Source organism: Acidithiobacillus caldus ATCC 51756 (assembly GCF_000175575.2).
GTDB lineage: Bacteria > Pseudomonadota > Gammaproteobacteria > Acidithiobacillales > Acidithiobacillaceae > Acidithiobacillus_A > Acidithiobacillus_A caldus.
On record NZ_CP005986.1, the window covers coordinates 2,162,937 to 2,218,624 of the forward strand.

At 63.4% G+C, this 55,688-nt stretch carries 56 protein-coding genes, 1 tRNA gene and 1 riboswitch (2 of these 58 cut by a window edge); of the genes, 15 read left to right on the plus strand and 42 right to left on the minus strand.

All coding sequences use genetic code 11. The annotated features are described in order from the left end of the window. The 8 genes from ACAty_RS10515 to rpsU all read right to left on the minus strand — a co-directional run. A protein-coding gene (locus ACAty_RS10515; RefSeq protein ID WP_038472225.1) for a Txe/YoeB family addiction module toxin crosses the window boundary here: on the minus strand, positions 1–219 show its 5' portion. Its footprint begins 36 nt before the window's first position; the window shows 219 of its 255 coding nt (coding positions 1–219); its start codon is at positions 217–219; the stop codon falls past the left edge of the window. Then, positions 209–466, minus strand: a complete 258-nt coding sequence (locus ACAty_RS10520) for a type II toxin-antitoxin system prevent-host-death family antitoxin (protein ID WP_004868369.1) — start codon at positions 464–466, stop codon at positions 209–211. The genes ACAty_RS10515 and ACAty_RS10520 overlap by 11 nt, the downstream gene beginning before the upstream one ends. A 229-nt stretch (positions 467–695) precedes the next feature. Then, positions 696–772, minus strand: a tRNA-Ile gene (locus ACAty_RS10525). 48 nt (positions 773–820) lie between these two features. Beyond that, positions 821–2,719 carry an RNA polymerase sigma factor RpoD gene (rpoD, locus tag ACAty_RS10530; RefSeq protein ID WP_038472227.1) on the minus strand — a complete coding sequence of 633 codons (1,899 nt, stop codon included), beginning with the start codon at positions 2,717–2,719 and terminating at the stop codon, positions 821–823. Positions 2,720–2,828: 109 nt separating this feature from the next. Then, positions 2,829–4,589: a DNA primase gene (gene dnaG / locus ACAty_RS10535; protein ID WP_004868371.1), complete on the minus strand. Its 1,761-nt coding sequence runs from the start codon at positions 4,587–4,589 to the stop codon at positions 2,829–2,831. Between the two features lie 3 nt (positions 4,590–4,592). Next, a complete protein-coding gene (locus ACAty_RS10540; RefSeq protein ID WP_226824125.1) occupies positions 4,593–6,926 on the minus strand; it encodes an endonuclease MutS2 in 2,334 nt (777 codons plus the stop codon). A 5-nt stretch (positions 6,927–6,931) separates the two neighbouring features. Next, a complete protein-coding gene (locus ACAty_RS10545) occupies positions 6,932–7,378 on the minus strand; it encodes a GatB/YqeY domain-containing protein (protein ID WP_004868375.1) in 447 nt (148 codons plus the stop codon). Next, positions 7,378–7,593 (minus strand): 30S ribosomal protein S21, encoded by a 216-nt coding sequence (gene rpsU / locus ACAty_RS10550; RefSeq protein WP_004868377.1) that lies wholly within the window; start codon positions 7,591–7,593, stop codon positions 7,378–7,380. The genes ACAty_RS10545 and rpsU overlap by 1 nt, the downstream gene beginning before the upstream one ends. A gap of 235 nt (positions 7,594–7,828) precedes the next feature. Between rpsU and ACAty_RS10555 the strand changes: the two genes are divergently transcribed. Further along, a complete protein-coding gene (locus ACAty_RS10555) occupies positions 7,829–8,686 on the plus strand; it encodes a sigma-70 family RNA polymerase sigma factor (RefSeq protein WP_004868379.1) in 858 nt (285 codons plus the stop codon). Here ACAty_RS10555 and rdgB read toward each other — a convergent pair. The 5 genes from rdgB to ACAty_RS10580 form a co-directional block, all read right to left on the minus strand. Further along, a complete protein-coding gene (rdgB, locus tag ACAty_RS10560) occupies positions 8,653–9,285 on the minus strand; it encodes an RdgB/HAM1 family non-canonical purine NTP pyrophosphatase (protein ID WP_014003342.1) in 633 nt (210 codons plus the stop codon). The two genes, ACAty_RS10555 and rdgB, sit on opposite strands and share 34 nt — an antisense overlap. Continuing rightward, positions 9,276–10,001 carry a ribonuclease PH gene (gene rph / locus ACAty_RS10565; RefSeq protein WP_004868383.1) on the minus strand — a complete coding sequence of 242 codons (726 nt, stop codon included), beginning with the start codon at positions 9,999–10,001 and terminating at the stop codon, positions 9,276–9,278. Before rph ends, rdgB begins: the two co-directional genes overlap by 10 nt. A 26-nt stretch (positions 10,002–10,027) precedes the next feature. After that, complete coding sequence (locus ACAty_RS10570) at positions 10,028–10,762, minus strand: DUF481 domain-containing protein (protein WP_226047734.1); 735 nt, start codon at positions 10,760–10,762, stop codon at positions 10,028–10,030. Between the two features lie 155 nt (positions 10,763–10,917). After that, a complete protein-coding gene (gene htpG / locus ACAty_RS10575) occupies positions 10,918–12,804 on the minus strand; it encodes a molecular chaperone HtpG (RefSeq protein ID WP_004868386.1) in 1,887 nt (628 codons plus the stop codon). 189 nt (positions 12,805–12,993) lie between these two features. Further along, positions 12,994–13,410 carry a DUF423 domain-containing protein gene (locus tag ACAty_RS10580; protein ID WP_226047733.1) on the minus strand — a complete coding sequence of 139 codons (417 nt, stop codon included), beginning with the start codon at positions 13,408–13,410 and terminating at the stop codon, positions 12,994–12,996. Between the two features lie 185 nt (positions 13,411–13,595). Between ACAty_RS10580 and ACAty_RS10585 the strand changes: the two genes are divergently transcribed. Continuing rightward, a complete protein-coding gene (locus ACAty_RS10585; protein ID WP_004868390.1) occupies positions 13,596–14,636 on the plus strand; it encodes a complex I NDUFA9 subunit family protein in 1,041 nt (346 codons plus the stop codon). A gap of 15 nt (positions 14,637–14,651) precedes the next feature. Here the strand turns inward: ACAty_RS10585 and ACAty_RS10590 are convergent, their stop codons facing one another. The 4 genes from ACAty_RS10590 to ACAty_RS10605 are packed head-to-tail and all read right to left on the minus strand — an operon-like array spanning position 14,652 to position 19,261. Further along, the gene (locus ACAty_RS10590; RefSeq protein ID WP_004868392.1) at positions 14,652–15,065 is read right to left on the minus strand and encodes a tetratricopeptide repeat protein; all 414 of its coding nucleotides are present in this window, start codon (positions 15,063–15,065) and stop codon (positions 14,652–14,654) included. 25 nt (positions 15,066–15,090) lie between these two features. Then, on the minus strand, positions 15,091–17,172 hold the full coding sequence (gene mdoH, locus ACAty_RS10595; protein ID WP_004868394.1) for a glucans biosynthesis glucosyltransferase MdoH: 2,082 nt from the start codon (positions 17,170–17,172) through the stop codon (positions 15,091–15,093). Next, the gene (locus tag ACAty_RS10600) at positions 17,169–17,699 is read right to left on the minus strand and encodes a hypothetical protein (protein ID WP_004868396.1); all 531 of its coding nucleotides are present in this window, start codon (positions 17,697–17,699) and stop codon (positions 17,169–17,171) included. Before ACAty_RS10600 ends, mdoH begins: the two co-directional genes overlap by 4 nt. Continuing rightward, complete coding sequence (locus tag ACAty_RS10605; RefSeq protein ID WP_004868398.1) at positions 17,699–19,261, minus strand: glucan biosynthesis protein; 1,563 nt, start codon at positions 19,259–19,261, stop codon at positions 17,699–17,701. Before ACAty_RS10605 ends, ACAty_RS10600 begins: the two co-directional genes overlap by 1 nt. Positions 19,262–19,637: 376 nt before the next feature. Here ACAty_RS10605 and ACAty_RS10610 point away from each other — a divergent pair, with 376 nt between their 5' ends. Further along, a complete protein-coding gene (locus tag ACAty_RS10610; RefSeq protein ID WP_038472935.1) occupies positions 19,638–21,047 on the plus strand; it encodes a dihydrolipoyl dehydrogenase family protein in 1,410 nt (469 codons plus the stop codon). 139 nt (positions 21,048–21,186) lie between these two features. Here ACAty_RS10610 and ACAty_RS10615 read toward each other — a convergent pair whose 3' ends face one another. Next, positions 21,187–21,864 carry an alpha/beta hydrolase gene (locus tag ACAty_RS10615; RefSeq protein ID WP_004868403.1) on the minus strand — a complete coding sequence of 226 codons (678 nt, stop codon included), beginning with the start codon at positions 21,862–21,864 and terminating at the stop codon, positions 21,187–21,189. Then, complete coding sequence (locus ACAty_RS10620; protein WP_004868404.1) at positions 21,845–23,194, minus strand: sigma-54 interaction domain-containing protein; 1,350 nt, start codon at positions 23,192–23,194, stop codon at positions 21,845–21,847. Before ACAty_RS10620 ends, ACAty_RS10615 begins: the two co-directional genes overlap by 20 nt. Before the next feature lie 267 nt (positions 23,195–23,461). Here ACAty_RS10620 and ACAty_RS10625 point away from each other — a divergent pair, with 267 nt between their 5' ends. From ACAty_RS10625 to ACAty_RS10645, 5 genes are all read left to right on the plus strand, one after another. Continuing rightward, a complete protein-coding gene (locus ACAty_RS10625; RefSeq protein ID WP_004868405.1) occupies positions 23,462–24,193 on the plus strand; it encodes an MBL fold metallo-hydrolase in 732 nt (243 codons plus the stop codon). A 10-nt stretch (positions 24,194–24,203) separates the two neighbouring features. Next, positions 24,204–25,844, plus strand: a complete 1,641-nt coding sequence (locus ACAty_RS10630; protein WP_004868407.1) for a cytochrome ubiquinol oxidase subunit I — start codon at positions 24,204–24,206, stop codon at positions 25,842–25,844. Positions 25,845–25,897: 53 nt separating this feature from the next. Further along, positions 25,898–27,031 carry a cytochrome d ubiquinol oxidase subunit II gene (gene cydB / locus ACAty_RS10635; protein WP_004868410.1) on the plus strand — a complete coding sequence of 378 codons (1,134 nt, stop codon included), beginning with the start codon at positions 25,898–25,900 and terminating at the stop codon, positions 27,029–27,031. Positions 27,032–27,045: 14 nt separating this feature from the next. Then, positions 27,046–27,249, plus strand: a complete 204-nt coding sequence (locus ACAty_RS10640; protein WP_004868411.1) for a hypothetical protein — start codon at positions 27,046–27,048, stop codon at positions 27,247–27,249. Between the two features lie 186 nt (positions 27,250–27,435). Beyond that, positions 27,436–27,888, plus strand: a complete 453-nt coding sequence (locus ACAty_RS10645; RefSeq protein ID WP_004868414.1) for a hypothetical protein — start codon at positions 27,436–27,438, stop codon at positions 27,886–27,888. A 13-nt stretch (positions 27,889–27,901) separates the two neighbouring features. On the opposite strand, the gene thiC is transcribed toward ACAty_RS10645, so the two are convergent. Beyond that, positions 27,902–29,764, minus strand: a complete 1,863-nt coding sequence (gene thiC, locus ACAty_RS10650) for a phosphomethylpyrimidine synthase ThiC (RefSeq protein WP_004868416.1) — start codon at positions 29,762–29,764, stop codon at positions 27,902–27,904. 39 nt (positions 29,765–29,803) lie between these two features. Next, a riboswitch (TPP riboswitch) is annotated at positions 29,804–29,895 on the minus strand. 109 nt (positions 29,896–30,004) lie between these two features. Next, on the minus strand, positions 30,005–30,253 hold the full coding sequence (locus ACAty_RS10655; RefSeq protein WP_004868419.1) for a hypothetical protein: 249 nt from the start codon (positions 30,251–30,253) through the stop codon (positions 30,005–30,007). A 217-nt stretch (positions 30,254–30,470) separates the two neighbouring features. Here ACAty_RS10655 and ACAty_RS10660 point away from each other — a divergent pair, with 217 nt between their 5' ends. Both ACAty_RS10660 and ACAty_RS10665 read left to right on the plus strand, forming a co-directional pair. Further along, positions 30,471–31,217: a DUF2249 domain-containing protein gene (locus ACAty_RS10660; protein ID WP_004868422.1), complete on the plus strand. Its 747-nt coding sequence runs from the start codon at positions 30,471–30,473 to the stop codon at positions 31,215–31,217. A gap of 14 nt (positions 31,218–31,231) precedes the next feature. Continuing rightward, positions 31,232–31,762, plus strand: coding sequence for a phosphate-starvation-inducible PsiE family protein (locus ACAty_RS10665; RefSeq protein WP_004868425.1), 531 nt, complete (start codon positions 31,232–31,234; stop codon positions 31,760–31,762). Positions 31,763–31,805: 43 nt separating this feature from the next. On the opposite strand, the gene hslO is transcribed toward ACAty_RS10665, so the two are convergent. The 16 genes from hslO to rpoE form a co-directional block, all read right to left on the minus strand. Next, positions 31,806–32,651 carry an Hsp33 family molecular chaperone HslO gene (hslO, locus tag ACAty_RS10670; RefSeq protein ID WP_004868427.1) on the minus strand — a complete coding sequence of 282 codons (846 nt, stop codon included), beginning with the start codon at positions 32,649–32,651 and terminating at the stop codon, positions 31,806–31,808. After that, entirely contained in the window at positions 32,648–32,911 is a 264-nt protein-coding gene (locus ACAty_RS16515; protein ID WP_226859619.1) for an adenine nucleotide alpha hydrolase family protein, read from the minus strand. The genes hslO and ACAty_RS16515 overlap by 4 nt, the downstream gene beginning before the upstream one ends. Then, positions 32,847–33,416, minus strand: a complete 570-nt coding sequence (locus ACAty_RS10675; RefSeq protein ID WP_238323798.1) for an ATP-binding protein — start codon at positions 33,414–33,416, stop codon at positions 32,847–32,849. Before ACAty_RS10675 ends, ACAty_RS16515 begins: the two co-directional genes overlap by 65 nt. Positions 33,417–33,419: 3 nt before the next feature. Beyond that, the gene (gene rfaE1, locus ACAty_RS10680) at positions 33,420–34,388 is read right to left on the minus strand and encodes a D-glycero-beta-D-manno-heptose-7-phosphate kinase (protein WP_051620811.1); all 969 of its coding nucleotides are present in this window, start codon (positions 34,386–34,388) and stop codon (positions 33,420–33,422) included. Further along, a complete protein-coding gene (locus ACAty_RS10685) occupies positions 34,369–35,694 on the minus strand; it encodes a UDP-glucose dehydrogenase family protein (protein ID WP_004868432.1) in 1,326 nt (441 codons plus the stop codon). Before ACAty_RS10685 ends, rfaE1 begins: the two co-directional genes overlap by 20 nt. 22 nt (positions 35,695–35,716) lie before the next feature. Beyond that, entirely contained in the window at positions 35,717–36,121 is a 405-nt protein-coding gene (gene acpS / locus ACAty_RS10690; protein ID WP_004868434.1) for a holo-ACP synthase, read from the minus strand. Further along, positions 36,118–36,843 (minus strand): pyridoxine 5'-phosphate synthase, encoded by a 726-nt coding sequence (pdxJ, locus tag ACAty_RS10695; RefSeq protein ID WP_004868436.1) that lies wholly within the window; start codon positions 36,841–36,843, stop codon positions 36,118–36,120. The genes acpS and pdxJ overlap by 4 nt, the downstream gene beginning before the upstream one ends. After that, complete coding sequence (gene recO / locus ACAty_RS10700; protein ID WP_004868438.1) at positions 36,837–37,583, minus strand: DNA repair protein RecO; 747 nt, start codon at positions 37,581–37,583, stop codon at positions 36,837–36,839. The genes pdxJ and recO overlap by 7 nt, the downstream gene beginning before the upstream one ends. Then, the gene (gene era, locus ACAty_RS10705) at positions 37,573–38,475 is read right to left on the minus strand and encodes a GTPase Era (protein WP_004868440.1); all 903 of its coding nucleotides are present in this window, start codon (positions 38,473–38,475) and stop codon (positions 37,573–37,575) included. The genes recO and era overlap by 11 nt, the downstream gene beginning before the upstream one ends. Further along, complete coding sequence (gene rnc / locus ACAty_RS10710; protein ID WP_004868443.1) at positions 38,465–39,163, minus strand: ribonuclease III; 699 nt, start codon at positions 39,161–39,163, stop codon at positions 38,465–38,467. Before rnc ends, era begins: the two co-directional genes overlap by 11 nt. Before the next feature lie 59 nt (positions 39,164–39,222). Continuing rightward, entirely contained in the window at positions 39,223–39,603 is a 381-nt protein-coding gene (locus ACAty_RS10715) for a DUF4845 domain-containing protein (protein ID WP_051620813.1), read from the minus strand. A gap of 64 nt (positions 39,604–39,667) precedes the next feature. Then, the gene (lepB, locus tag ACAty_RS10720) at positions 39,668–40,462 is read right to left on the minus strand and encodes a signal peptidase I (protein WP_004868447.1); all 795 of its coding nucleotides are present in this window, start codon (positions 40,460–40,462) and stop codon (positions 39,668–39,670) included. Between the two features lie 47 nt (positions 40,463–40,509). Beyond that, complete coding sequence (lepA, locus tag ACAty_RS10725; RefSeq protein WP_004868449.1) at positions 40,510–42,312, minus strand: translation elongation factor 4; 1,803 nt, start codon at positions 42,310–42,312, stop codon at positions 40,510–40,512. A gap of 135 nt (positions 42,313–42,447) precedes the next feature. Beyond that, positions 42,448–43,911, minus strand: coding sequence for a Do family serine endopeptidase (locus ACAty_RS10730; RefSeq protein WP_004868450.1), 1,464 nt, complete (start codon positions 43,909–43,911; stop codon positions 42,448–42,450). A 138-nt stretch (positions 43,912–44,049) separates the two neighbouring features. Beyond that, on the minus strand, positions 44,050–44,721 hold the full coding sequence (locus ACAty_RS10735) for a sigma-E factor negative regulatory protein (protein WP_004868453.1): 672 nt from the start codon (positions 44,719–44,721) through the stop codon (positions 44,050–44,052). After that, on the minus strand, positions 44,711–45,343 hold the full coding sequence (gene rpoE, locus ACAty_RS10740) for an RNA polymerase sigma factor RpoE (RefSeq protein WP_004868455.1): 633 nt from the start codon (positions 45,341–45,343) through the stop codon (positions 44,711–44,713). The genes ACAty_RS10735 and rpoE overlap by 11 nt, the downstream gene beginning before the upstream one ends. Before the next feature lie 90 nt (positions 45,344–45,433). On the opposite strand from rpoE, the gene nadB reads away from it, so the two are divergent. Beyond that, on the plus strand, positions 45,434–47,119 hold the full coding sequence (gene nadB / locus ACAty_RS10745) for an L-aspartate oxidase (protein ID WP_004868457.1): 1,686 nt from the start codon (positions 45,434–45,436) through the stop codon (positions 47,117–47,119). On the opposite strand, the gene ACAty_RS15950 is transcribed toward nadB, so the two are convergent. Beyond that, positions 47,007–47,501 (minus strand): hypothetical protein, encoded by a 495-nt coding sequence (locus tag ACAty_RS15950; RefSeq protein WP_153801835.1) that lies wholly within the window; start codon positions 47,499–47,501, stop codon positions 47,007–47,009. The two genes, nadB and ACAty_RS15950, sit on opposite strands and share 113 nt — an antisense overlap. A gap of 17 nt (positions 47,502–47,518) precedes the next feature. On the opposite strand from ACAty_RS15950, the gene ygfZ reads away from it, so the two are divergent. After that, positions 47,519–48,484: a CAF17-like 4Fe-4S cluster assembly/insertion protein YgfZ gene (ygfZ, locus tag ACAty_RS10750; protein ID WP_004868459.1), complete on the plus strand. Its 966-nt coding sequence runs from the start codon at positions 47,519–47,521 to the stop codon at positions 48,482–48,484. Continuing rightward, positions 48,484–48,828 carry a hypothetical protein gene (locus ACAty_RS10755; protein ID WP_004868461.1) on the plus strand — a complete coding sequence of 115 codons (345 nt, stop codon included), beginning with the start codon at positions 48,484–48,486 and terminating at the stop codon, positions 48,826–48,828. Before ygfZ ends, ACAty_RS10755 begins: the two co-directional genes overlap by 1 nt. Here ACAty_RS10755 and cydC read toward each other — a convergent pair. From cydC to ACAty_RS10770, 3 genes are all read right to left on the minus strand, one after another. Beyond that, the gene (cydC, locus tag ACAty_RS10760) at positions 48,815–50,575 is read right to left on the minus strand and encodes a thiol reductant ABC exporter subunit CydC (RefSeq protein WP_004868462.1); all 1,761 of its coding nucleotides are present in this window, start codon (positions 50,573–50,575) and stop codon (positions 48,815–48,817) included. The genes ACAty_RS10755 and cydC overlap by 14 nt on opposite strands. Further along, positions 50,572–52,338: a thiol reductant ABC exporter subunit CydD gene (gene cydD, locus ACAty_RS10765; RefSeq protein ID WP_004868464.1), complete on the minus strand. Its 1,767-nt coding sequence runs from the start codon at positions 52,336–52,338 to the stop codon at positions 50,572–50,574. Before cydD ends, cydC begins: the two co-directional genes overlap by 4 nt. A 61-nt stretch (positions 52,339–52,399) precedes the next feature. Then, positions 52,400–53,515, minus strand: a complete 1,116-nt coding sequence (locus ACAty_RS10770; RefSeq protein WP_004868467.1) for an FIST signal transduction protein — start codon at positions 53,513–53,515, stop codon at positions 52,400–52,402. 163 nt (positions 53,516–53,678) lie between these two features. Between ACAty_RS10770 and ACAty_RS10775 the strand changes: the two genes are divergently transcribed. Next, positions 53,679–54,941 (plus strand): IS256 family transposase, encoded by a 1,263-nt coding sequence (locus tag ACAty_RS10775; protein ID WP_004868469.1) that lies wholly within the window; start codon positions 53,679–53,681, stop codon positions 54,939–54,941. Between the two features lie 83 nt (positions 54,942–55,024). On the opposite strand, the gene ACAty_RS15955 is transcribed toward ACAty_RS10775, so the two are convergent. Further along, entirely contained in the window at positions 55,025–55,225 is a 201-nt protein-coding gene (locus ACAty_RS15955) for a hypothetical protein (protein WP_014003371.1), read from the minus strand. Between the two features lie 88 nt (positions 55,226–55,313). Between ACAty_RS15955 and ACAty_RS10780 the strand changes: the two genes are divergently transcribed. Then, on the plus strand, positions 55,314–55,688 hold the 5' portion of the coding sequence (locus ACAty_RS10780) for a GNAT family N-acetyltransferase (protein WP_004868473.1). The gene runs 144 nt beyond the window's last position; only the first 375 of its 519 coding nucleotides appear in the window; the start codon lies at positions 55,314–55,316; the stop codon falls past the right edge of the window.

Here is a 55,688-nt window from a genome sequence, read left to right on the forward strand (position 1 = left end):
GTCCTCTTGGATCGCATAGACCAGGCGATGCTCTTCGTCGATGCGTCTGGACCAAAAGCCGGCCAGGTTATGCTTCAGGGGTTCGGGTTTTCCGATCCCTTGAAAGGGGGATCGCCGTATATCCTTCAGGAGGGTATTGATGCGCTTCAACGTGTCCCCATCGTGCGCTTGCCAGAACAGATAGTCCTCCCAGGCCGGATCGGAGAACTTAATCGGCATCCACCAGTGCCCTGATCGTCCCGCCGCCCGCCGCCAGCTGCTCGATGGCTTCGGCGAGTCGCTTCGCGTTTTTCGGGCTGCGCATCAGGTAGGCGGTTTCTTCCAGGGCGTTGAAATCCTGCAGGGACATCATCACGACCGGTTCTCCGGATTGGCGCGTGATCAGGATCGGAGCGCGGTCATTGGTGACCTTGTTCATGATCTCGGACAAGTGCTGTCGGGTGTGGCTGTAGGTTACCGCGTCCATAACGACCTCCCTAATTGTACTTAAACTAGTACAATGCGCGCCGACGGTCAACTAGCGCTCAGCGCAGGCCTCACATCCGCGTGCCGCCGAAAGTGAGTGTATGGGTTCTGTATTCACGGTGTAAATCCGCATGAGCAGATAAACAGCCGTCAGCGCCGAGGTCTGAACACACAGCTAAAGCCCAGATAGATAGGTGATGATCTAATATCATGTAACTACCTGTTTTATATGGTGGGCCCGGCAGGATTTGAACCCGCGACCAAAGGATTATGAGTCCCCTGCTCTGACCAGCTGAGCTACAGGCCCGAAACGCCGGGTCGGTCTCGTGACCGGCCCAGATGGCAACCTAGCGCATTACGACGTGATGGTCACCTCACCGTCCACAAAACTGCGCAGGCGCTCGGAGCGCGACGGATGGCGCAGTTTACGCAGAGCCTTGGCTTCGATCTGCCGGATGCGCTCGCGGGTCACGTCGAACTGCTTGCCGACCTCCTCCAGGGTGTGGTCGGTATTCATGCCAATCCCAAAGCGCATACGCAGCACCTTGGCCTCCCGCGGCGTCAGGCCGGTATCCAGAAGCTCCTCTACCACCTCGCGGATGGCAGCATTGACGGCCGCATCGGTGGGGGCAGCGACATTGCGGTCCTCGATGAAGTCCCCCAGGTGGGAGTCCTCATCGTCGCCTATGGGCGTCTCCATGGAAATGGGTTCCTTGGCAATCTTCAGGACCTTGCGGATCTTGTCCTCCGGCATCTCCATACGCGCCGCGAGCTCTTCCGGGGTGGGTTCGCGCCCCATCTCCTGCAGCATCTGACGGCTGATCCGGTTGAGTTTGTTGATGGTCTCGATCATGTGCACGGGGATCCGGATGGTGCGAGCCTGATCCGCTATGCTACGGGTGATGGCCTGACGAATCCACCAGGTGGCGTAGGTACTGAACTTGTAGCCGCGGCGGTATTCGAACTTGTCCACGGCCTTCATGAGACCAATGTTGCCCTCTTGGATGAGATCCAGGAACTGCAGGCCACGGTTGGTGTATTTCTTGGCGATGGAGATCACCAGACGCAGGTTGGCCTCGACCATCTCCTTCTTGGCCCGACGCGCCTTGGCCTCACCGATGGACATGAGGCGACTGGCCTCCTTGATCTCGGCAATGGGCAGACCTGCCCGTTCCTCGATGTCGGCCAGCTGGGTCATGACGGCCACGATCTCGTCGCGCAGCACCAGCATCATGGGGCTGTAGGGGCGGCCTGCGGCAATCTGGGCATCGACCCAGGCGATATCGCTTTCGTGCCCTGGGTAACTGCGCACGAACTCCTTGCGCGGGAAACCGGCGCGGTCGATGCACAGGGCCATCAATTCGCGCTCGGCCAGACGCACTTCCTCCGTCAGGTTGCGCAGCGCATCGGCCATGAGGTCGATCTGGCGCACGTTGAGCTTCATCTCCATGAAGCGATCGGCCAGCAGTTGGCGTTGTTCCTGATATTCCGGGCTGCGCACCTTGCCTGCCTTGTGCAAGGCAAGCAGGTGCTCGTAGCCGGCGCGGATGGCGGCAAAGCGCTCCAAGGCCTCCTCCAGCTGCGGCCCCTTGTCCGCCACACTGAGGCCAGCGCCGTCCTCCTCATCCTCGTCCTCGTCGCCGTCATCGGCCTCATCGGCCTCGGCGGCGAGTCCCAAATCCTCATCCTCGGCCGCTGCTTCGTTGATGGCATTGGGGTCAATGAAAGCATCCACGACCTCATCCAGGCGCAGCTCGCCCTGCTCCACCTTCTGCGCTGCCTCCAGCAATAGGGCAATGGTGGTGGGACAGGTGGATACAGCGCGCAGCACCTGCAGGAGACCGTCCTCGATGCGCCGCGCGATTTCGATCTCGCCTTCGCGGGTCAGGAGCTCCACCGTACCCATCTCACGCATGTACATACGCACGGGGTCGCTGGTTCGACCGATGTCGGCTTCCACCACGGCCAAGGCCTCTTCGGCAGCCTCTTCCGCTTCCTGAGCGGCCACGATGGGGTTGCCCTCGTTGTCCATGAGCAGGGTTTCGTCATCGGGCGCCTCTTCGAAGACTTCAATGCCCATGTCGTTGATCATGGTGATGACGTTTTCCATCTGCTCCGGATCAAAGACATCCTCAGGCAGGAGGTCATTGATCTCGCGATAGGTCAGATAGCCCTGCTCTTTTCCCCGGGCAATCAACCGCTTGAGCTCGGAACGCTGAGACTCGTTGTCCACCGTACTGTCACTCTCTCTCATAGACAACCCACCGACGCGGAAAGCCGCGTATTGTATAAGAAAACCACCGCCGATGAAAAGCCGACCGGCGCACTTGGGTAAACCGGTCCATTGGCACTTTCACGACCCCCTAGGACTCCTCACCCTTCGACCTTCGTCCCTTGGTGATGCGCAGGAGCTCCTGCCGCTCCTCCGGCGACAGGGCCGCAAGGCCTGCGCGATCCGCGGTTCGTCCTATGAAACGAATACGCGCCTGGGTCAGCTGCAGATTCAGGCGCGCCACGCAATCCCGTACCTCACTCTGCGATCCCTCGTCGGACCCTACGGACGGTGCAAACTGCTCGCGAAACAGCGCATCCAGATCCCACCGCGCCGCCAGCCGGGCAAAAAGGGCCTGACTTCCTATATGGGTGGACTCAGACAAAATTTCAAGGCCGTCTGCCAGCACCTCGGCGTGGGTATCCTCGTCGCGAAGGTATACCAGCAATCTTCGTTCCAATTGCTGCCAGTGCGGATCCACGGGGCGCTGGAGCAAAAGCCGCAGGGCCGCCTGACAGAGACTCGGCCGCCCGGGGCGCTTGGCCTTCACGGGCACCGGCTTGGGCGCGGATTCTGGGAAAGCTTGCGCAGAGGTCTTGGGCAGGACGACGGCGACACCAGCAATCTCCTCGAGCCGCTGACCATAGACCGCCCGCAGATCGGCATCCTGCACCTGGGCCAAAAATGCCCGTGCCTCGCCCAGGAATTGGGCCTTCTCGTCCGCTTTTTTTAGATCGTAGCGCTCACGCAACACGCTGAGGTGATGATCCAGGGCAGGACGTGCCTGCGCCAGAATCTCCTCGAAGGCCGCTGCGCCCCCCTTGCGCACCAGAGAGTCGGGGTCCTCGCCCTCGGGCAGGAAAAGCACCCGTAAAAGCCGGCCGGGACGCAGTCGCGCTGGCGCCAGTTGCAGTGCTCGCCAGGCCGCCGCGCGGCCCGCAGCGTCGCCGTCGAAGCACAGCACGATCTCCCCGGCAGTGCGCCAGAGGATCTCCAACTGCTTGTCCGTCAGGGCCGTACCACTGGCCGCCACGGCAAAATCCAATCCGGCCTGATGCAGGGTAATGACGTCCAGGTAGCCCTCCACCAGCACCACCCGTCGACGCCGACGGATGCCCTCTCGCGCCAGATCCAGACCGTAAAGCATCTGTCCCTTGTGGTAGAGGATGGTCTCTGGGCTGTTGAGGTACTTGGGCTCGCGCCCGTCCGTGCTGCGTCCGGCAAAGCCGCAAAGCTGCCCGCGACCGTCGCGCAGGGGAAAGATGACTCGAGCACGAAAACGGTCGTAGTAACGGCCGTCGTCGCGCCGGGAGACCAGCCCGGCCGCCACCAGCAGTTCCCGCTGGGCGGAATTCTGGCCCAGACGGGAGGTGAGAAACTGTGCCTGATCGGGCGCAAAACCCAGGCCAAAATGGTTCCAGGTGGCTTCACTGAGGCCGCGCTGCCGCCAGTAGGCCTGTGCCGGCGGATGACTGTGCAGGGCCTCCCGGTAGAGTTTTTCGGCGGCCTCCAGGATGGCCCGCACGGGCCGGGGGTCGGGCCCTTCGGGGCGTCCCTCCTGGGGGAGCGGGATACCAGCCTCCTCCGCCAGGAGACTTACGGCCTCGACAAAGGAAAGACGCTCGTAGGCCATGAGAAAGCCAATGGCGTTGCCGTGGGCGTGGCAGCCAAAACAGTAGTAGATCTGCTTCTCCGGACTCACGGAAAAGGATGGGCTCTTCTCCTGATGAAAGGGACAGCAAGACCAATAGTCCTTACCCTTTTTCTTCAGCGACACACGGCTGTCTATGAGGCGCAGGATGTCGCTGCGGGCAAGGACCGTATCGATGAAGGCCTGGGAGAAGCGGGTCATACCCTAGCGTAAATCCAGTTCGCTGACGCCACCACCGCCCTGTTCCGGGCGCGCCATCCGCCAGGCGAGCACGCGCGCGTCGCTCTGGGCAAACTCCCGTACCATCTCGGCCAGAACGCCGTTGCCCGTGCCGTGCAGCACCTCCACCTGTTGCCGCCCGGCGGCGATGGCACCATCCACATGGCGCTCCAGGGCCACGCGAGCCACGTCTCGGCGCTGCCCGCGCAGGTCCAGACGCCAGGGGTGCGACTCGGGGGAGCGATAGTGGCTGCCGCCCCGCTCCTCTGCCAGCGTCGCGCCCGGATCCAGCTGAAACTGCTCCAGCGGAACCCACAACTGCTTGCCGCGAATTTCGATCTGCAGCTTCTGCCCCGCTCCATCCACACGCAGCACCTCGACGGCCTGACGCAGGGGCAGAAAGAGGCCGCGATCCCCCGCTGTCGGCAGCCGTGCGGGCGCCTGGGTCGCCGCCGGCCGCAGCCGTTCATCCAGAGCGTCGAGGCGGGCCGTGGCCGCCGCGGTATCCCGTCCCGCCTTGAGTGCCGCAATGGCCGCACGCACCTCGGCCCGCGCCTGGGCGAGTATGGTCTCCCACTGGTGACGCGCCTCGGCGGCCGCCCGCTCCCGGGCTGCGGTGGCCAGCTCCTGTTCCTTACGCCAGCGCGCTTGTAGCCGTTCCGCCTCAGCGCGCAGCGCTTCGGCTTCTTGTCGTTCGCGCTGGGCCTCCTGCAGCAAGCTTTCGCGACGGGCTTCCCAGAGCTCCCAGTCCTCCTGTTCACTGGCATGAATGGCCTCGGCGCGATCCAGCACGGCGGCGGGTAGACCCAGGCGGCGGGCGATGGCCAGGCCATGGCTCGCGCCGCCCATGCCCAGCTGCAAGCGGTAGGTCGGGCGCAAGGCCTGCACGTCAAAGCCCATCCCCCCGAGAACGATTTCCGGACGCTCCAGGGCGTAGCGCTTGAGGGCCTCCATGTGACTGGTCAGGACGGCAAGGGCACCACGTTCCAACAGTTCGCTGCCGATGGCCCGGGCAAGGGCCGCCCCTTCGCGCGGGTCCGTACCGTTGCCCAGTTCGTCCAGCAGTAACAAGCTGTGTGCATCCGCCTGCAGCAGCACCCGGCGCAGGCGCTCCAGCTGGGCCGAGAAGGTGGAGAGATCGGCCTGGATGTCCTGGGCATCGCCAATCACGGCGAGAATCTGGGTAAAATACCCTAACTGCCCCCGGGCCGGCACCGGCAGGCCGAGGTAGGCCAGCAGGTGGCAGAGTCCCAGGGCCTTCAGCAGTGCCGTCTTGCCGCCGGCGTTGGGGCCGGTGATGACCAACTGGCGATGATCCTGTCCAAGGGCCAGGGCATTGCCGACGACGGCCTCGGGATGACGCAGGGCCAACAGCGGATGGCGCAGGTCGCGCAGATCGAATTGCGGCTGCCCCATCACCGGCAGCAATTCACCGTTCCAGGCGGCCGCGAGCTCCAGACCCGCCCGCGTGGCTTCGATCCGGCCCATGAGGAGCAAGGCGGCACGGATGGCATCGGCGGCCCGACCCACGCGCCAGGTTAGCTCCTTTAGGATTCGCTCCTGTTCCTCCTGGAGCGCGCGCTCCACCTCCCAGAGGCGATTGTTGGCGTCCACGGCATCCAGCGGTTCGACGAAGAGGGTGCCACCGCTGGCAGAGCGGTCGTGAATGATGGCACGAAAACGCCCCTTGTACTGGACCTTCAGCGGCAGCAAAAAACGACCACTGCGCTGGACCACCACGGGATCCTGCCAGAAATCCCGCCAGCGCGGATTGCGCAGGGTGGCGTTCAGTTGTTGCTGCAACGCATCCCGTGCCCGTCGCGACTCCTGACGCAAGCGTCCAAGCTCCGGACTCGCACCATCCAGCAGCACGCCATCGGCATCCAGAGTGCGCGCCAAGGTCTGGAGCAGAGTCGCGTCGGGCCCCACCGTGGCTGCCCAATGCTGCAGATCGTCGGACACCGCCTGAAGATAGTCGGCGTAACGGCCTTGCTCCTCGACGATGCGCAGGATCTGCAGCAGCTCCTTGCCCGAGAGCAGAGCCCCGGGCCGCTGCGCCAATTGCAGCAGGGATACGACATCCGGGAGAGGGCTCGCCGGCGCACTGAAGCCCTGGCGATCGCGTTCCTGGAGGCAATGGCTCCAGTGCAGTCGCTCGCGCACCTCAGCAAGGCTTGCCCAAGGCTGCCTTCCTGCAGCGTCGCGTCGACCGTATTCGTGGGCACAGCGTTGGGTCCAGGACTCGAGTACTGCCGGGCCATCGAGCATAACCCAGGTCGTCCGAGCCGGATCGGGCGACCGCTCCGTCGCCTGGATCATGGGGTTCAGGGGGTAAGCAGCGCCTTGACTCGATCGGCGACCTGCGCCATGTCGGCCCGACCCTGCATCTGCGGCCGCAACAGCGTCAGAACCTTGCCCATATCCTTGGGGCCGGCAGCACCCGTCTCGGCAATGGCCGCGCGAATCGCACCGTCGATCTCCTCAGGCGTGAGGGGAGCCGGGAGGAAAACCTGAAGGATCTCGATCTCGCGCTCCTCCTTGTCCGCAAGGTCCGGGCGACCACCGTCGCGGAACTGCTGCGCCGAATCCTTCCGCTGCTTGATGAGTTTGTCGACGATGCCGAGAATATCGGCATCCGTCATCTCCTGGCGTTCGTCTACCTCGCGTTGCTTGATGGCGGCCATGAGCATTCGGATGGTCACCAAACGCTCGCTGTCGCGCGCGCGCATGGCGTTTTTCAGGTCTTCTTGAATCTGCTCACGCAGAGGCATCAGTACATCCGCACCAGACGCAACTGCTGCCGCCGCATCCGCTTCAGGGCGCGCTTACGGGCCGCCGCGGCCTTGCGCTTGCGCTCTTCCGTCGGCTTTTCGTAAAACTCCCGCCGCCGGACCTCCGTGAGCACGCCGGCCTTCTCGCAGGAGCGCTTGAAACGACGCAGGGCAACTTCAAAAGGTTCATTCTCTTTGACGCGAATGGTTGGCATGAAAAGCGATACCTCTCCGTTGGTTAGGCAAGATGATGGGGCCTAGATCATACACGGGGGCATAGATCGAGTCAAAAAAGCGGGGGGTGACGACCACTGGCTACAGGCTGTCGCAAAAACTTGACAACGGCGTGCAAAAGAATCCTAATACTGACCGTACTGCTTGAAAAATAATGTATTAGCTAACGTTGTTAGACCAGATTCTTCGGGTCTCAGTCCATTGAAGGAAGACGCCATGCCTGCCCGTGCCAAAGCGAAACCCCAACGTCTGCCGAAAATCTTGCCGCATGCCCAGGAACCGGACATACCCGCCGATCTGCTTCCACTCCAGGAAAGTGGTCCTTTTCTCAGTCCGGAGCAGGAATCTGCGGTCATCGCCCAGATCCGCAGTGGTGACGAGGCTGCACGCGCCACGCTCGTTTCGGCCCACATGCCGCTGGTCCGCGCCATTGCCCGTTCCTACCGCAACAAGGGGCTCAGTCAGGAAGACCTGGTTCAGGAGGGGTACATGGGCTTGATGCGGGCCATGGATCGATTCCAGGAGGGGCTCGGGACGCGTTTTTCCAGCTATGCTACCTGGTGGATCCGCGAGGCCATGCAACGGGCGCTCATCCGCGCGCGCTTCATCCGCCTACCGGATTATCTGGCCAAGTCGCTCCATGCCCTGCAGCAAAAATCCCTGGACGAGGTCGACGGTCACGATGCCCAGCGTGCCCAGCGCCGCGAAGCCCTGGGCGTGCGCGACAGCACCATGCGTGCCCTGGATTTTGCCGATGTCCGGGTCTGCTCCCTGGACGAGGAAATGGCAGACGGCCCCAGTCGCATTGAGCAGGTGGTGGGCAACGTGGCCTCGCCGGCCCAGGATTACGATCGCGATGCGAGCGTGCGCGCCCTGCGCGAGCACCTCAAGCTCCTCAACGAGAAACAGCGTGAAGTGATGATCTACCGCTTTGGCCTGCACGGCGACGCGCCCATGACCCTGGAGGCCATTGCCGAGCGCCTGGGCGTCAGCCGCGAGGCGGTGCGACAGCTACAGGTGCGCGCCCTGCTGCGCCTGCGTCAGGCTTTGAGCGAGAGCGGCTGGGAAGGATAAAGCGCGTCGAGTAGGGCCAACAGACTCCGGATAGCCATGGCCCGGTGACTGCGCAGGCGCTTGATCTCAGGCTCCAGCTGGGCTGCCGTCAGCAGATCGCCAAAAGGGATGAAGACGGGATCGTAACCGAAACCACCAGTGCCCAGCGCTGCGTCGGCAATACTACCGGACCACAGACCCTGTGCCACCAGCGGCTCCGGGTCATCGCTGCGATGCAGCAGTACCATGCAGCAGTGGAAGTGGGCAGTGCGTTCCTCTGGACGCAATCCGCGCATACGCTCCAGAAGTAGCCGATTGTTCTCGGCATCGTCGGCATCCGGTCCGGCGAAACGGGCGGAGTGGATACCCGGAGCACCATCCAGGGCCGCCACACAGAGACCGGAATCTTCGGCCAAGGTTGGTAGACCCGTGGCGGAAAACCCCGCCCGTGCCTTGAGCAGCGCATTCTCCAGAAAGCTCCCACCGTTTTCCTCGGGGCTCGGCAGGTCAAAGTCCGCCAGGGTGCGCAGGCGCACGCCATACCCCTGCAGCGAGGGTGCCAGTTCAGCTACTTTTCCCCGATTATGCGTGGCCAGTAACCACTCGCGACTCAGGGCCAATGGGGAAACTCGGATTTTTGCCGGGCGATGAGACGGTCGATACCGCGCCGCGCCAGCAGCAGCATGTCCGCCATCCGAGCCGCACTGAAGGCAGCGCCCTCGGCGGTACCCTGCACCTCGACGAAGCGTCCGTCATCGGTCATCACCACGTTCATGTCCACCTCAGCTGTGCTGTCTTCGGCATAGTCGAGATCGAGAATGGCTTCGTCCTCGCGAATCCCCACGGACACCGCCGCTACCCAATGCCGCCAGGGATTGTGCGTCAACACGCCACGTTGGAGCAGGCCCTGAAGCGCATCGGCGAGGGCGATGCAGGCGCCGGTGATACTGGCCGTGCGGGTACCGCCGTCGGCCTGGAGCACGTCGCAATCGATCCAGACCGTGCGCTCGCCCAGGGCCTCGAGATCGACGGCGGCACGCAGGCTTCGCCCGATGAGGCGCTGAATCTCGTGGGTGCGCCCGCCGATCTTGCCTTTGGCCGCTTCCCGCGGCATACGCTCTTGGGTGGAGCGCGGCAGCATGCCATATTCCGCCGTTACCCAGCCGCGACCCTGGCCCTTGAGAAAAGGCGGAACCTTATCCTCAATACTTGCGGTGCAGAGGACCCGGGTGTCGCCACAGGCGATGAGTACGGAGCCTTCGGCGTATTTGGTGAAAGGACGGATGATCTCGACGGGACGCAGGGTCTGGGCATCTCTGCCAGAGGGACGGGGCATGGAATCACCTTGGTGAAAACGACACTTCAGAAATGATATACCAGATTCACTGCCGTGAGGGTATTGAAGTGTCGGTAACCCGGCTGCGTTTGGGTGTTGTAGGTTGCCGTGAAGGAGAAGCGCATGCCCAAGGCCCCGTACAGGGGGCTATCCACTGCCAGAACCGACTCGTAGGTGTTGCCACCGTAGGCGGCGACGACGGCGTCCAGCGTCTCCTCCAGCTTGGCAGCCTTGCTGAACTGCCAGCGATACGCGGCGTTGAATCGCGCGATGGGCGCAACGCGGGCAATCCCACCGATGCGATGGGATTCCCGGGCACCGATACCCGTCTCCAGCGCCAGCCGCATGTCGCGACCAAAATGCAGGTAGTGCCCATAGCCTGCCGTCTCATCGAGGCGATAGTAGTAGCCATCGAAGCGGTTGCGCACATAACCGATATTACCGAAAGCGTATTGCTCCGCAGCAAAGCGAAATTTCGTTTGATTGGCGACTGCCAGACGATCGGCGCTGGTCACGCCGTCGGAGCGCGAGTAGTTATAGGATAGGTGGGTATCGTTGGACCACGGTCCGCGCAGCCAATAGAGCGCATCCTGCGTGCTGATGTTCAGGGCCTGGCTGGTGCCCGTGCTGCTGCTGGCACCAAGACCCAGATCACCGCTGAAACCCTGGGGGCGAGAATCCGCATAGGCCGCGGAAGCGGTGGCCAGAACCAGAAGGAGGATCCCGGATACGAGTCGGGAACACACAGCCGCAGCCGCCATGAATCTATCAGCTTTTTTACTAATCCATAGAATCATGTTATGGAGGCTAACACGAATACAGCCCTGCGGACAAGACGCCACCCCCATAGGCCGTTGGACCAGATGCGCTGGACCGCATCCGCCGCCAGGACCTCACGCTCGCAGTCCGGTGCCCCTCAGTGTGCCAAGGCCAGCATGAGCTGATTTAGGCGCGCGACGAAGCTCGCCGGATCCTCCAGTTGTCCACCCTCGGCCAGGATGGCCTGATCCAGCAGCAAGGCCGACCAGTCGGCAAATCGGGCCGCGTCGGTTTCCTTTTCGATCTGCGCGAGCATGGGATGCTGCGGATTGATCTCCAGGATCGGCTTGCTGCTGGGCATTTCGTGGCCGGTCTGCTTCAGCAGCTGCTGCATGTACAAGGCCATGTCCCGCTCGCCAAGGACGATGCACGCCGGTGAGCTGGTCAGACGATGCGACACGCGCACCGTTTCCACCCGGTCTCCCAGGGCAGTGCGAATGCGTTCCACGAGCCCCTGGGCAGCCTTTTCCGTTGCTTCCTGCGCCTTGCGTTCGTCCTCCGACTCCAGCGACCCAAGATCCAGGTCTCCTTTGGCCACGGATACCAGTCGCTTACCCTCGAACTCCGGCAGGTGGCTGGTGAGCCATTCGTCCACGCGGTCGCTCAAGAGCAATACTTCGATACCCTTCTTGCGCAAGAGCTCCAATTGCGGGCTGTTCTTGGCCGCGAGGAAGGAATCGGCGGTGATGTAGTAGATCTTGTCCTGCCCTTCACGCATCCGGCCGATGTAATCCATCAGGGAAACGTTCTGCACCTCTGTGTCGCTGTGGGTGCTGGCAAAACGCAGGAGCCTGGCAATCTGCTCGCGGTTGCCGAAGTCCTCGCCCGGCCCCTCCTTGAGTACTCGCCCGAACTCCGTCCAGAAGCGTTGGTACTTGTCGGGCTCCTCCGTGGCCAGGTGCTCCAGGAGTCCAAGCACGCGCTTGGTGATACCGGAGCGGATCTGATCGATGACGCGATTGCCCTGCAGTATTTCCCGGGAGACATTGAGGGGCAGGTCGGCGGAATCCAGGATCCCGCGTACGAAACGCAGATAGCGCGGCAAAAGCTGCTCGGCATCGTCCAGAATGAAGACACGCTTGACGTAGAGCTTGATACCGTGGGTCTGCCTTTGGTCCCAGAGGTCGAAGGGCGCTTTGCCGGGGATATACAAAAGTGCGGTGTATTCCAGCCGTCCCTCGACGCGATTGTGGGTCCACGCCAGGGGCTCGCCAAAATCGTGGCTGATATGCTTGTAAAAGGCGCGGTATTCCTCATCGCTGATCTCGGACTTGGGACGCTGCCACAAAGCCGAGGCCTTGTTGACGGTCTCCCACTCCGCGCCGGGCTTGCCGTCCTCACCCAGCTTGCGCATGCGTATGGGCAAGGGAATATGATCCGAATATTTGCCGATGACGGAGCGCAGTTGCCACGAACCGAGGAACTCCTTGCGCTCCTCCTCGCGCAGATGCAGGACGATTTCCGTGCCGCGTGCAGGACAGTCCACGGTCTCCAAGGTGTACGCGCCGGTGCCGTCGGACTCCCAGCGCACGCCATGTTCGGCCCCCATGCCAGCCCGGCGTGTGGTCAGGGTGACGCGGTCGGCAACGATGAAGGCGGAATAGAAACCGACGCCGAACTGACCGATGAGCTGGGCATCCTTGGCCTGATCCCCGCTCAATCGGGCAAAGAACTCGCGCGTCCCGGAGCGGGCGATGGTACCGATATTATTAATGACCTCATCGCGGTTCATGCCGATACCGTTGTCGCGAATGGTGATGGTACCCGCCTGTTCATCCCAGTCCACGTCGACCCGCAGCTCCGGGTCGTCTTCCAGCAGTGCCGGGTCGGAAAGGGCCTCGAAACGCAGCTTGTCGCAGGCATCGGAGGCATTGGACAGGAGCTCCCGGAGAAATACTTCCTTGTTGGAATATAGGGAGTGGATCATCAGCTGCAAAAGCTGCTGCACTTCCGCCTGAAAAGGCATCGTCTCTTTTGTCGTCATCTCGTCTCCTGCGATGGTGTCTGTCCGAGTCTGGGTCGCGATGGAGGATGGGGGCGATGGTGCTGGAATTCAAGGGAAGACCCGGCGCACCCGGCCTCCCCGTTCACATCAGGCCAATGCATACCGGGCAGGAAACCCGAGAGGAGCTTGGGCGATCGCCTTTCCGGCGCCGCCCCTGGGCCGTCCACGCTAGCGGCGCGATAAGCGCCAGAGGCCGAATGCAAAGGCGAGCCAGGCCAGGATGAGGGTACTGCCGCCTATGGGGGCGAAGATGGCCCAATCTTGCCAACCGGTGATGCTCAAAAGATACAAGGCCCCGGAGAAGGAGAGCACGCCGAGGAACATGAGGATGGCCGCAAGGCACAGGCTGCGGCGCCGACCCCATTGGGCGATGGCAAAGCCGATCAGGACCAGTCCAATACCCTGGAAAAACTGAAAGCGATTGGCGATGTCGTAGGTGTGCAGACGTGCTTTGGAAACCTCGCTCGCCACCAGATGATCGCCGGCGGCGGCGAGTATCACGGCCAGGGCGCAGAGGAACGCCCCAAGTGCCGCAAACTGCAAACCACGCCGCAGGTCGGCAAGCCGGATCGGGTCTTCGTTCATGGTCACCACCCCATTGGGAAAGCCTTGATCATCCCATAAATATGGTCTGTGAACGAGTTCGCCTGGCCTGTGCTATCCTTGCGCAGAAGGCAGCGATCCACGAGCCAAGCCCGGTTGGTGGCCGGCGCAGGGGGTCGCAGCGGAATCCGGAAAAAAGCATAACGAGCAGCATCGAGAGGGTCAGCATGACACACCGTATCGCCATACTGGGTGGCTCCGGCTTTGTCGGACGCCACCTCGCCGAAAAACTCTGCAAGGAAGGACATTCGGTCCGCGTGCTCACCCGTCGCCGTGAGCGCCACCGCGAAGATCTCCTCGTACTTCCCGGCCTCGAGCTCGTGGAGGCGGATGTCTTTGACCCCATGAGCTTGGAGGGTCAGTTACGCGATCGCGACGTGGTCGTCAATCTGGTGGGTATTCTGAACGAGGACCGTCGCGGACGGCAGGATCTTCCGCCGGCCCGCCACGGCGATTTCGAGCGCGTGCACATCGAATTGCCGCGCCTAGTAGCGAACACCTGTGGGCGTCTCGGGGTGAGGCGGCTTTTGCACATGAGCGCCCTGGGAGCCAGCCCCATCGCTCCCAGCGCCTACCTGCGCTCCAAGGGGCTGGGTGAAGAAATCGTGCGCCAAGCCGGCGAGGACAGCGCCAGCCTCGGGCACTTCACCTATCTCAACGGCCCCAAGCTCCTTTGGGGACGGGGTCTCAAGGTCACGAGCTTCCGCCCCTCGGTCATCTTTGGCGAAGGAGATAGCTTTTTCAACCGTTTCGCCGATCTTTTGCGTCAGGTACCTCTGGTCATCCCCTTGGCCAAGGCCCAGGCCAGAATGCAACCGGTGTGGGTAGAGGACGTGGTCAGCGCCTTCGTGCGGGCCCTGGACGATGAGCGGACCTACGGCCAAGCCTATGACCTCTGCGGCCCCGAGGTCTTCACTCTGATGGAACTGGTACGCTACACCCAAAGCCAGATCGGCACCCATCGCGCCATCGTCGGACTGCCCGACTTCGTCGCCGAGATCCAAGCCAGCGTCCTGGAGCGTTTGCCCGGCAAATTGCTCACCCGCGACAATCTGCGCTCCTTGTCCGTGGACAATGTCTGTCGCCGCAATGACCTGAAGGAGGTTTTCGGTATCGACGCCACCCCCATTGCCAGCGTGGTGCCGACCTACCTGGGTGGGCGCGGCAACCGAGCCGCACGTCTGGCGGAGATCCGGCAGCGTCGCTAGCGGTGCCAAGCCCTTTCAGTGACGCGTGAGCGACTCCTCTGGCGCGGCCAGGCCGAGCGTCGCACGATCCTCGGCGCTGAGTTCTCGGGTCAGGGCGGCAAGACCAGCTGCAGCCCGCGCGTCCCCCTGGGCGGCGGCGGCCTGAAAGAGCTCGTAGGCGTAGACGAGGTTGCGGGGAAGGCCCTGCCCCTGGTAAAAAAGCAACCCGAGGTTGAACTGGGCCATGGCATCCCCTTGATCGGCGGCAGCACCATACCACTTGGCCGCCTCCAGCAGATCTGGTTCTACGCCGCGACCCTCGGCGTAGCGCACACCCATGTTGAACTGCGCCGCAGGATCGCCCGCCAAAGCCCGCCGTCGCAGAGCCTCGAGGTCGTCGCGCAGACCCGCCAGCTCCAACAGATCCAAATGCTTGCCGTCCCAATCCATGCGTCCGCCCTCCACTGCGCAGACCTCAATGCTCGCTGGGCACCCAGGTGTCATCGGCAGGACCGCGGCCAAGCCCCCAGGCCGCCAGTTGCCGGGGGTCTTCCAGGGACCACACGGCCCGATGCAAGGTCAACATCGACTGCCTGTCGCTGAGGATAAGGTTACGCTCGCGTCGACTCAAGCACTCTGGACCTTCTGCCAGAGCCTTGTGGACCAGTCCGGCGCAGCGTCCCCAGAGACCACTGCGGTCGCGCTGCAGGGCGCTGTGCAGGGCATTGAAACTGGGGTCGACGACGGCCTCGACAAAGGCATCCCCGCGGATGGACGGCAGGGCATCGGCAACCCCGGCATCGAGATCCAGCAGCTCCTGGGGTCGCCGTACCTCTTCCGGAATCAGGAAGAGGCCGTGTGCCCGCGCCCAGCGTCCCCACGACGGCCGGCTGGTCAAAGCCGCCAGGGGTACGGCCAGAGCCAGGCCGCCCACCACCGGCAACAGCCAAAGAAAATGCCAACCGCCCACGAAGGGATAGATGACCGCGGCAGAGCCGACACCCGCCGCCGAACACCAGCCAAAGTTTTGCCAGGCGACGGACCACGTGGTCTCGGCATCCTCGCGAACCTGGGCGCCCCACTGGACGCTGCGCCCGCGCAGGGTCTGGATGACGAACAGACTGTGAAAGACCATGCGCACCGGCGCCAGCAGGATAGAAAAAACGCTCTCGAGGATCGTACTGAGAAACAAGCGCGGCAAACCGCCGAATTGGCGGGCGCCACCGCGCAGGCCAATCCAGAGCACGGCCAAAAGCTTGGGCCCGAGCAGAAACAGAACGGTTATGCCGATCAACCATAGGGGCAGAGGGTCGCCGTCACCTTGGCCCGCCCAGGCGAGGGGGTCCGCCAGGCTACCCTGCCGCCACATCTGCCAGGAAGCCAGGGCCCCAAGACCGAGAAAAAGTCCCCACAAGGGTGCCGCGAGGAAGGACATGGCGCCGTTGATGAACAAAAAACGGTGTGCCGATTGCAGACCATCCCCCGCCAGGAGGCGCAGGTGTTGCAGATTTCCCTGGGCCCAGCGGCGATCGCGCTTGAGATCGTCGAGCAGGGTCGGGGGCACCTCCTCATAACTGCCACCCAGATCCGGCACGAACCAGACCTCCCAACCGGCCCGCGCCATGAGCGCCGCCTCGACGAAATCGTGACTCAGCAAGGCACCGCCCAGGGGCGCCTTGCCCGGCAGCACGGGCAGGGCGCAGAACTCCGTGAAGGGCGCCGTGCGTAACATGGCATTGTGGCCGATGTAGTGGCCGTCGCCCAATTGCCAGAAACGCAGTCCAGCACTGAACAGCGGCCCGTAGAGTTGCTGGGCAAACTGCTGGAGGCGGGCGTAGAGGGTTTCGCGGTTCACCGCCACGGGATTGGTCTGGAGGATACCTACCTGCGGGTTTCCCTCCATCATCTCCAGCATGCGATAGAGCGTCTCGCCACTCATGATGCTGTCGGCGTCCAGGACCACCATGTACTCGAAACCCTTGCCCCAGCGTCGGCAAAAATCGGCGACGTTGCCGCTCTTGGCCTTATTGTTGACGGGACGACGCCGGTAGTGGATCCGCCCGAAACCGTCCAGTTGCTGACAGAGATTCGACCATGCCAGCTCTTCCCGCAGCCAGATGGCGGGATCGCGGGTGTCGCTCAGGAGAAAAAACTCGAAATGCTGCAGAGCCCCTGCCCGTTCCAGTGAGCGATAGGTCGCCCGCAGACCCGCGGCCACCCGCGCTACATCCTCGTTGTAGATGGGCATGAGCACCGCCACGCGGACCCCGGCACGCGGCGCCTGACGCCGGGCCTCCGGTGCTCCGGGGACGGTGTCGCCGCGCGCACGCAATAACACCAGGAAGCCCACGACTGCAGTCCAGAACCCCGCAGAAATCCAGGCAAAGAGCAGAACAAAGACGGTCAGCGTCAGCACCTCGAGGCTCACCGGCAGGTCGTTGACCAGAAAGTGGTGCAGCACCAGCCCGAGAATGGCGGCGGGCAGCACGATGAGGGCCGTCAACCAGCGCCGTCGACTCTGGCTGAAGCGTTGCCACAGGGGACCGGCGGTCCTCAACGGATTTCTCCACTCAGGGCTGGACGCACGCGGGTCTTGCCCTGGCCGACACGCAGGCGCTGCCAGAGACGTCCGAACAGTGCCCACCAGGAGCGGCGCATGGGCAAAGAGGCCATGCTCTGCCGCTGCACCTGGGGCTGCATCTGTTCCCGCAGCCAGCGCGACGGGGTCTTGCCCAGCGCATCGGCGCTGCCCAAGGCCGAGCCCAGTGCCGAGCCCAGTGCCAGGCCAAGGCGCGCCTCCAGTTCATCGCCATCGCTCAGGGTGCCCAGAGACTGTTGCAGCTTGGCAAAGGCGAAGGAGAAAGCGCTGGCTTCGTCCATGACCGGCGCCCGTGCCAACTGATCGAGCACCTGCGTGCGCAACCAGAGGCGCTGGGCTTCCGTCAGGGCAAGGCGTTGCAGGTAGAGATCCAAACGCTCCAGGATCCGCCACGGCACGAGCGAGGACTCTGCCGGCACCGGTTCCGCGAGTTCCCCCGTAGCCAACCCCGGGTTGACCCCCAGCTGCCAATGATCGGTATACATCACTGCCCTCCTTGTACCTCGGTACGGTGTAGTAGGTAGGTCCAGGTGTTGCTCATGACCTGGCCATCGAGACTGAGAAAGCAACGGACATTGCTGGGCACGCCCGCGGCAGGCTGGATCCGGGCCTTGACCCGCCAAAAATGTCCGTCCTTGTCCCACTGTAATTTCTGCGCGAGGATCTTGGCCCCATTGTCCGCCGTCAGATGCACCTGAATGGGCATGTCACCGGGGAGATCCCGCAGTGCGCCTCCGGAAAAATCGATCACGACATCGCGAATGCTGGGATCCTTGACGTCATAACCCAGGTAGGTGGCAACGGGATGGCCCAAGGGAATGAGGCCGTCATTATCCAGGAAAAAACGCAGCGTGTAGGCAAAATGGTAGGGTTGCCCCGGCTTTGGCGCTTGGGCCGGCACCCAGAAGGCATCGATATTGTCCATGTCCGAGTTGTTGGTGGGAAATTCCACGAGACGCACCTCACCCTTACCCCAGTCACCCTCGGGGCTCACCCAGACGCTGGGACGTTTTTGATATTGCGTGGCGATGCCCTGGTAGGCGCTGAAATGGCGATCCTCCTGGATCAGACCAAAACCCTGAGGATTATCCATGCTGTAGGTGGTGGTCTGGATGTGCAGGGGATTGGACAGCGGGCGCGTGATCCACTCGCCATTGCCATTGGCCAGAACCAGGTCGCTGGCATCGTGCTGTGCCGGGTGCCAGTCACCCGCCACCACGCCACGACCGTGACCGTGCCAGAACATGCTGGTCAGGGGCGCCAATTCCAGTACTTGCACGGGCTTACGGAGGTAGATGGTGGCATCCACCGCCACCGTCGTGCTGTCGCCGGGGGTGATGACGAAGCGGTAGGCACCGGTCACCACGGAACTATCCATGAGGGCGTAGACGGTCATGCTCTTGGCGTCCGCTGCGGGCTTGACCAGCCAGATGTGGGTAAAATATGGGAAGATCTCGCCCGAGGGCTGCGCCGTGTCGATACCGATCCCGCGGGCCGAGGTGCCGTAGACCGCGTCCTTACCCACTGCCCGAAAATAGGTGGCGCCCAGAAAGGAAATGAATTCGTTGTGGTACGGCGGCGTATTCAGAGGGTAGAGCAGCCGAAACCCGGCATAGCCCAGATCCGCGGGCAAATCCTTCGGGCGGAGAATACCAAAGCTGAAGTCGTCGAGACGAAAAGGTACGCGCTCTACCTGGCCGTCGGCATCCACGACCGAGATCCTCTCCGGCCGATGGAAATAGGAGCCCGGCAGGTAGAACTGCACCTGAAATGGTAAAGAGGTATTGGACCAGAGCGGTTTTATGTCCTGGATCTCGGCGTACTGTTCGGGGGTGAGATCCTTGAGGAAAGCCGGGGTCGGCAATGGCTCCGGGTGATAGGGGGCGGCGGCCAGAGCCGCGGCCTGCGCCTGCACCTGTGCGAAATCAAAGGCCGTGGCGGCCCCCGCCCAGGTCCCAAAACCCGGGCCGAGACCGAGGCCAAGACCGAGGAGTGCGCCGAGCCAGAGTCGGACAAAGGGTCGGTAGGAAAGGCCGTGGATTTTCATGACTAGGCTATAAGCAATCACCGTGCCATTTTTTAGTTCTCTGTTTTTTATTGTTTATTTTTGTTGCGGCGGAATATCTTGTCGCTTCACCCCGACGCTTTTCGGGCTTTTTCGTGGGCAACGCACGCCGATGCCGTGGGGATGGGCCATACTTGCGCCACGCACCCTGCAAGTCCTTGCACGATCAGCGGTTACTGAAATGCCGCTGGAGCGTCGTGCCGAGGTGCCGAGCTTCTCGCGCGGCCGGACCGGGCGCGATTGTCGCCGACGAGCAACAATACCCAGGACAGGCCATCAAAAGTCGTTATGAAGCCATTGGCAGAGCAAGGGGAGACAAAAGCTCGTGGAACCGTATGCTAAGGCGTAGGGGGTGGATATGAAAGACTTTGACATCGGCATCATCGGCAGCGGACCCGGCGGCTACCGCGCCGCGGTACTGGCGGCCCTGCGTGGCCAGAAAGTAGCCATCATCGAGCGTGCCACATGGGGCGGGACCTGCCTCAATCGCGGCTGCGTGCCCAAAAAAGATTGGCACGAGAGCGCCAAGTGGATCGAGCAGAGCCAGCACTTCGAGCAGCGCGGCATCGTCGGCAGCCCCTTGCGGGGAGATCTCGGGCGCGCCTGGAAACACCAGCACGAAGTGGTCAACACCGTGCGCCAGAGCTACCTGGACTACCTCAAGCGCCTTGGCGTGCGCATGCTGGAAGGAAGCGCTCAATTCATCGGCCGTCACCAGCTGCAGATCGATTCCGCCGAGGGGCAGACCCAGATCCACTGCGACAAGATCATCATCGCCACCGGCTCGCGCCCTGCCCTGCCCCCGGGCATCGAGACCGTAGCGCACCGCATTCTGCACAGCGACGAGCTTTTCGACACGGGCGTGCCCGAGGGCAAGCGCGTCATCATCGTCGGCGGCGGCATCATCGGCACGGAATTCGCGTACATCTTCACCATGCTCGGCAAGCAGGTGACCTGGCTGGTGCATTCCGAGCCTCTAAGCCACACCCGCTACTCCGAACAGGCCAAGGATGCCCTGAGGGATGCCCTCGCTGCCCTGAAAATCGCGGCGCAGAGCGGCTTCATCCTGAAAAAGGCCGGTATCCGCGGCGATCTGGCCTGGGTCGAGGGCGCCGATGGACAGCGGCACGAGGCCGACTGGGTGCTGCTGGCCACGGGCCGCCATCCGCAAACCCAAGGCCTCGGCCTCGAGCGTACGGCCGTGCGGCGGGACGAGCGCGGCTTCATCGTCACCGACCTCGGGCTCGAGACGGATGAACCCGGGGTCTACGCCATCGGTGACGTTGTCGGCCCCCTCATGAATGCCAATCAGGCCCTGGCCGACGCTACCCTGGTGGTCGACCGGATTCTGGGCAAGAGCGAGGCCCGGCGCGAACCCCTCTGGGTTCCGGAACTGGTCTACTCTGCCCTGGAACTGGCCCGCATCGGCATGGATGAGCAGCAGGCCGAGGATGCCGATCTGGAGCCGGCTGTCGGTTTTGCCGCCTTCGAGACCTCGCCTCGCGCCCTGGGTCAGGACGATGCCGCAGGTTTTGTCCGCCTGTTGGCCGACATGGACAGTGGTGCCTTTCTGGGTGGCGAGATCGTCGGTCGCGATGCCGGCGAACTCATCCACCTCCTCGCCCAGGGGAGCGATCGCGACACGGTGCTGCGCCAGTGGATTTCCGCCCGCTACAACCATCCTGCCCGTGCGGAAGAAGTCCTCAATGCCACGGAGACCCTGGCTGCACGCTGGGGCCTGGGCGACTTCCTCTACGGCGAATCCTGAGAACGGGGGATCCCAGGGCTTGCGAGCGCCGTCGACGGCGCCCGCTCTGGCACTGGTCCATTCCCCCGAGTATCCCGCCGGGGGTATGCGTCGTAGCCGACAACCTCTCTCGGGCGAGCGCCACGAAAGACTCGCGGACCTAAGCCGACGAGGGCACCTCGGGACGGGAACCGCCCATGACCTGCTGCCTGAGGAAGGTACGGGCATCTTCCAACTCCGTCGCCACGACCTGGTGCGCCATGGGGTAATCGCGCCACTCCACGCGATAGCCTTTCTGTTCCAGGATGGTGGCGCCAATCCGGGCGAACTCCAGGGGGAGAATCGGATCGCGGGTTCCGTGACCCCAGAAGATGGGGGGGCTGTCCTCCGCTGCCGGGGGCAGTTCGTGGCGCAGGGGCAGGTAGCCGCTGAAAGCCAGGACCGCCGTCGCGGGAACCCGGGCGTGGAGGGCAGCGTGGAGGGACAAGGCCGCCCCCTGGGAGAACCCGCCCAGAATCACCGTTGATCGGCGCCAGTTGGCCAGCCACTGTCCAAGGCTGGTCGCCATGGCAGCGATTCCTTGCGCGTCTTCCGGGGAATCGGCCGCGAGATCCAGAATATCGTACCAAGCCGGCATACGCTGGCCTCCCTGGATGGTCACCCGGCGCAAAGGCGCCGCTGGAGCCAACACATGCCAATCCTCCTCGGGATCCAGTACGGGTAAGAGCCCCGCCATATCCTCGGGACCGGCTCCCAAACCGTGCAGGAGAACCAGAAGCGGCGCCGCAGCACGGCGACCGGGCCGCTCCCAGAGGGTTTCAGGCCACCGGGGGGACATGGCTCTGGTGCGCGTCCAGTTGGTCCAGCTTGCGGTAGAGGGTGCGCTCGCTCACCCCGAGGCGGTGGGCAAGGCTGCGCCGATCGCCCGGGAAGTTATCCCGGGCCCAACGCAGATACTGCGCTTCGAGTTCGGCGAGGGGCAGAATCTCCGGCACGGCTCCTGCAGCCGCCTGGCCCGGCAGGCTTGGGGGCTCCGCTTTACGCAAACCCTCCCGCAGGTGTGGCGGAAGGTGCTCGGGCAAAATCCAAAGCTCATCCGCCAACAGAGCCGCGCGTCCGAGGATATTGCGCAACTCACGGATGTTGCCGGGATAATCGTAGTTGCGCAAGCAGGCCAGGGTATCGGGATGCAGACGCAGCCGCCGCCCCTCTGGCAAGCGATGCAGCAGGGCCTCGGCCAAGGCATCGATGTCCTCGCGCCGTTCTCGCAGGGGCGGCAGGACGATGGGAAACATATTGACGCGATAATAGAGATCGCGGCGGAAACGCTCTTCCGTCACCATCTTTTCTAGATCCCGATGGGTGGCGGCGATGAGCCGGAAATCGGAGTGAATGGGCTCCACACCGCCCACCCGGCGGAACTGCCCGGTTTCAAGGAGGCGCAACAACTTGACCTGTAGCGCCAGAGGGATGTCGCCCACCTCGTCGAGGAAAAGGGTACCGCCATGGGCGGCCTCGGCAAGACCGATCTTGCGGCTGTGGGCGCCGGTGAAGGCGCCTTTTTCGTGACCGAAGAGCTCGCTCTCAAAGAGGGTCTCCGAGAGCCCGGAGCAGTCCAGCACCACGAAGGGGCCGGTGCTGCGCGGGCTGGCGCGGTGGATGGCCGCGGCGGCAAGTTCCTTGCCCGTTCCCGACTCACCCAACAAGAGCACTGCAGAATCGCTGGGGGCAGCCCGCCGAATGAGGTGCAACACCTCGCGCCAAGCCGGGGAATTGCCCACCATGCTGGTGGATTCGTCGCCCTTGCTGAGCAGGGGGCTCAACAGCTCCAGAAAATACCGGGGCACGCCCTCATCGTCGCGAATGGGGTAGAGATCGATCTGTACCGCCCCCTGATCGTGGACATGAAGGACATGCTGCTCGAGACCCGTCTGCCCGCAGGCCTCCAAGGGGCAGAGATTGCCCTGGCTGTGGCAGTCGTAACCGGCAGCGGCCAGAATACCGTCGCAGGAGCGCCCCTGCAGGGGCTTACCGTCGCCGAAGCGCCGCCGATAGGCCTGATTGGCGGTAATCACCGTGCCATCCTGCCGCAGCAGTACGGCGGGCGTCGCAAAACAATCCATGAGCGACGTGAGCTCCGGACGCAACTGTGCGAATAACTCGGACATGCCCTCCCTCCCGACCAGAGTACGGGATGCAGATTCCCACCCCCTGACGCTGTCAATTTTAGCAGAAACTGCCGAATGGCGCCTGCCATTTTTGGCAGAAAGGTCTTGGCGCAGATTCCACAGCCACCGTCCCCCATCCGGCCAATATCAATCCAAGTTATTGTTTATGATATATAAGTTCGAGCGAACCAAACTCCAATGATAGCCCCTGGTCGTTGGTACAGCTATTGCTGATATGGGGTGGGCAAATCCAGGCAGGTGGCTATCATGATCTTCAGACAGCTGTGTACCAAGGACAAGGTGGGCGCGCTCGCCTATCTGCTGGGCGACCCCGTCACGCGGGAGGCGGTGGTCATCGATCCGCTGCCCGTTTTGCTGGAGGAACTGGAGGACTTCACGCAGCAACGTGGTCTCAAGCTGCGTTACTGCATGCAGACGCATCACGACGAAACGCACGTCGTCGCAGCACAGGCCCTGCGTGAGCGCCACGGCGCACGTCTGCTCGCCCACGAGGAGGTACCCTCGTCGGCGGTGGATGTGCGGGTGCGGGACGGGGATGTGATCTACTTTGGTGAGGAGCGCCTGCGCGTGATCCACCTTCCCGGACTCACACCCTGCGCCGTGGCCTACGCCTGGGAAGATCGCCTTTTTACCGGTCTCACCGTGCTGGCCAACGGTCTGAATCGGCGCCTGCGGGGAAGCGCCCGGGCGCAGGCGCAAAAGCTGGTGGAGACCAAGATCTTTGGTTTTGCTGGGGAGACCCTGCTCTACCCCAGCGCCGAGTTCCGCGGCCGGCGCCTGGCCAGCGTGGCCGAGTTGCGCTGCCAAATGGCCGGCAGTAACTCCAATGGCAGCAGTGGGCGTTTTCTGCGCCACTGCGCCCTGCTCATCAACGACAAAAAAGAAGCCGCAAATCCGCAAGAAGAACGTCCACACCAGGACACGGCCAATGATCTGCAACGTTACGCGCCGGGCTTTCGGGCTCCGGCTTCTTCGTAGGAGGTAATCCATGGACATGTTGATCAATCCCACGGTGGTGGAGCTGTCGCGGGCGCAATTCGCCCTCACGGCCCTGTACCACTTCCTTTTCGTACCTCTGACCCTGGGGCTCAGCTTCATTCTGGCCACCATGGAATCGGTCTACGTCATCACCGGCAAGCCCATCTACAAGGAGATGACCCAGTTCTGGGGCAAGCTCTTTGGCATCAACTTCGCCCTGGGTGTGGCCACGGGCCTGACCATGGAATTCGAGTTTGGCACCAACTGGTCCATGTACTCCCACTTCGTCGGCGACATCTTTGGCACGCCTTTGGCCATCGAAGGGCTCATGGCCTTCTTCATGGAGTCGACCTTCGTCGGCGTCATGTTCTTTGGTTGGGATCGCCTGAGCGCCCGTGCGCACCTGGTGGTCACCTACCTCGTGGCCCTGGGGTCCAACCTCTCGGCTCTGTGGATCCTCATCGCCAACGGCTTCATGCAGGACCCGCGCGGTGGCACCTTCGATCCCAACACCATGCGCATGCAGTTTTCGAGCTTCGTTGACCTCATCTTCAACCCCGATGCGCAGGCGAAGTTCGTGCATACCTCCATCGCCGGCTTCGTTACGGGCTCGATGTTCGTCATGGGCATCAGTGCCTATTACCTCCTGACCAACAAGCGCAAGGACATCGCCCTGCGCTCTTTCCGCATCGCGACGGTCTTCGGGGTGATCTCCAGCATCGGCGTCATCACCTTGGGGGACGCCTTGGGCTACATCGACGTCCACGCCCAGCCCACCAAGCTCGCTGCCATGGAGGCCATCTGGACCACCGACCCCCATCCTGTGAGTGCCGCCTGGAACCTCATCGCCTTTCCCAGCCGCACCGCGCAGAAGAATTATTTTGAAATCAGCATCCCCTATGTGTTGACGCCGCTGCTCACCCACTCCGAGAACACGGTGATCCCCGGTATCATCCAGCTGGAGCAGGAAGCCAAACCGCGCATCGAAAACGGCATCAAGGCCATGGTCGCCCTGAAGGCCTACAACGAGGATCACGGCAACACCGAGGCGCTTGCCACGTTCAAGAAGTACGAGAAGGACATGGGCTACGGCTTCCTGGCCAAGGAATTCGCTCCCGATCAGGATCTGGCCAAGGTCAACGCCGAGAATCTGCCGAGCGTTCTGGACAAGACCGCCAAGGCTACCATCCCCAACGTCTGGGTAGAGTTCTGGTCCTTCCGCCTCATGGTGGCGGCTGGCTTCTTCATGCTGGTGCTCTTTGCCTTCGCTGCCTACTACAGCCTCAAGAATGAGGTCGAGAAGCATCCGGCCCTGCTGAAGCTCGCCCTGTGGAGCATTCCGCTCCCCTGGGTTGCGGTGGAGTTCGGCTGGATCACCGCCGAGAACGGTCGTCAGCCGTGGACGGTCTACGGCTGGCTGCCCACCTTCGTCTCGGCCTCCAGTCACTCCGTCGGCTACATGATCTTCTCTCTGATCGGATTCACGCTGCTCTACAGCTCCTTCATCGCCGTCGAGTTGTACCTGATGTTCAAGTACGCTCGCCTCGGACCCCAGGAGCATCACCACCATCAGCCCGAACCGCAGACGGCAGGTGGCGGTATGGCGGGACAACCGGCCTTTGCCAAACCCAGCCTGAGTCCCAAGCACTGATGCAATCGCGGGGGCACAGAGTGCGCTGAGCCCCCGCGCACAAGGAGATGGAAATGGATAGCTATGTTGCACTGAAAATCCTGTGGTGGCTCTTACTCGGAGTTCTACTCATGGGGCTCGCCATCATGGTGGGCATGGACATGGGTGTGGGCGCACTGCTGCGCTTCGTAGGCAAGACCGATGGCGAGCGGCGGGAAGCCCTCAACATCGTCGGCCCACACTGGGACGGCAATCAGGTCTGGTTCATCCTGGGCGGCGGCGCCATCTTTGCGGCCTTCCCGACCCTCTATGCGACGTCCTTCTCGGTATTCTACATCGTCATGATTCTGCTGCTTTTCAGCATGATCATGCGGCCGGTGGCCTTCGAGTACCGGTCCAAGGTAGCGACGGACCGCTGGCGCACCAGCTGGGACTGGGTCTTCCTCATCTCTGGCGCGGTCCCCATGATCATCTACGGAGCCGCCTTCGGGAATATCTTGGAAGGGGTGGGCTTTCACTTCGGCTGGGATGGTCAGTACTACCAGACCGAATCCTTCCTAGGCTACCTACTCAACCCCTTTGCCTTGCTCTGCGGATTCCTGTCCCTGGCGCTGGCCATCTATCAGGGTGCTGCCATGCTCATGATTCGCGGCACCGATCCCATTTATTCACGGGCCAAAAAGATCGGCTCCGCAGCCGCCCTCGTCGCCATGGCCCTCTTCGTCGTCGGTGGCATCCTCGTGGCGGGGATGAAGGGCTACGTCCTCACCAGCGGTGACCCAGCCATGCCGGCCAATCCCGTCAGCGGCCAGGTCGTGGAGCAGGTAGCGGGAGCCTGGCTGCATAACTATGAGGCGCACCCCATCCTCTGGGCCGTACCCCTCATCGCCCTCGCGGCCATGCTCCTGGGTTCCTTGGCCATGAGCGCACGCAAGGCCATCCTCGCCTGGTGGCTGGGCGCCGTGGCCTGGATCGGCACCATCGCTACCGCCGGGGTTTCCATGTTTCCCTTCCTCATGCCGTCCAGCGATGACCCCAACCAGAGCATCACCGTCTGGAACGGCACGGGCAGCGAATACAACCTCATCTGGATGACGATTTTCGCCCTGATCTTCGTACCCGTCATCATCAGCTATACCACCTGGTGTTTCCACGTCATGCGCGGCAAGGTGCAGCCCCCGGCCCCGCAAGACGATCATGCCTATTAATGGAGGAACCGGTCATGAAAAAACTGCTGACCTTCGTTGGACTCGCCGCCGTCATGGTGCTCTCCCTCTTCCTCGCCGTGGTAACGGGGGACTACGGCCCCTGGTACTTCGCCTGGCTGGTGGGCACTACCATGATCGTCATGATCTCCGTCGCCGGTGCGGTGATGTTCGATAAACAGGATGAGGAACTCGCCAAGAAAGGCATCAACGAGCGTTGAGGGGAACGACCATGCATTACACGGATCTCGAGAGCATCATCTTTTTTCTGCCCTTCGTGTACTTCAGCTTCGCTGGGGTCATGTATCTCTACACGCGCAAGCGTTTCAAATAGCTTTCACACCTTCCAGTAGCGTATTCTGGGGCCTTCGGGCCCCTTTTTCGTTGCAACCCACAGGAGCGAAACGATGCTGCAACTCTTGCTCTTCCTTCACCTGGTGGCCGTCACCTACTGGATCGGCGCGCTGGGCTTTGCTGGTTTCGTGTGGATACCGCGCAGCCGCGGCAAGCCCACCACAGCGCCACAGGACTGGACCGATCGGGCGCAGATCGTGCAGAGCCTCGCCATCATCGGGCTCGTGGCCGGGACCCTGCTGCTCGCAACCGGCGTGGCTCTGGTGATCTGGATGGGTGGACTGGCAACGCTGGATGTCGCGCGCTGGGCTATGGTGCTGCTGGGGACCGTGGTGGCACTGGGTGCCTTCCACCTCTACTTCAGCTCACGCAAAGGCCTGCAGCGGGCGCTGCGGGCACAGGACTGGTCGGCGGCAGAGCAGGCTTTCCAGAAATTCGGACGTTTTGCCCGGATGTTCGCGCTGCTTGCCCTGCTGGCAATACTGGCGGGAGTCTGGGGGGCCTGACGCCCCCTCGGGCTCAGGAGCGCAGGTAGAGTTTGTGCCCCTGACGCCGGAACTCCTCCGCCTTCTCCTCCAGCCCCGCCTGCTGCAAGGCGAAATCTTGCACGTCCTGACTGATCTTCATGGAGCAGAAGTGTGGCCCACACATGGAGCAGAAATGGGCGAGCTTCGCGCCTTCCTGGGGGAGGGTTTCGTCGTGATAGGCTTCGGCTTTCTCGGGATCCAAGCCTAAGTGAAACTGGTCGCGCCAGCGAAATTCGAAGCGCGCCTTGGATAGGGCATTGTCACGCACCTGCGCTCCCGGAAATCCCTTGGCCAGATCGGCGGCGTGGGCGGCAATCTTGTAGGCAATGACCCCCTCGCGGACATCGTCCTTGTCGGGGAGGCCCAGGTGCTCCTTGGGCGTGACGTAGCAGAGCATGGCCGTACCGTACCAGCCGATCTGTGCCGCGCCAATGGCGCTGGTGATGTGGTCATAGCCTGGGGCGATATCGGTGGTCAAGGGCCCAAGGGTGTAGAACGGCGCCTCGAAGCAGTGCGTGAGCTCTTCTTCCATGTTTTCGCGGATCCGCTGCATGGGCACGTGACCCGGACCCTCGATCATGACCTGAACGTCCTCTTCCCAGGCGATCCGGGTGAGCTCCCCCAGGGTGTGGAGTTCGGCAAACTGCGCCTCGTCGTTGGCATCGGCAAGGGAACCCGGACGCAAGCCATCGCCCAGGGAAAAACTCACGTCGTAGGCCTTCATGATGGCGCAGATCTCACGGAAGTGGGTATAGAGGAAGTTCTCCTCATGGTGCGCCAGACACCATTTGGCCATGATGGAACCACCGCGGGACACGATGCCCGTCAGACGTGAGGCCGTGAGCGGGATGTAGCGCAAAAGCACCCCGGCGTGGATGGTGAAGTAGTCCACACCCTGCTCCGCCTGCTCGATGAGGGTATCGCGGAAGAGCTCCCAGCTGAGTTCCTCGGCCTTGCCGTCCACCTTCTCCAAAGCCTGATAGATGGGTACGGTACCGATGGGAACGGGACTGTTCCGCAGAATCCACTCGCGCGTCTCGTGGATGTGCTTGCCCGTGGACAGATCCATGACCGTATCGGCCCCCCAGCGGATGGCCCAGACCATCTTTTCCACTTCCTCGGCAATGGAAGAGGTCACCGCCGAATTCCCGATGTTGGCGTTGACCTTCACCAGGAAGTTGCGACCGATGATCATGGGTTCGAGCTCGGGGTGATTGATGTTGGCGGGGATGATGGCCCGCCCGCGGGCAATTTCCTCGCGCACGAATTCCGCCGTGATGCGCTCGGGGATGGCCGCACCGAAAGCCTCGCCGGCGTGGGCCCGAAAAAGCTCCGGATGACTCTCGCGCAGGAGGTCCAGGGCCTGATTTTCGCGGATCGCCACATATTCCATCTCGGGGGTGATGATCCCTCGCCGGGCGGCGTGCATCTGGGTGACATTACCCCCCGGTGCGGCGCGCCGGATTTCGTGCCGACGCCGAAAGCGAATGGCCTCGGTGGCTGGGTCTTGGGCGCGCGCGCGGCCGTAGGCCGAGGCAGGCTCGATGCTGTGTACGAGTGCCGTGGGCAGTACCCAGGGCCAGGACCAGCGCTGGGGGGCAAGTCCACGCTGAATGTCGATCTGGACTTCGGGGTCCGTGTAGGGGCCGCTGCTGTCGTACACCGGTATCTCGGGATTGTGCACCGAGCCACCCTGGCGAGAGGGGGTGTTCGACTGGCGGATCCGACGGTGGGGCACGCGCAGCATGGTGTACTGCTGGCCGCTTTCCCAACCCTTGGTGGAACCGGGTATGGGGCCCGTGGTGACGGCCGCCGTGTCGGGCGCTGAAAGAATATCCGATGAACGGGTTGCCATGAGACACCTCCTGGAGCAGTGGACGCCAAACGCCAGACCCGCCCTGGAGATCCGCTTCCCTACGCCGGCATGACCCGGATCAGGTTCCAAGGGTACCTCTCAGCCCCGGTGGGGCGCCCCTAGCGTTTCGGCAACCCTTGGATGCTACCGAATTCCCCTGGAGACTGTCAAAGTTTGTCGCCACTGCCGACGGTATCGGCGCTTCCATCCTCGAAGCAGAGCGGCCCTCGCTTTGACCAGCTACCGGGCCGATCTGGTAATACGCTCCTCTTCGGCGAGCAGGAGAATGTAAAAGAAAATGCCGATGGCCAAGCCCAGAATGAAAAGCGAAAGCGCCTGGGCAATGCTGGAAAAGGTCATGCCAAAAGCGGCGAAGAGCGCCAGCGCCGGGATGAGCAGGGATAAGGCAGACCAGAGCAGCAGGACGTGATGGTGCGCCACACGGTATTTCTTGGCCCATCGATGCAGCGGTCGAACGAGAAAGAGCACGATTCCACCCCATTGTGCCAATGCCCGGAAAGATCGGGAACCGTAACGAAAGTAGCACAGACCAATGACGGTTACCAAAATCCGCTGGCACCGGCTGCTTCCAAACCGCGCCCCTTCGCACACCGATGAAGAACCGCTGCAGCGATCCCGCTTTTCGTTGCCCACAGGCCCGGGGCTCGTTATACTCGGTCTAATTACACGGACAGGAGATGGTATCGTGACCGACGTCCTTGAGCATTCTGCACTCCTCACCGTCACCGAGATCGACATCCGCGGCGTACCCGACAGTGTGGCCGGGCCGCAACTCTTCACCGCCGCCCAGACCCTGGGTATCGGCCAGCGTATCCGCCTGCGCAGCGACCGTGACCCGCGCGCTCTGCTCAAAGCCACGGCTTTCCAGCTACGGGACGGGATCTCCTGGCAAGCGGAGGGCGAGGATCGCGACTGGACTGCCGAGATACGCCCCCGCTTCGAGGCGGAGGCCCGCGACGTCGTCGACCTGCTCACCTGGGATCACTACCGCCTCGATCGTCAGTTTGCCGATGTCCTGGCCGCTGCCAATGCCAATCGCGTCGAGGAGGCCGAAAAGATCTTCCAGGATTACTGGATCGGTTTGCGCCGCCACGTGCACATGGAGAACCACGTGCTGGGTCCGGTACTAGGCGGTGGTTCGGAGCAGGGTCCGCTGGCGGATATGCTGTACGAGCACGACAGCATCATCGATCAGTCGCGCCTGGTACAGGAGACCTTCGCAGAGCAGGATTACGCCATGCTACCGGCCATCTGTGCGGTGCTCTCGGGTTCCCTGGCCAAGCACGAGAATCGCGAGGAGAACACCCTGTTTCCCATCTGGCAGGCCGCCGACAACAGCGACCGCGTCCGCGCCCGCGAGTTTCTGGCGCGCACCCGGGAGCTCTTGGCGGGCAGCGAGGACGAGCAGGTACGGCGTGTCTTTCCGGACTGAGGGCAGGCGCGGCCTTGGCCAACCTCGACGCTAAAAGCACCCGCCCCTCTCGCCTTGGCAACATCATCCGCGATTGGGCGGTCCTCAGTACCTACGAGCGCCTCGAGCAAATCGTCGCGCTGGCGCTCTCGGTGATTCTCACCGTCGTCATTTTATTGTCCCTGTGGTCGGTCCTGGATCACCTGCTGAAAATCTTGATGAATTACCATCAGGACCAGGTAGAAAGGCAGATTACGTCCTTGTTCGGCAGCGCCATGGGTCTACTCATCGCCATGGAATTCAACCACACCATATTTCACTCGGTGATGCGACGAGGGCAGGTGGTGAAGGTGAAAACCGTCGTGCTCATTGCCATCCTGGCCATATCGCGCCAGTTCATCCTCATCGAGAATTCCGAGGTATCCACCCAGAAAATCCTTGCTTACGCCCTGGCGACTCTGGTCCTCGGCATAGTCTACTACCTGATCGATCGCCGCGACGATCTACATCTGCGGCGCGCCTATGCGCAGGCCGAAGACAAGCGATACATCGGCCCACACCAATAGCGATCTCGCGCGGTGGACGCCGACCCGATCCGGGGACGATCCCCTAGTGGCGAGCCTTTTCCTGGCCAAACAGCGCCGCCACCTCTGCTTCGCCCAGACGGTAGATCTGCTGGCAGTACTCGCAGGTGACGAGGATGGCTCCCTCTTGTTCCAAGGTCGCCATCACCTCCGCCTCACCCAGGGCCAGCAGCATGTTCTCGACACGCTCCAACGAGCAGGAACATTGAAAATGCAGATCCTGCTGCCTTTGCAGGCGTAATCCCACCCCCGGAAATATCTCCGGGAGAAACTGCTCTGGCTGAGCCAAGAGGAGGGACCGGTCGCTGCCTACGGCCAAAAAGCCGGTGGCAACCCGCCACTCCTCGGCACTCAGGATGCCCGGTAGACGCTGCAGAAAATAGCCGCCAGCCATACCCGCTTCGACATCCACCACGATCCGGAAGTAGGCCGGTGACTGTACCGACTCGCCGAAGTAGGCCTCCAGAGAGGCCGTCAGACTGCGGCGCAGGCGAATGAGTCCCTGGTAGCGATCGCGGTCGAGGCCGGGATCGACGGTCACGGCCAGAAGCGCGTCGGGGAGATCAACGAGGTCCACGCGCCCATCTCCTCCCAGCCAGTGGGCGTAGGCACGCAGCCCACCTCCCTGAAACATATCGGCGACGAGCAGGCGCAGATCACCGGAACTCTGCGCCTGCAGGGTCAGGCGCTCATACTGCTTTTGCGTGCTCGACAGCAGCACCAGACCGACGACGGCCTCGCCCATGAGTTTCAACAGCGCATCGGGCGGCGTGAAGCGCCGCCGCAGCTCCGCCAGGATGCCATCCAGGCGACAACGCGCGCCGCGCAGGGGCAAGGTCTCCCAGTAAAAGCCCTGGACGAAATCCGTCATGTCCACCCCTCATCGAGCTGCGGGAGCCCGCGCGCCATGAGGGGCAACATGGCTCGCCGCAACTGGCGAAAGAGGCGAGGATCGCGAGCCTCCTGCTGCGCCAGCAGGGTCTTGACGTAAGCGCGCTCGGTGGGGTGCGCGAAGCAGGCAGGACAGTTTTCCGGGATGACGGGCAGTCCCGTGGCCTCGGCGAAGTCACGGGTCTGGCGCTCGCGGCAGTAAGCCAGGGGACGAATGACCCGCAGATCCCCTTCCCGCACCCGATAGTGCACCTTCATCGTGCGCAGCTCTCCGTTGTAGAACAAGGACATGAAAAAAACTCTCCGCGAGGTCGTCCAAATGCTGGCCAAGAGCCAGGACGTTGTAGCCCTCGCGCCGCGCGCAGGCATACAGCACCCCGCGACGCATCCGCGCGCAGAAGCTGCAGTAGGAAGGACGCCCCAGATGTTGCTGTGCCCGTCCGTAGATGTCCTGCCGTTCCAGATAATAGGGCAAGCCCCGGGCCTCCACGGCGGCTCGAAGCGGTGCCGGATCGTACTCGGGACTCATGGGGTCGACGGTGGCCACACCCAGAGCGAAGGGGATGGGGCTGTGGGCCTGCCACTCGCGCAGCAACTCCAAGAGGCTCCAGGAGTCCTTACCGCCGGAGAGGGCCAGCAAGATGCGATCCCCTGGGCGGATCATAGTGAAGTCCGCCAGCGCTCTGCCCACGCGCCGGGCCAGCAGTTTGGGTACGGGCAGCCGGTGCTGCGTAACCGTAGACACGAGTCACTCCAGCCTTGCCGCGCAGGCGGCACGCAGTTCATCCACCGACACCGTTGCCGCACCGAGCTTGCCGACGACGATTCCGGCGGCGCGATTGGCAAGGTCCACAGCCGGCTCCAAGGGCCAGCCAGCGGCCAGGGCCGTGGCCAATGTCGCGATGACCGTGTCGCCAGCACCGGTGACGTCAAAGACCTCCCGCGCCCGGGCGGGGTGGTGGGTGGGGCCGGCAGCGGTAAACAGGGTCATCCCCTCTTCGCCACGGGTTACCAAAAGCGCGTCCAGGTCAAGGCTGCGCCGCAGCTGCTCGCCGCGCGCCAGGAAATCCTGCTCGTCCTGCCACGGTCCCACCACGGCCATGAACTCCGACCGGTTGGGTGTCAACAGGGTAGCCCCACGGTAGGGCGCATAGTCCCGTCCCTTGGGATCCACCAGCACCGGCAGTCCCCGACTGCGCCCCCGTCGGATCCAGTCACCCACCGGCGCCAGACTGCCCTTGCCGTAATCCGAGAGCAGCAGGGCTCCGCAGCCCTCCAGCAGTGCGTCGGCGCGTGCGAGCAACGCGGTGGCAGCATGGGTGACCAGCCTGTTCTCGAAATCCATACGCAAAAGCTGCTGCTGGTGGCCGATGACCCGGAGCTTGACGGTGGTGGTGAGTGCCGGGTCACGCAGCAGATCGGTTTCCACACCCGCCCGGTGCAGGAGCTCGGCCAGACGCTGGGCCGCTTCATCTTCGCCCACGGCGGCCAGCAGGCGCGCCACGGCCCCCAGTGCACCGACGTTGACCGCCACGTTGGCAGCCCCGCCCGGTCGGGCCTCCTCCCTATGCACCTGGACCACGGGTACCGGAGCCTCGGGGGAAATGCGCTCGACCTTGCCAAACCAGTAGCGGTCGAGCATGACGTCGCCCACCACCGCCACGGGGCGGGGCGCGAAACCGTCCAGGGAGAGCGGATCAGGGGCGACCAATGGCATGATAGCTGAACCCCTCGCGGCGCAGGCTATTGGGATCGTAGAGGTTGCGCCCGTCGACGATGATGGGTCGCCGCAGCCGGCGCCGGATATCGGCAAAATCGGGGCTACGGAAGATTTGCCACTCCGTGCAGATGACCAGCGCGTCGGCCTCATCGCAGGCTTCGTACGGATCGGCACAGAGGGTCAAATCGGCGCGCTCACCGTAGAGCCGCCGCGCCTCGGCCATGGCCGCCGGATCGTAGGCACGGACCTGCGCCCCTCGAGCCCAGAGCCCCTCCATCAAGACGCGACTGGGAGCCTCGCGCATGTCGTCCGTATTGGGTTTGAAAGCGAGACCCCAGATAGCGATGCGTGCCCCCGCAAGGGCATCCTTGCCCAGCGCCTCCTGGAGTTTTTGCTCCAGAATCCGTTTTTGGCGGTTGTTGACGGTCTCGACGGCAGCGATGAGGGGTACGGCAAAACCCACATTCCGGGCGGTATGCTCCAGGGCCCGCACGTCCTTGGGGAAACAGGATCCGCCATAACCGCAGCCGGGATAAATGAAGTCGTAGCCGATGCGTGGGTCGGCCCCGATGCCGATGCGTACCGCCTCGATATCCGCCCCCAGACGCTCCGCCAGACCCGCAAGCTCGTTCATGAGGGAGATCTTGGTGGCGAGCATGACATTGGCCGCGTATTTGGTCAGCTCTGCCGAAGGTGCGTCCATCAGAATCAGACGGTTGTGGTTGCGATTGAAGGGCGCATACAGGCTGCGCATGCGCTCGGCGACTTCGGGATCGTCCGTGCCGACGATGATCCGGTCCGGCTTCATGAAGTCGGCCACGGCAGCTCCTTCCTTGAGAAACTCCGGGTTGGACACCACCGGTATGGAAAGCTCCAGACCGCGCTCGCGCAAACGCGCGTGGATGCGCTCTCGGACCAGCGCCGCGGTCCCCACGGGCACCGTGGACTTGTTGATGACGATGCGTTTGTCCGAGAGGTGCTGGCCAATGGCGTCGGCTACGGCCAACACGTGCCGCAGATCCGCCGAACCGTCTTCCTCGGGCGGCGTGCCGACGGCAATGAAGAGGAACTCACCGTGGGCCACACCCGCTGCGATGTCGGTGCTGAAGGCGAGACGTCCGCCGCGCAGTCCCTCGGCAACGATCTCCGGCAGGTCCGGCTCATGGATCGGTACCTGACCCTGCTGCAGATGCGCCACTTTCTGGGCATCCACATCGATGCACAGGACCCGATTGCCCACCTGTGCCAGGCAAGCGCCGGTCACCAGGCCAACATAGCCCGTGCCAATCACCGTCACGCGCATCTATCCTCCTCCCTCACCATGGCTAAACCCCCTCCCGAGGCGGATCCCGATCTTCAATGACGACCGTGGCCAGGGCGTAGGCCCGTTCGTCGCTGATGCTGAGCCAGACCCCGGGACGTCTGGCCAACGCGCGCAGGCGCTGTTGGGCAGCCCCGGCAAACTGCAGTTCGGGCCGGCCGAGGGAGTCGTGCACGACCTTCAGATCGACCCAGCGGATCCCCGCCCGCAAACCCGTACCCAGGGCCTTGAGCGCTGCCTCCTTGGCGGCAAAGCGACGGGCCAGGAAAGCGGCGACGCCCGGCCCCGGCGGTAGCTCGCCAAGTTCCGTCGCCGCCAGCAGTCGCTGCTGCAGACGCTCACCGTAGCGCTCGTGGAGTGCCGCCATGCGGGCCACCGCGATGAGGTCACAGCCGAGGCCGACGATCACCCGCGGGCCTCGCGCAGGAGCCGCTTCATTTCGGCCACCGCCGGCCCAAGGCCAACGAAGAGCGCGTGGGCAACGATGGCGTGACCGATGTTGAGCTCCCGGACCTCGGGAATGGCCGCCACCGCTTGCACATTGGGATAATCCAGACCGTGCCCGGCATGCACCCGCAGACCCAGTCCCGCCGCATGCTGTGCCGCTTCGCGGAGCTTGGCCAGCTCGTCGCGCTGCTGGGCACGCGTGCACGCATTGGCATAGGGGCCCGTGTGCAACTCCACCACCGGCGCACCCACTTCCGCCGCCGCCTCTAGCTGGCGCCGCTCGGGATCGACGAAAAGCGACACCCGCACGCCGACCGCCGCCAGACGCGCACAGGCAAGGCCGATGCGTTCGCGGCCCTGACAGACGTCCAGCCCGCCCTCCGTGGTCAACTCGGCACGCCGCTCCGGTACCAGACAACAATCGCTGGGCTGCAGCTCCTCGGCAAGGCCGAGGATATCCTCGCTGACGGCCATCTCCAGATTGAGACGGGTGCGCAGGCACTGGCGCAACAGGCGGATGTCGCGCTCTTGCATGTGCCGCCGATCCTCGCGCAGATGGGCGGTGATGGCGTCGGCACCGAAACGTTCCGCTACAAAAGCGGCCTCCAGGGGATCGGGATAGATCGTGCCGCGCGCCTGCCTCAGCGTTGCCACGTGGTCGATATTGACGCCCAGCGCTACCATGTTTGTCTCCCCGAATCCTTTTGCCGCCGTAAGTATGCCGCAAGGAGCCGACGACTCTCCAGTGGGCGTCCGTCCAGGAGCTCGTCGATCTGGGCCCGCAGATAGCGCCGCAGGGGGTCCTGAATGGAGGATACTGGCGCTTGTATCATGCTGCCGCTCAACCACTGGATCATGGCATCCGTAAGGATCAGACCCCCAGGCTCGGCGTGGAGCGGACAGCGCGGGGCCGCCCCAGGGCCTTGGCTCCAGGCATCCGAGCCTAGCTTCCAGGCCGTGCCGCAGACGGTACAGTACGGCAGGTCCGCCGCCCAGCCCAGCGCCCGAAGCAGTCGTTGCTCGAAGCGGCGCAAATGCCAGGTCGCCCGCGCACCCGCCCACAGGTCCTCCAGCACCTCGGCATAGGCCGCGAAAAGTTCCGGTACGGGGTCGTTGCGTACCGTGAGTCGCAGCACCAGTTCGTTGACGTAAAAAAGGCAGAGCCCCTGCCAGGGACCGGGCAGGCGCGCCGGAGCCACTTCGTCGGCACTCACCAGGGTCGGTAGTTCGCCCCGGCCACGCCAGCGCAGCACAAAGGGGCGCCCAGCTTCGAGACCGCCCAGGGCCGAACGCGGTCTGCGCGCGCCGCGCGCCAAGAGACCCAGACGCCCGTGACCAGCGGTGATTACCTCCAGCACCAGGCTGCTGTCGGAAAAGGGGTAACGATGCAGGACAAAAGCGTGGTCTTCGCCCTCAGTCTCCATAACCCAGCTCATGGAGCAGGCTGCGATCGTCGTCCCAGTCCTCCTTTTCCTTGACCCAGAGACCCAGCCACACCCGACTGCCCGTCAACTCCTCGATGGCCTGGCGCGCGCGGCTGCCGATCTGCTTGAGACGCTGACCGCCCTCACCGACGAGGATGGCCTTCTGTCCCGGGCGACGGCAGTAGATGGTCGCCTCGATCTCGTGGCGATCGTCCTCGGTGACGGTGTAGCGTTCGATGGCGACGGCGGTATCGTAGGGAACTTCGGCGCCCAGTTGCCGAAAGATCTGCTCCCGGACAAACTCCGCCGCAAGAAAACGCAGGGGACGATCCGTCAGCGTATCGGCGGCAAAGCGCGGCGGTCCCGGCGGCAGGTGCGGCAGGATACGTCCGGCAAGCCGCTCTGCATCCTGGGCACGGCGGGCGCTGAGGGGCAGGATTTCGAGGAATGGGGCACGCCGGCCGAGCTCTGCCAGATAGGGGAGCAGGCGGGCCTTGCCGCGCACCCGATCTACCTTGTTCACCACCGCAAGCAGTGGGATGGAGCGCTGCTCCAGCCAGCGCAAGGCCTCGGCATCGGCCGCCGTCCACAGCAGTGCCTCCACCACCAGAATTCCCAGATCGGCACCGTCCAGCGCCGCACGGGTGGCACGCAGCAGGTGGCGGTTGAGCCGTCGATAACCGCGGTGCACTCCAGGCGTATCGAGAAAAAGTATCTGCGCCTGTCCGCGCGTCCAGACTCCCAGTATCTGATCCCGGGTCGTCTGTGGCCGCGGCGCGGTGATACTGATTTTCTGGCCGATGAGGTGATTGAGGAGGGTCGATTTGCCGACATTGGGACGGCCCACCAGGGCTACCGCGCCACAGCGCGCGACGGTGTCGTCAGCCGGCATGCCGCTGCTGACCTGCGGGCGACTTCTGCAATTGCTCCAGCATCTGCTGCGCGGCCTGTTGTTCAGCCTTGCGGCGGCTGCCGGCCTCGGCGTCGGTGGCGGGCACCCCCTGAACGCTGCACCGCGCGACAAAGCGGCGTTCGTGCGCCTGGCCTTTTTCTTCCACCAGACTGTAGCTCGGCAAGGGCTTACCCTGACCCTGAAGAAATTCTTGCAGCCGCGTCTTGGGGTCGCGCAGTTCCTCGTCGCCCAAGGCCTCGGTCATCAGGGGGACGATGAGCTGACGCACGATCCCCTGGGCGGCGGCAAAGCCTCCGTCCAGGTAGGCCGCACCGATGATCGCCTCCAAGGCATCGGCGCGGATGGAGTCGCGCCGCGCGCCCCCGGAACGCAGCTCCCCCGGTCCGAGAATGAGGGAATCGGCCAGCGCGATCTCGCCCGCCACCTGGGCCAGGGTCTCCTCCCGCACCAAACGCGCCCGCATGCGCGACAGGTTGCCCTCACTGACCTTGGGGAAACGGGCGTAGAGCTCCGCCGCCACCACAAAATTCAGGGCCGCATCGCCCAGAAACTCCAGACGTTCGTTGTGCTGGGCGCCGGCGCTGCGGTGGGTGAGGGCCTGGCGCAGGAGTACCTCGTCCTGAAACACATAACCGATGGCCTGTTGCAATCGTTCCAATGATTTCATGAAAAGATTATAAACCGAAATGTGCGCCAGCGAGAGTGGTCTATCCCCCGGCCAGGACCTCAAGCTCGGGTATCGAAGTGAATGAGCAGGCTCACATTGGCAAAAAGCGGCACTTCACGCTCATAGTCGACCCGGATCTGCACCGGTCCGGAGCTACCGTTGCGGCTGATGAAGATATCCTGCTGTGGGATTTCGATCATGGCCACGGCCAGGCGATCGTTGAGGTCGCGCCGAACTCGATCCAGGGATTCCTCGGGCGTGGTCGCCTGCACCTGTTGCTGGACGATATGCTGGAGAGACAAATTCTCGTAGTAGACGGGCATGACCTTGACGATCAGCGCGACGACCATGGCCAGGATCACGATCCAGAAAATGACCCCGATGAGGGACATCCCGCCCTCGCGCGACACGATCACCTGCTTACCGTACCCTCTCTTCATACCGTCCTCTTTGCAGCCCCGAGATGCCAATTAGGTCAATACCGGCACTTTGCAAGCGGGCCGCTCAGTTGTGCGGACCGTCCAGGGCCCGCCCGATCTGATTCCAGCGTATGGACCAGTTTTCACTGTCCCAGGAAAACCAGACGAACATGGCCTTGCCGACGATGTTGGCACGCGGTACGCAGCCCCAGAAGCGGCTATCGTTACTGTTGTCGCGGTCATCCCCCATCATGAAATAGCAATTGGGCGGTACCTTGTAGGGACCGAAATCCATATGCGCTTCTGGCGTATCGAATTCGATGATGTGGAAGGTGTGGCCGCCGATGGTCTGGGCATATTCCTTGGTGGGAATGACCATGCCGCGATCGCCCTGCCCTTCGGGACGGTAGGCAAAGGGGCCGATGTATTTCTGCGGCACGAGCTTGCCATTGATATACAGATCGTTGCCTTTGACCTCGATGGTATCACCGGGCAGGCCAATGACGCGCTTGATGTAATCGATGCGCGGATTTTTGGGATAACGGAATACCATGATGTCGCCGGCTTGCACCGGCCCGCCGTGGGTCAGTTCCGTGTGGATCAGCGGTAAGCGTAGACCATAGGCAAACTTGTTGACGAGCAGAAAATCGCCCACCCGGATGGTGGGGATCATCGAACCCGAGGGCACCTGAAAGGGCTCGAAGAGAAAGGCACGGATCAAAAACACCACGAGCAGCACGGGAAAGAAGCTGCGGGCGTATTCCACCACCACCGACTCTTTCGTGTTCGGTGCGCGACGGGCGCGGAAGAATACGATATCCAACAGCCAGACGAGTCCGGTGAGCACCACAGCCAGAAACAAACCCAGCGTAAAATCCATGCCTTATCCTCTTTCCTCATGCCCAATCCGCAAGGACCGATGGGCGCTCAACGTTTATCGCTCTGAAGGATGGCCAAGAAAGCCTCCTGCGGGATCTCCACGTGCCCCACCTGTTTCATCCGTTTCTTGCCTTCTTTCTGTTTTTCCAAAAGCTTGCGTTTGCGGGTGATGTCGCCGCCGTAGCATTTGGCCAAGACGTTCTTGCGCAGCGCCTTGACCGTTTCGCGGGCGATGATCTTGGCGCCTATGGCCGCCTGTATGGCCACTTCGAACATCTGCCGGGGAATGAGTTCCTTGAGCCTGCCCACCAACTCACGCCCACGGCGCTCGGCAAAGTCGCGGTGGACGATCCAGGAGAGGGCGTCCAGCTTTTCGCCATTGATGAGGACGTCCATCTTGACCAGGGGGCCACTTTCGAAGCGGGCGAACTCATAGTCCATGGAAGCATAGCCACGGCTAACGGATTTGAGACGGTCAAAAAAATCCAGGACGACCTCGTTCAGGGGCAACTCGTAACTGACCATGACCTGACCACCCGTGAACTGCAGATTCTTTTGCCGCCCACGACGCTCCTCACAAAGGGTGATCACCGGGCCAAGGTAAGCCTCGGGCGTGAGAATATTGGCAAGAATGACGGGCTCGCGGATATCGTGTATGCGATTGGGCACTGGCAGATCGGCGGGATTGGAGATGTGCAGGACACTGCCATCGGTGGTCTCTACCTCGTACACCACGGTGGGTGCCGTGCTGATGAGTTCCAGGCCGTACTCCCGCTCCAGGCGCTCCTGCACGATTTCCATGTGCAGCAGGCCCAGAAAGCCGCAGCGAAAACCAAACCCCAGGGCCTGGGAGGTCTCAGGTTCGAACTGCAGCGCCGAATCGTTGAGCCGCAGCTTTTGCAGTGCCTCGCGAAAACTCTCGTAATCGCTGGAGTCCACCGGGTAGAGACCGGTGAAGACCTGCGGCTGCACCTGGCGAAAGCCGGGCAAGGGCTGCGCCGCCGGCCGGCTGGCGTCCGTGAGCGTATCCCCCACCCGCGCGCCATCGATGCTGCGCACTCCAGCGATGACAAAGCCGACCGCTCCGGTCTCCAGTTCCGGAACGATCAAGGCCTTGGGCGTGAAGACTCCCACCTTCTCCACCACATAGTCCTTCTGTCCCGCCATGGTCCGAATCTTCTGTCCGGCGCGCAGGCTGCCGTTGACCACCCGTACCAGTACTACCGTACCCACGTAATTGTCGAACCAGGAGTCGATGATGAGGGCCTGCAGCGGGGCATCGCGCTCCCCCCGCGGTGGCGGAATCTGCCGCACCACCTGCTCGAGGATTTCGCGGATACCGATACCCTCCTTGGCGCTGGCCAGAATGGCATCGGCGGCCGGGAGACCGACGATCTCCTCGATTTCCCGCCGCACCCGCTCGGGATCTGCGGCGGGCAGATCGATCTTGTTGAGCACCGGGATGATCTCCAGATCGTGCTCCATGGCCGTGTAGCAATTGGCCACACTTTGCGCCTCCACACCCTGAGAGGCATCCACCACCAGCAGCGCGCCCTCGCAGGCGGCGAGGGAGCGGCTGACCTCGTAGGAAAAGTCCACGTGACCCGGAGTGTCGATGAGGTTGAAGGCGTAGAGCTTGCCATCGTCGGCCCGGTAGTTCAGGCGTACGCTCTGAGCCTTGATGGTGATGCCCCGCTCCCGCTCGATATCCATGCTGTCGAGCACCTGCTGCGACATTTCGCGATCGCTCAAGGCACCGCACAGGCGAATGAACTGATCCGCCAGGGTGGACTTGCCGTGATCCACGTGGGCGATGATGGAGAAGTTACGGATGAGGGACTGTTCGCTCATGGACCAGATTCAGCTTCCAAAATCAGGGCAGGACGGCGGACCGACAATAGCGCCACATCCTAACAGAAAAAGGGCCGGCAACAAGAAAAAGGGGCGGGCCTTGCCGGCCAGCCCCCCGCACCTTGCTCCCCGCCCTTAGCGCGGCAGAGTCAGCACGACGTAGAAGTTCCCCTGGGCCCGATGCAGGAGCACCGGGATGGGCTGCCCCGCGGGCAGGCTTGCGACGATCTTCTGCAGGTCCGCCACCGAGGTCACGGGCTGCTGGGCCACCTGCAGGATCACGTCCCCCGGCCGCACACCGGCCTGGCCCGCCGGGCCCTGCCCAACCCCCAGAACCAGCACACCGCTGTTCACGTCCAACTGCTGCCTGGCCGAGGCCGACAGGGGGCCTACCTTGATGTTCAAGCGCTTGATGTCGCCCTTCTGGCTCGGACTGGCAGGCTCCTGACCTTCTTCCTTGCCATTCATGTCCGAGGGCAGGCTCTCGATGGTGATGGGCAGGGTCATGGCCTTGCCGTCGCGGATGATCCCCACCTTGGCCTTGAAGCCGGCCGGCAGGGCACCCACCAGGGGCGGCAGCTGCGCCGAGTTGTACACGGGCTGACCGTCAAAGGAGACGATCACATCCCCGGGCTTGATCCCGGCCTTGGCCGCAGGACCGTTGGGCACCACCTGCGACACCAGGGCGCCCATGGGTTCCTTCATGTGGAAGGATTTGGCCAGATCCATGCTCACATCCTGGATCATCACCCCAAGCCAGCCAAAATGCACCTTCTGACCCAGTTTCAGCTGCTTGACGGCATCCATGGCGACGTTGATGGGGATGGAGAAGGACAGCCCCATGTAGCCGCCACTGTTGGTGTAGATCTGGTCGTTGATACCCACTACTTGGCCACGCATGTTGAAAAGCGGCCCACCCGAATTGCCCGGATTGATGGGCACGTCCGTCTGGATGAAGGGGATGTAGGGGTCGTCGGGGAGGGGCCGGGAGGTGGCACTCACCACGCCCTGGGTTACGCTATTCTCGAAACCGAAGGGCGCCCCCACGGCCAGCACCCACTGACCCACCTCCAGTTTACTGGAGTCGCCGATCTGCACGGTGGGAAGATTCTTGGCATCGATCTTCAGGAGGGCCACATCGATGCGGGTGGACAGACCCACCAGTTTCGCCTCGTACTGCTGGTGATTGGTGAGGCTGACGATGATCTTCTGCGCGCCCTTGACCACATGCGCCGCGGTGACGATATAGCCATCGGGACTGACGATGAAGCCGGAGCCCAGGGACTGTACCTGATATTTGTCCTCAGGCCCTCCGCCAGGTCCCTGGGGCCCGAAGAAGGGAGCAAAGAACTGATTCAGGGGCGAATTGGGCGGAAAGGGCGACCCAGCGTTGCGGGCTACCTTGGTCTCCGTGGTGCTGATATTGACCACGGCCGGTCCGTATTGGCGGACGATGGGAGTAAAATCGGGGAGGTTGACCAAGGTCGAGGTATTGGCCGCATCGGCATAGACCGGCGACAAGGCACCAATACCCAGACTCAGAACCACCGCAACGGCAACCAGCGGGCTCTTCAGGCCCGCAAAACGCTCTCTCCGCACAAAGCCTCCCTAACATCTCCTGGTTGATCGATACCGCGGTGACACCTGCCCTCCCAGGCGCCCGCGCAGGCCAGGCGCGAACGCGCCTGCCCCTTGTCTACGGATGACTACTCTAAAGCACTGAGAACGAAAACACCATCAGGGTTGACCGGCGGGAGCCCAAAGGTCCGGACTGGCAATGCCGGCACCACGCTCATAGCGGGTGGGAAGAAGTCTGCCCCCGAAGGATGCCGGATCGTAGCCGGCGTAACCCAGGGCGGCATTGGGGAAAGCGCGCCCGCTTGGCACCCAGATCCGACGGATATCGCGCTGGATGAGCAAATCGGCGCGACTGTCCGGCTCCACCGTGGTCACGAAACGCACTGGTCGCAGGGCAAAAACCGTCTTGCCGCCGTTATCCATGGCCACTGCCTGCGTGGCACTCGCCCCACGGGACGAACTCGCCATCTGACTGGTGGGGACATGTCCCCGCCCGGGCAGGAAGCTCAGGAGCGACACCGCCAGCACGACCACCGCCGCTGCCGCCGAGGCCTTGAACCAAGGACCATTGGCGGGACGGCGCCGGCTTTCCAGTGCCCCTTCCTCCGTCTCCAGGGCGATGGCCGCCCGCACCCGGGCGGCAAAATCCGCTGGTGCCGGCCGCTGGCCAGAGCGCCCCTGCTGAAGGAGAAAACTCACCCGATGCTGCCGCTCCCAAGCCTCGGCCAAGGCGGCTTCGCGCTCCAGCCGTTGCGCCATGCGCTCCGCCTCCAGCCCCTGCAGCTCCCCTGCCATGAACGCCATCAAGGCTTTCTGCGACTCATCGTTCATGATCACTCTGCTCCAACAAGGGCGCCAACACCTTGGCAATGGCTTCGCGCGCCCGAAAAATCCGCGACCGCACCGTACCCACCGGACACTCCATCACCTGCGCTATCTCGTCGTAACTGAGTCCCTCAAACTCGCGCAGGGTCACCGCAATGCGCAGATCCTCCGGCAAGGCCGTCAGCGCTGCGTCGATATGCTGGGCGATCTCCTTGGTCAGCAGGAGACCTTCCGGGGTATCGTACTCCCTTAGTCCATCGGCACTGGCAAATTGTTCCGCATCCTCGGTCTCGACGTCGGCGATGGACACCTGCCGACCCTGGGCGACCAGGTGGTTCTTGGCGGTGTTGACGGCGATACGATAAAGCCAGGTATAAAAGGCGCTGTCGCCACGAAAGTTCTTGAGCGCCCGGTAGGCCTTGACGAAAGCTTCCTGGGCTACGTCCTCGGCTTCCTCGGGGTTGCGCACAAAACGTCCGACCAGGGCGAGCACCCGATGCTGGTATTTACGCACCAGGAGATCGAAGGCCGCCTTTTCGCCCTTCTGGACCCGCCGCACGAGGACCAGGTCGCTCTGCGCACCGGCATCCTGTCCCACCGATTCGCCGCGTCCTGTCTTCTCTGTCATTCGGCCTATCCTTCTGCACTGCACACGTCCGCGCTGGCCGGGTGGCAAATCCTGCGGCCTTCTTCACCTGTTTGTGCAGGGCATCGTATCATGAGGAATACGCCATCGCGCAATCGCCCCACGGCCAAGGAAGCCATGCCCTCTTTCGATTTTCTCATCATCGGCGCCGGCGCCGCCGGACTGCGCGCAGCGCTCGGGCTTGCGCCACTGGGCCGGGTGGCCGTCCTCAGCAAGGGTGAGGCAACGGACTCTGCCAGCGACTGGGCCCAGGGCGGCATTGCCGCGGTAACGGACTTCGTCCGAGACAGCATCGCCGCCCACGTTGCCGACACCCTTGCCGCCGGTGGTGGTCTATGCCATCCGGAGCGGGTCGAGGCGATCGTTGCGGCGGGACCCGCGGTAATCGAAGAGCTTGCCGGGTGGGGAGTGCCCTTCGACCGCGAACACGGCAGCTGGCAACTGACCCGGGAGGGTGGCCACGGCACGCGGCGCGTGCTGCACGTTGCCGACCACACCGGTGCCGCCATTACCCGAACCCTGCTGGCCCAGGTATATCGCGAGAACCAGATACGGATCTTCCCGCACACCATGGCCCTGGATCTCATCCGGGACGACGAGCGTTGCCTGGGCGCCTGGGTCCTGGATGCCCAGGGTCGGATCAAGGCCTTTACCGCGCGCGCGGTGGTCCTCGCCAGCGGGGGTGCCGGCCAGGTCTACCAGCACAGCAGTAGCCCCAGGGGGGCCAACGGCGACGGCCTAGCCATGGCCTGGCGCGCTGGAGCGGCGCTGGCCAACCTCGAGTTCATCCAGTTCCATCCCACGACGCTCTACGACCCGGGTCAGCCCGCGTTCCTGCTCTCGGAGGCACTGCGAGGTGAGGGCGCCAGACTGCGTCTGCCGGGCGGCGAGGCCTTTCTGGAAAAGTACGACGAGCGCGCCGAACTGGCTCCACGGGACGTGGTGGCGCGCGCCATGGCCATGGAAATGCGCCAGCGCGGTATCCAACACCTCTGCCTGGATATTCACGAACAGGACTGCGAGCGGATCCGCCGGCACTTTCCCGGCATCTACGCCCATTGCCAGAAGCGCGGCTACGATCTTTGCCGGGAAGCCGTACCGGTCGTGCCGGCGGCACACTACACCTGCGGAGGCATCGTCACCGACCCCTCGGGCCAGACCACCCTGCCCGGTCTGTATGCCGCCGGTGAAGCGGCCTGGACGGGCCTGCACGGTGCCAATCGCCTGGCCAGCAACTCCCTCCTGGAATGCCTGGTCACCGCCCGCGCCATCGCCACCCACCTGGCTGGCCTCGCGACCCTGCCCGCGGCCGCCAGCGTGGTGCCGGCAAAACCCGATATCCTGCCAGCGCTACCCGCCGACGTCGCGCACGAACGCGGACGGGCCCTACAGCACCTCATGTGGACACAGGTAGGGATCTTGCGCCGCCAGGCAGAACTGCAGCGGGCCATGGAGCAGCTCACCCAGTGGCTTGAGGAAGACGCCCTCGCCGCCACCGGGATCGCCGTGGAGATCACCCACAACGCCTTTCGCAATCGCTTGCAGTGCGCATGGCTCATGACCCGCGGCGCCCTCGCGCGGCATGAATCGCGCGGCTGCCACTACGATGCCGATCACCCCAATCCGCACCAGCCCCCGGAGGATCTCATCCAGTGCCTGGGGTCGGCGCAGCCCGAGCGTCGTCCCATCGGCGCCGCAGATGCAGACGCCAGCGTCGCCAGGACTCTGCCGTCGGCGGCATCGGGGACAACACGGTGAGTCTCGTACCATCCTCACGCTGCAAGGGCAGCACCAGGAGCCTTGGCGCAAGGAGCATGCCCGACCGCAGGGCGACACCGCAGGAGCGACCGTCCGCGTAGTGCAGCCGGAGTGTTCCTGCCGAGTCCAGGGACAGGCCGCAAGGCAAGCTCTCCACCTGCGCCCGACGCCAGGGGCAGAGCAACGCACTCACTACGGCTACCAACGCGAGGCAGAGCAGGCCCCAGCGCCAGTGGTGAACGAGGGTCAGGGTGGCCGACAGGGCAACCAACACACAAGGTAGGGCCAATAAGGCCAACTGCTGGGTAGGGGAACCCAACTCCAGCCAGCCTAGACTTGGGTCGACGGTCCCCGCGGCGCTATCATCCCGCCGTACACTCATCCCCAAGGAGCACCCCCATGACCCATTCGTCCTTCCTGGCACCGCTTTCCGAGGAACTGGGCATCCTCCATTGCCATGGAGCCGACGCGGAGAAATTCCTGCAAGGGCAATTCTCCAACGATTTGACGAGCCTGCCCAGCCCCGGCGGTCAGTGGAGCAGCTACAGCACCGCCAAAGGCCGGATGATTGCCAACTTCTATCTGCTCCGCGACGACGATGGCTTCTGGCTCCTGCTGTCCCGGGATCTGACGGAAACGGTGGCAGAACGGCTGCGCAAGTTTCGTCTGATGGCCAAGGTGGACATCGAGGACGCCGGCACCACGCACGCGCTCTTGGCCCTCTGGGGCGCGGGCGCTACAGAAGTACTGGGCAACCCCGGCGGCGAGGATGTCCCGGCCACGCCACACGCGGTGAGTGTGCGCAACGGCGCCAGGATAGTGCGCTTGCCTTGGCCCGAACCCTCCTTTCTGATCCTTGCCAGCGGTGACGATATCGCATCCTGGGGTGAGCAGCTGCGCGCTCGCGGAGCGCACGAGGCGACGGGGGCAGACTGGCGTCTGGGCAGCATCCGCGCCGGTATTGCCTTCATCAACGCCGCCACCACCGAGCAGGTGATCCCCCAGGAACTCAATCTCGAAGTCCTGGGTGGTATCAGCTTCACCAAAGGCTGTTATCCCGGCCAAGAGATCGTGGCACGCTCCCATTACCTGGGGCGTCTCAAGAATCAGTGCTATCGCCTACGCGCCCACGCGCCGCTCGCGCCCGGACGTGCCATCTTCAGCGCCGCCATGGGAGAGCAGAGCATCGGCCTCGTGATTCAGGCGGCCGCCGTGGGTGACGGCAGTTTCGAGGCCCTGGCGGTAGTGCGTGCCGAAGACGCCGAGCACAGCACCCTGGGTTTGGAAGCACAGGGGCAGGTCCCCCTGGAAAAGCTGGAACTTCCCTACAGCCTGCCCTTGCAGAAGGCAGCGGAGGCCAACTGATGTGGGGACTCCTGGTGGGCGTCGTGAGCTACTTTCCGGCGGCCTGGTACGGCCACCGCTTCCTGGAAGGGCAAGGCATGGAACCGGGCTTTATGCGCAAGCTCAGTGTCTTTCTCTTCGCCAGCATCGTCTCCACGGCTCTGGGCTATGGGGTTTCCCTCGTCACCAGCAGCCCGGCGCACCGACGCGCAGAAGCCGGCCTCCAGCGCCAGACCCTGCAGCTTTTAGGCAGCGCCGCACGCTGCACCCAGAATCCTGGCCTGCCCCAATGCTCCCAGGACCGGGCCGAAGCCGAGCAGCTACTGGGCAAGATCCTGGGAGGCGCACCTGCTAAGTCGCACTGAGCTCCGCCGCAGTCCGAAAACTGGCAAAGTGGCGCAGACGACCATCGGGCCGGGCGATGAGTTCGGCATAGGTCCCGGCCTCCACCACCTGGCCACCGTCCAGGATCAGGATCTGGTCCATGTCCTTCAGGCCCAGCAGCCGATGGGTGATGTAGATGACGGTGCGTCCTTTCATCAAGGCCTTGAGGGCGTCAAGGAAGTGCGCCTCGGTGATGGCATCCAGGCCTTCCGTGGGCTCATCCAGCAGCAGAATGGGACTATCCTTGAGGAAAGCACGGGCGATGGCCACGCGCCGAGCCTGACCTCCGGACAGATTGACCCCCCCCTCGCCGACGATATTGTCGAGCCCCTGGGGAAGGCTGCGCACGAATTCGTCCAACTGCGCCGCCGCCAGCGCCGCCCAGAGCTCCTCCTCGTCCGCGTCGCCCTTGGCCAGCAACAGGTTGTCGCGGATGGTGCTGTGGAATAGGTAGCTGCGTTGCGACACGACGGCAAAGTAGCGACGCAGATCGTCGGCGGGAAAGTCGCGCAGTTCCACTCCACCCAGACGGGCCGACCCCCCCTGATAATCGTAGAAGCGCAGGAGCAGGTTGACGATACTGCTCTTGCCGGCACCAGTGGCACCGAGGATGGCCGTCCGGCTTCCCTCCGGTACCCGCAGGCTCAAGCCGCGCAGAGCATCGGTCTGAGCGTCAGGGTAGCGTAGGCGCAGGTCACGCATCTCGAGGTCGAGTCCAGCAGGCTGCGGCGCCGGCCCAGCAACGTCGGGAAAGGGTGCCGGCAGATCGGCGACGGCGAAGATACGTCGGGCGGCTGCTCGTGTCTGTCCCAGAAACTGGAAGGCCAGGGGCAGAGCCACGATGGCCTCGAAGGCGGCCATGGTACCCAGGGCAAACATCGGTAGCATGGCGCGGCCAATGCCATGCTGCACCAAGGGAATACCCAAGAGCAGGATCACCCACAGGGCCAGGTTGCCCATGAAACTCATGCCGGCGCTGCCGATTCCCGCGACTCCCGCCAGGTGCCCCTGCCGAGCGATGATCTGGGCATTCTTTTCCGCCAGCTCTCCCTGCAGGCGCGGTCCGGCATTGGCCACCAGCAGTTCTCCCATACCCTGAAGCGTATCGACGATCTGGACGCGCATCTCGGCCTGGATCTGCGTCATCTCTGCCCCTGCCCGCGCCCCCAGTCGCTCGCTGAGCACGGGCAGGCCAAGACCAGAAACCAACAGGAACAGCAGGAGCGCGAGACCCAGTTGCCAGGCGTAGAGGGCAAAGAAAGCCGCCATGATCAGGCTGGCGAGACCGGCCACGAGGAAAGGGGTAAAGACGCGCAGATAAAAATTGTTGAGGGTATCGATGTCGGCCACCAGCCGCGCCAGTAGGTCGCCAGAGCGCAGCCCACGCAGACCTGCCGGTGCCAGGGGCTCGAGGCGGGTATAGAACCAGGTACGCAACTGCGCCAGGAGGCGGAAAGTCGCCTCGTGCGTGACGATACGCTCCAGCCAGCGCGACAGGACGCGGATGGTGGCAAAGCCGCGCACCCCCGCTGCGGGCAGGAAAAAATTGTAGAGATTGAGGGTGGCATAGCCACCAAGGCCAGCCAGCGCCGCACTGGCCAGGAACCATCCCGACAGGGTCATGAGACCAAAGTTGGAGAGCATGGTCAGCAGGGCCAGCAGAGCGCCACCCAGCATCCACCAGCGATAGGGCGCGAACAGTTTGAGCAGACGCCAGAGATCCCTCATTGATCCCCCCGATAAGCGGCTACCAGCCGCGCATAGACGCCGCCGGCGGCAAGGAGCTCCTCATGCGTACCCGCTTCCACCACGCGACCGCCTTCCACCACCAAAATCCCGTCGGCCCGCTCCGCCGTCGCCAGACGATGGGCGATGACCACTGCCGTGCGCCCCCGGACCAAGCGCTGCAGGGCATCCAGAACCAGCGACTCACTTTCCATGTCGAGATTGGCGGTGGCCTCATCGAGGATGAGGAGTCGCGGGTCTTTCAGGAAAGCACGGGCCAGCGCCAGACGCTGAATCTGTCCGCCGGAAAGCCCTTGCCCGAGGTCACCGATATGGGTCGCAAGCCCCTCGGGCAAGGCCTGGATGAAATCCCAGGCGTGGGCAGCCTTGGCCGCCTCACGGAGTTCGCCGTCGCTGGCTTCGGGTCGCACGAGGCGCAGATTGTCGCCGATGGTGCCGTGAAAAAGGCGGGGATTCTGGGGAATCCAAGCGACGTGCTGCCACCAGGCCTCCCGCGGGATATCGGAAAGTGCAGCGGCAGCCTTCCCGTCCTCATCCTCCACCGTGATCTGCCCCTGCTGTGGCTGGATAAAGCCGAGGATGGCGGCGGCCAGGGTGCTCTTGCCCGCGCCGCTGGCACCGACGATGGCCGTGAAGCGCCCCGCCGGCAGGTGGGCGGACAGGCCTGCGAGCGCCACGCTGCCATCGGGATAGCGAAAATGCAGATCCGCAAGGCGCAGGCCAATGGCACCAGACAGGTGCAGGGCGGTGGCGCCGGACTCCGGCAAGGCGGGCCTGGGCGCATCGAGGATTTCGAAAATACGTTTGGCGGCGGCGATGGCGCTCATGCGGGCATGGTAATGCGTGGACAGGCCGCGCAGCGGATTGAAAAACTCCGGCGCCAGCAGCAGAACGAAGAAGGCCGCCAGAAAGGTCACGGAGGCGTGCACCTGCAGTAAGCGGGCACCCAGGGAGACGGCAACGAGGGCGATGGATAGGCTAGCAAAAAACTCCAGCACCGCCGAGGTTAGGAAGGCCACGCGCAAGCCGGCCATGGTGGTCTGCCGGTAGTCGTCGGAGATTCGGGCGACGATCTCGATCTCGTCCTTGGCCCGGCCGAAGATCTTCAGGGTGGTCAGTCCTTGGATCACATCGAGAAAGTGGGCGCTCATCAACAGCAGCTTGCGCCACTGGCGCTGGTTGATGGCCTCGGCCCGATAACCCACCAGCACCATGAAGAAGGGGACCAAAGGACCGGCAATGAGCAGGATCAGGCCGCTGATCCAGTCCACTGGAAAAACGAAGACGAGAATGGCCAGGGGCACCAGGCTGACCAGCGCCATCTGCGGCAGATACCGGGAAAAATAGGGCTCGAGGGCTTCCACCCCCTCGATGATGGTGCTGCTGATATCGCCGCTGCGCTCGCTGCCGAGGTCTACCGGACCTCGGGCCAGCAGGGCCGAAATCAGCTGCGCACGCAGATCCGTCTTGATCCGAGCGCTGGCGTGAAAGGCCACCACCTCCCCCGCCCAGGACAGGGCAGCGCGCAGAACGAAAAGGGCAAGCAGACCCCACAACCACGGCATCACGGCAGCAAGTTCGGCACCCTGGAAGGACACAGCATCGATGACGCGCGCCAGGATGCTCGCCTGAAGAATGATGAGCAGACCGGCGGCCAGTCCAAGGCCAATGGCAAAGTAGAGAACGCCCCGCGCAGAGCGCCCCTCCCGCATCAAGCGCTGATCCAGCCGTTCTGCTTTTGCCATGGGGGCTCCTATCTCCGACCGTGCCTTACCATACTACAATATGTGGCCAAGGACCGCCGCACTAGTGGAGAAAAAGGGTGAGCACGCCGGTATACCCGTAGATGCGATCCCGGGAGATTTCGCCGTTGGCAAAAAAACCCACCAGAGGCACCGGGCCGAGGCGTGCCGCGATCTGCCGCAACTCCGCCGAATCTGGCCCGAACAGGCTTTCGCCACGCCCCAGACAGGAGAAATACAGGGCGCCCCGGATCCTGCGACCGGCCCGCAGCGCATCGATGTCCGCCAGCATGCGCGCCAGATCGTTGCGCGCTGTCTCGGCGTCGCGTTTGCAAAACATCAGCTCCTGACCCGGTTCCACCAGCTCACCGATGGCGACGAGGCCATGTTCCTGGTCCACTCCCACGAGGTTACGCACCAGATAATCTCCGCGATCGTCACCGCTGACGGGCAAAGCCGCAAAGATGAACCCGGCGGCGCGGCGTATGTCGCGGGCGAGGATCTCACCCACCTCGGAGTAGAGCACCTCCAATGCAGGATGACGATCCAGGGTCACGATGATATTGCGCTGCGCCTCCTGTACCCGATGAACGGGGCCGATGGGGCTGCAACCCTGGGTCAGGCGCGTGACCACGGCGACCCGTTCCGAGAGCATCACTCCGCTCAGGCCGCCGTGCACGATCTCGCCGGCGATCTGCGCGCCATTGGCGCGGCTACTGCTGACGCCACCCACCAGAAAACCGCTGCTGGTGCGACTGGCCAGATCGGCAACCTGGGCCGTCAGATCGCTGCTGTGGGGATCCCCGTGCACCACGGCCAAAAAGGGCGCGCTGCCATCGGCCAGCTTCCAGCCGCCGGTGGCGTAGGGCGCCATTCCGTGGAACACCTGAAAATCCTCCGGCGCAAGGTCGGTGAGCATGAGGGCCAGGGCCTTCTGGTCCAGATATTCCACGCTGGTGGCGCAGATGCCGATGCCAACGCTGCCAACCCAGGTGACACCGGCAAAACGCTCCTTGAGTGCTGCCAGGATGGCTGGTAGGTCCTCCTCGAAGCCATCGGAGACATACAGAAAACCCAAAGTAGCGGGAAAGTCTTCCGGGATCGTTCTCAGAGCCGCCGCAAGTGCAGAGGACCAGTCGTCCATCGCCGCATGTCCATAGGGAAAGCTGTCGTACTTCATCGATTTCCTTACCCCTCCGGGCCTTTCCTGCGCCTGCCCATGCGGCAGTGGAGCTATGCTCGAATCTGGTGTACGGGAGGTCTACAACTAGCTTGAGGAGGGTGGCGCACTGTTGCTAGAAAAGGGTTTCTGGATCCGATTCGCAACGAATGAGGAGTGCGCCATGCAAGAGAGTACTGGTTTCGACGGAGGAATGGGAGAGTTGGGCCTGAACATCGAGGGCTTATTGCGGCGGTCCGCGCGCCAGCTGATCCAACAGGCCATCGAGGGCGAGGTGCAGGTGCTGCTGGAGGAGTATGCCGCGGTACGCATGGTCGATGGTCGCCGGGCCGTCGTGCGGAATGGATATCTGCCGGAGCGGGAGATCCTGACAGCGGTCGGCCCCGTGCCTGTACAGGTCCCCAAGGTGCGAGACCGCTCCGGTTCGGGCGTGGTCTTCCGTTCTTCCCTGGTACCGCCCTACGTGCGCAAGTCGCGGACCGTGGCCGCAGCGCTCCCCTGGTTGTACCTGCACGGGGTATCGTCGGGACGGATGCACGAGGCGCTGTCTGTTCTCCTGGGCGAGGAGGCCAAGGGGCTTTCTCCGGCCGTGCTGGGACGCTTGAAAGTCGAATGGGCGCAAGAGCATGCCCAATGGCAGCGCCGGTCTCTACAGGGAAAACGCTACGCCTATTGGTGGGCCGACGGGGTCTATACCCAGCTGCGGGCGGAGGACGATCCCCGGATGTGTCTCTTGGTCATTATTGGCGTGACGGCCGAGGGCAAGAAGGAGGTCGTGGCGGTCACCGACGGTTTACGGGAGTCCAAAGCCTCCTGGCTAGAGATCCTGCGGGACTTGCGCGACCGCGGGCTGCAGGAGGCGCCACTACTGGCCATAGGAGATGGGGCGATGGGTTTCTGGGCCGCCCTGGACGAGATTTACCCACAAACCCGTCATCAGCGCTGTTGGGTGCACAAGACGGCCAACATCCTCAACGAGCTACCGAAGCGCCTTCAGGGGAAAGCCAAGGCCGCCCTGCAGGCGATCTGGATGGCCGACACCCGTGAAGCTGCGGAGAAAGCCTGGCAAGCCTTCGTGCGGGACTACCAGGCCAAATATCCCAGAGCGGTCGCAAAGCTCGAGAAGGACCGGGACGTGCTGCTGACCTTCTTCGACTTCCCGGCAGAGCACTGGCGGCATATCCGCAGCAGCAACGCCATCGAATCGACCTTCGCCACCGTACGGCAACGCAGCAGCCGCACTAAAAACTGTGTCTCTCGAGCCACTTTCCTTGGCCTGAGCTACAAGCTCATCCAGCAGGCAGAGAGACACTGGCGCGGGATTCAGCATCCGGAAAGACTGCGCGAGCTCTTTGCCGGGGTGACATTTGTCGATGGGATGCCTGCCAACGAAACCCGGCTGGATCCTCAACAGGACGCCGCCTGAATCGTGTTAGCAAATGCTCATACACCAATCTTGACCATAGCTCGCGGCAGTGCAGGGCATGGTACAAAGTGCCGACCCGGCTGTCACCCCACCATCCATGCCCGCGCAAGGTCGACCCGGCGCCCCCGCCCGGAGCGCCAGCCCTCACGCAGCGTCCGCTGCCCCACATCCCCCCGTGCAGCCGGGACCAGAGCGCTGGCGTCCACCTTGGCAAGGCCCCTCGCAAAACCGATACTACGCGCGGAACCTGCGGACGGCGCAGGATGGGGGCTCAATACGACCATCTGCAGCCTGCCGCTCTGGGGCGGATAGCCGAAGCCGCTGTCGGTCGGCGGGCGCGAGTACGGTGATCACACCTGGGGGGTATCGCCCGTGCGTTTGGCAACGGAACATCCGCGCTGTGTACTACGCCCCTGGCAGGAGTCGGATCGGTATTCCCTCTGCGCCCAGGCCAACAATCCCAGAATCTGGCGGTGGCTCGCGGAAGGCTTCCCACGGCCCTACACCCTGGCCGATGCCGATGCCTGGATTGCCCACGCACAGGATTGCCAAAAGGATCTGACCCTGGCCATCGAGTTCTGCGGCGCCGCCGTCGGCAATATCGGCGTGCGCGCCACCGCCTCAGCCCGGCGCGGCCACATCGGTTACTGGATCGGCGAGGCGTTCTGGGGGCTCGGCCTTGCCACCGCCGCCGGCCGTGCCCTCATGAACCACCTGCGTGCCCAGGCGCACTTCGACTATCTGGAA

Bases quoted from the DNA above. Each gene is read 5' to 3' on its own strand.
- ACAty_RS10520 (WP_004868369.1), bottom strand. From the start codon at position 466: ATGGACGCGGTAACCTACAGCCACACCCGACAGCACTTGTCCGAGATC.
- rpoD (WP_038472227.1), bottom strand. From the start codon at position 2,719: ATGAGAGAGAGTGACAGTACGGTGGACAACGAGTCTCAGCGTTCCGAG.
- dnaG (WP_004868371.1), bottom strand. From the start codon at position 4,589: ATGACCCGCTTCTCCCAGGCCTTCATCGATACGGTCCTTGCCCGCAGC.
- ACAty_RS10540 (WP_226824125.1), bottom strand. From the start codon at position 6,926: ATGATCCAGGCGACGGAGCGGTCGCCCGATCCGGCTCGGACGACCTGG.
- ACAty_RS10545 (WP_004868375.1), bottom strand. From the start codon at position 7,378: ATGCCTCTGCGTGAGCAGATTCAAGAAGACCTGAAAAACGCCATGCGC.
- rpsU (WP_004868377.1), bottom strand. From the start codon at position 7,593: ATGCCAACCATTCGCGTCAAAGAGAATGAACCTTTTGAAGTTGCCCTG.
- ACAty_RS10555 (WP_004868379.1), top strand. From the start codon at position 7,829: ATGCCTGCCCGTGCCAAAGCGAAACCCCAACGTCTGCCGAAAATCTTG.
- rph (WP_004868383.1), bottom strand. From the start codon at position 10,001: ATGCCCCGTCCCTCTGGCAGAGATGCCCAGACCCTGCGTCCCGTCGAG.
- ACAty_RS10570 (WP_226047734.1), bottom strand. From the start codon at position 10,762: ATGGCGGCTGCGGCTGTGTGTTCCCGACTCGTATCCGGGATCCTCCTT.
- htpG (WP_004868386.1), bottom strand. From the start codon at position 12,804: ATGACGACAAAAGAGACGATGCCTTTTCAGGCGGAAGTGCAGCAGCTT.
- ACAty_RS10580 (WP_226047733.1), bottom strand. From the start codon at position 13,410: ATGAACGAAGACCCGATCCGGCTTGCCGACCTGCGGCGTGGTTTGCAG.
- ACAty_RS10585 (WP_004868390.1), top strand. From the start codon at position 13,596: ATGACACACCGTATCGCCATACTGGGTGGCTCCGGCTTTGTCGGACGC.
- ACAty_RS10590 (WP_004868392.1), bottom strand. From the start codon at position 15,065: ATGGATTGGGACGGCAAGCATTTGGATCTGTTGGAGCTGGCGGGTCTG.
- ACAty_RS10600 (WP_004868396.1), bottom strand. From the start codon at position 17,699: ATGTATACCGATCATTGGCAGCTGGGGGTCAACCCGGGGTTGGCTACG.
- ACAty_RS10605 (WP_004868398.1), bottom strand. From the start codon at position 19,261: ATGAAAATCCACGGCCTTTCCTACCGACCCTTTGTCCGACTCTGGCTC.
- ACAty_RS10610 (WP_038472935.1), top strand. From the start codon at position 19,638: ATGAAAGACTTTGACATCGGCATCATCGGCAGCGGACCCGGCGGCTAC.
- ACAty_RS10615 (WP_004868403.1), bottom strand. From the start codon at position 21,864: ATGTCCCCCCGGTGGCCTGAAACCCTCTGGGAGCGGCCCGGTCGCCGT.
- ACAty_RS10620 (WP_004868404.1), bottom strand. From the start codon at position 23,194: ATGTCCGAGTTATTCGCACAGTTGCGTCCGGAGCTCACGTCGCTCATG.
- ACAty_RS10625 (WP_004868405.1), top strand. From the start codon at position 23,462: ATGATCTTCAGACAGCTGTGTACCAAGGACAAGGTGGGCGCGCTCGCC.
- ACAty_RS10630 (WP_004868407.1), top strand. From the start codon at position 24,204: ATGGACATGTTGATCAATCCCACGGTGGTGGAGCTGTCGCGGGCGCAA.
- cydB (WP_004868410.1), top strand. From the start codon at position 25,898: ATGGATAGCTATGTTGCACTGAAAATCCTGTGGTGGCTCTTACTCGGA.
- ACAty_RS10640 (WP_004868411.1), top strand. From the start codon at position 27,046: ATGAAAAAACTGCTGACCTTCGTTGGACTCGCCGCCGTCATGGTGCTC.
- ACAty_RS10645 (WP_004868414.1), top strand. From the start codon at position 27,436: ATGCTGCAACTCTTGCTCTTCCTTCACCTGGTGGCCGTCACCTACTGG.
- thiC (WP_004868416.1), bottom strand. From the start codon at position 29,764: ATGGCAACCCGTTCATCGGATATTCTTTCAGCGCCCGACACGGCGGCC.
- hslO (WP_004868427.1), bottom strand. From the start codon at position 32,651: ATGACGGATTTCGTCCAGGGCTTTTACTGGGAGACCTTGCCCCTGCGC.
- rfaE1 (WP_051620811.1), bottom strand. From the start codon at position 34,388: ATGCCATTGGTCGCCCCTGATCCGCTCTCCCTGGACGGTTTCGCGCCC.
- ACAty_RS10685 (WP_004868432.1), bottom strand. From the start codon at position 35,694: ATGCGCGTGACGGTGATTGGCACGGGCTATGTTGGCCTGGTGACCGGC.
- pdxJ (WP_004868436.1), bottom strand. From the start codon at position 36,843: ATGGTAGCGCTGGGCGTCAATATCGACCACGTGGCAACGCTGAGGCAG.
- recO (WP_004868438.1), bottom strand. From the start codon at position 37,583: ATGGAGACTGAGGGCGAAGACCACGCTTTTGTCCTGCATCGTTACCCC.
- era (WP_004868440.1), bottom strand. From the start codon at position 38,475: ATGCCGGCTGACGACACCGTCGCGCGCTGTGGCGCGGTAGCCCTGGTG.
- rnc (WP_004868443.1), bottom strand. From the start codon at position 39,163: ATGAAATCATTGGAACGATTGCAACAGGCCATCGGTTATGTGTTTCAG.
- ACAty_RS10715 (WP_051620813.1), bottom strand. From the start codon at position 39,603: ATGAAGAGAGGGTACGGTAAGCAGGTGATCGTGTCGCGCGAGGGCGGG.
- lepB (WP_004868447.1), bottom strand. From the start codon at position 40,462: ATGGATTTTACGCTGGGTTTGTTTCTGGCTGTGGTGCTCACCGGACTC.
- lepA (WP_004868449.1), bottom strand. From the start codon at position 42,312: ATGAGCGAACAGTCCCTCATCCGTAACTTCTCCATCATCGCCCACGTG.
- ACAty_RS10735 (WP_004868453.1), bottom strand. From the start codon at position 44,721: ATGAACGATGAGTCGCAGAAAGCCTTGATGGCGTTCATGGCAGGGGAG.
- rpoE (WP_004868455.1), bottom strand. From the start codon at position 45,343: ATGACAGAGAAGACAGGACGCGGCGAATCGGTGGGACAGGATGCCGGT.
- nadB (WP_004868457.1), top strand. From the start codon at position 45,434: ATGAGGAATACGCCATCGCGCAATCGCCCCACGGCCAAGGAAGCCATG.
- ACAty_RS15950 (WP_153801835.1), bottom strand. From the start codon at position 47,501: ATGAGTGTACGGCGGGATGATAGCGCCGCGGGGACCGTCGACCCAAGT.
- ygfZ (WP_004868459.1), top strand. From the start codon at position 47,519: ATGACCCATTCGTCCTTCCTGGCACCGCTTTCCGAGGAACTGGGCATC.
- ACAty_RS10755 (WP_004868461.1), top strand. From the start codon at position 48,484: ATGTGGGGACTCCTGGTGGGCGTCGTGAGCTACTTTCCGGCGGCCTGG.
- cydC (WP_004868462.1), bottom strand. From the start codon at position 50,575: ATGAGGGATCTCTGGCGTCTGCTCAAACTGTTCGCGCCCTATCGCTGG.
- cydD (WP_004868464.1), bottom strand. From the start codon at position 52,338: ATGGCAAAAGCAGAACGGCTGGATCAGCGCTTGATGCGGGAGGGGCGC.
- ACAty_RS10770 (WP_004868467.1), bottom strand. From the start codon at position 53,515: ATGAAGTACGACAGCTTTCCCTATGGACATGCGGCGATGGACGACTGG.
- ACAty_RS10775 (WP_004868469.1), top strand. From the start codon at position 53,679: ATGCAAGAGAGTACTGGTTTCGACGGAGGAATGGGAGAGTTGGGCCTG.
- ACAty_RS15955 (WP_014003371.1), bottom strand. From the start codon at position 55,225: ATGGTCGTATTGAGCCCCCATCCTGCGCCGTCCGCAGGTTCCGCGCGT.